Origin of the sequence: Kitasatospora sp. NPDC093679 (genome assembly GCF_040683455.1) — a bacterium.
Lineage (GTDB): Bacteria > Actinomycetota > Actinomycetes > Streptomycetales > Streptomycetaceae > Kitasatospora > Kitasatospora arboriphila.
Genome location: NZ_JBFBDW010000059.1, coordinates 1 through 51,351, shown reverse-complemented (window position 1 = coordinate 51,351; position 51,351 = coordinate 1). Strand labels below are relative to the sequence as shown.

52 protein-coding genes are annotated in these 51,351 nt (G+C 74.9%); 19 read left to right on the top strand and 33 right to left on the bottom strand.

From position 1 onward, the window contains the following. Positions 1 to 35 precede the first annotated feature (35 nt). On the bottom strand, positions 36 to 821 hold the full coding sequence (locus tag AB0O09_RS32880; RefSeq protein WP_363548265.1) for a TIGR03084 family metal-binding protein: 786 nt from the start codon (positions 819 to 821) through the stop codon (positions 36 to 38). Positions 822 to 917: 96 nt separating this feature from the next. Between AB0O09_RS32880 and AB0O09_RS32875 the strand changes: the two genes are divergently transcribed. Then, entirely contained in the window at positions 918 to 1,643 is a 726-nt protein-coding gene (locus AB0O09_RS32875; protein ID WP_363548264.1) for a LuxR C-terminal-related transcriptional regulator, read from the top strand. Positions 1,644 to 1,664: 21 nt separating this feature from the next. Here the strand turns inward: AB0O09_RS32875 and AB0O09_RS32870 are convergent, their stop codons facing one another. Beyond that, positions 1,665 to 3,197 carry an AMP-binding protein gene (locus AB0O09_RS32870; RefSeq protein ID WP_363548262.1) on the bottom strand — a complete coding sequence of 511 codons (1,533 nt, stop codon included), beginning with the start codon at positions 3,195 to 3,197 and terminating at the stop codon, positions 1,665 to 1,667. 198 nt (positions 3,198 to 3,395) lie between these two features. On the opposite strand from AB0O09_RS32870, the gene AB0O09_RS32865 reads away from it, so the two are divergent. Then, on the top strand, positions 3,396 to 4,040 hold the full coding sequence (locus AB0O09_RS32865) for an NAD(P)H-binding protein (RefSeq protein ID WP_363548261.1): 645 nt from the start codon (positions 3,396 to 3,398) through the stop codon (positions 4,038 to 4,040). Positions 4,041 to 4,065: 25 nt separating this feature from the next. On the opposite strand, the gene AB0O09_RS32860 is transcribed toward AB0O09_RS32865, so the two are convergent. After that, on the bottom strand, positions 4,066 to 4,848 hold the full coding sequence (locus AB0O09_RS32860) for a class III extradiol ring-cleavage dioxygenase (RefSeq protein WP_363548259.1): 783 nt from the start codon (positions 4,846 to 4,848) through the stop codon (positions 4,066 to 4,068). Between the two features lie 104 nt (positions 4,849 to 4,952). Here AB0O09_RS32860 and AB0O09_RS32855 point away from each other — a divergent pair, with 104 nt between their 5' ends. Then, positions 4,953 to 5,417 carry a MarR family transcriptional regulator gene (locus tag AB0O09_RS32855; RefSeq protein WP_344627468.1) on the top strand — a complete coding sequence of 155 codons (465 nt, stop codon included), beginning with the start codon at positions 4,953 to 4,955 and terminating at the stop codon, positions 5,415 to 5,417. Between the two features lie 391 nt (positions 5,418 to 5,808). On the opposite strand, the gene AB0O09_RS32850 is transcribed toward AB0O09_RS32855, so the two are convergent. From AB0O09_RS32850 to AB0O09_RS32835, 4 genes are all read right to left on the bottom strand, one after another. After that, positions 5,809 to 6,231, bottom strand: a complete 423-nt coding sequence (locus tag AB0O09_RS32850; RefSeq protein ID WP_363548257.1) for a TOBE domain-containing protein — start codon at positions 6,229 to 6,231, stop codon at positions 5,809 to 5,811. A 43-nt stretch (positions 6,232 to 6,274) separates the two neighbouring features. Then, positions 6,275 to 7,363 carry a sialidase family protein gene (locus tag AB0O09_RS32845; RefSeq protein ID WP_363548255.1) on the bottom strand — a complete coding sequence of 363 codons (1,089 nt, stop codon included), beginning with the start codon at positions 7,361 to 7,363 and terminating at the stop codon, positions 6,275 to 6,277. A 97-nt stretch (positions 7,364 to 7,460) separates the two neighbouring features. Continuing rightward, entirely contained in the window at positions 7,461 to 8,867 is a 1,407-nt protein-coding gene (locus tag AB0O09_RS32840; RefSeq protein ID WP_363548253.1) for an NAD(P)/FAD-dependent oxidoreductase, read from the bottom strand. A 166-nt stretch (positions 8,868 to 9,033) separates the two neighbouring features. After that, positions 9,034 to 10,551, bottom strand: a complete 1,518-nt coding sequence (locus AB0O09_RS32835; RefSeq protein WP_363548252.1) for an APC family permease — start codon at positions 10,549 to 10,551, stop codon at positions 9,034 to 9,036. A gap of 161 nt (positions 10,552 to 10,712) precedes the next feature. On the opposite strand from AB0O09_RS32835, the gene AB0O09_RS32830 reads away from it, so the two are divergent. Beyond that, the gene (locus AB0O09_RS32830) at positions 10,713 to 11,315 is read left to right on the top strand and encodes a TetR/AcrR family transcriptional regulator C-terminal domain-containing protein (RefSeq protein ID WP_363548250.1); all 603 of its coding nucleotides are present in this window, start codon (positions 10,713 to 10,715) and stop codon (positions 11,313 to 11,315) included. An 84-nt stretch (positions 11,316 to 11,399) separates the two neighbouring features. On the opposite strand, the gene trxA is transcribed toward AB0O09_RS32830, so the two are convergent. Beyond that, on the bottom strand, positions 11,400 to 11,795 hold the full coding sequence (gene trxA / locus AB0O09_RS32825; RefSeq protein WP_363548248.1) for a thioredoxin: 396 nt from the start codon (positions 11,793 to 11,795) through the stop codon (positions 11,400 to 11,402). Positions 11,796 to 11,972: 177 nt separating this feature from the next. Between trxA and AB0O09_RS32820 the strand changes: the two genes are divergently transcribed. The 3 genes from AB0O09_RS32820 to AB0O09_RS32810 all read left to right on the top strand — a co-directional run bounded on the left by AB0O09_RS32820 (position 11,973) and on the right by AB0O09_RS32810 (position 14,098). Beyond that, on the top strand, positions 11,973 to 12,545 hold the full coding sequence (locus tag AB0O09_RS32820) for a hypothetical protein (RefSeq protein ID WP_363548246.1): 573 nt from the start codon (positions 11,973 to 11,975) through the stop codon (positions 12,543 to 12,545). A 306-nt stretch (positions 12,546 to 12,851) separates the two neighbouring features. Continuing rightward, positions 12,852 to 13,427 (top strand): sigma-70 family RNA polymerase sigma factor, encoded by a 576-nt coding sequence (locus AB0O09_RS32815; RefSeq protein ID WP_363548244.1) that lies wholly within the window; start codon positions 12,852 to 12,854, stop codon positions 13,425 to 13,427. Then, positions 13,424 to 14,098, top strand: a complete 675-nt coding sequence (locus AB0O09_RS32810; RefSeq protein WP_363548242.1) for a zf-HC2 domain-containing protein — start codon at positions 13,424 to 13,426, stop codon at positions 14,096 to 14,098. Before AB0O09_RS32815 ends, AB0O09_RS32810 begins: the two co-directional genes overlap by 4 nt. A gap of 92 nt (positions 14,099 to 14,190) precedes the next feature. Here the strand turns inward: AB0O09_RS32810 and AB0O09_RS32805 are convergent, their stop codons facing one another. Both AB0O09_RS32805 and AB0O09_RS32800 read right to left on the bottom strand, forming a co-directional pair. Then, positions 14,191 to 15,822: an FAD-dependent monooxygenase gene (locus AB0O09_RS32805; RefSeq protein ID WP_363548240.1), complete on the bottom strand. Its 1,632-nt coding sequence runs from the start codon at positions 15,820 to 15,822 to the stop codon at positions 14,191 to 14,193. An 87-nt stretch (positions 15,823 to 15,909) separates the two neighbouring features. Continuing rightward, on the bottom strand, positions 15,910 to 16,437 hold the full coding sequence (locus AB0O09_RS32800; RefSeq protein WP_363548238.1) for a DUF1990 domain-containing protein: 528 nt from the start codon (positions 16,435 to 16,437) through the stop codon (positions 15,910 to 15,912). Between the two features lie 170 nt (positions 16,438 to 16,607). On the opposite strand from AB0O09_RS32800, the gene AB0O09_RS32795 reads away from it, so the two are divergent. Then, positions 16,608 to 16,880: a DUF1876 domain-containing protein gene (locus AB0O09_RS32795; RefSeq protein WP_363548236.1), complete on the top strand. Its 273-nt coding sequence runs from the start codon at positions 16,608 to 16,610 to the stop codon at positions 16,878 to 16,880. 17 nt (positions 16,881 to 16,897) lie between these two features. On the opposite strand, the gene AB0O09_RS32790 is transcribed toward AB0O09_RS32795, so the two are convergent. Both AB0O09_RS32790 and AB0O09_RS32785 read right to left on the bottom strand, forming a co-directional pair. After that, entirely contained in the window at positions 16,898 to 18,163 is a 1,266-nt protein-coding gene (locus tag AB0O09_RS32790) for an MFS transporter (protein ID WP_363548234.1), read from the bottom strand. Between the two features lie 94 nt (positions 18,164 to 18,257). After that, complete coding sequence (locus AB0O09_RS32785) at positions 18,258 to 19,469, bottom strand: FAD-dependent oxidoreductase (protein ID WP_363548232.1); 1,212 nt, start codon at positions 19,467 to 19,469, stop codon at positions 18,258 to 18,260. 207 nt (positions 19,470 to 19,676) lie between these two features. Here AB0O09_RS32785 and AB0O09_RS32780 point away from each other — a divergent pair, with 207 nt between their 5' ends. Next, entirely contained in the window at positions 19,677 to 20,462 is a 786-nt protein-coding gene (locus tag AB0O09_RS32780) for a VOC family protein (protein ID WP_363548231.1), read from the top strand. Between the two features lie 23 nt (positions 20,463 to 20,485). Here the strand turns inward: AB0O09_RS32780 and AB0O09_RS32775 are convergent, their stop codons facing one another. Both AB0O09_RS32775 and AB0O09_RS32770 read right to left on the bottom strand, forming a co-directional pair. Next, a complete protein-coding gene (locus AB0O09_RS32775) occupies positions 20,486 to 21,250 on the bottom strand; it encodes a DUF2470 domain-containing protein (protein ID WP_363548229.1) in 765 nt (254 codons plus the stop codon). 109 nt (positions 21,251 to 21,359) lie between these two features. Beyond that, positions 21,360 to 21,974, bottom strand: a complete 615-nt coding sequence (locus AB0O09_RS32770) for a TetR/AcrR family transcriptional regulator (protein WP_344621772.1) — start codon at positions 21,972 to 21,974, stop codon at positions 21,360 to 21,362. Between the two features lie 126 nt (positions 21,975 to 22,100). On the opposite strand from AB0O09_RS32770, the gene AB0O09_RS32765 reads away from it, so the two are divergent. The 3 genes from AB0O09_RS32765 to AB0O09_RS32755 are packed head-to-tail and all read left to right on the top strand — an operon-like array spanning position 22,101 to position 24,612. Further along, the gene (locus AB0O09_RS32765; RefSeq protein ID WP_363548227.1) at positions 22,101 to 22,856 is read left to right on the top strand and encodes an SDR family oxidoreductase; all 756 of its coding nucleotides are present in this window, start codon (positions 22,101 to 22,103) and stop codon (positions 22,854 to 22,856) included. Beyond that, the gene (locus AB0O09_RS32760; RefSeq protein WP_363548224.1) at positions 22,853 to 23,641 is read left to right on the top strand and encodes an SDR family oxidoreductase; all 789 of its coding nucleotides are present in this window, start codon (positions 22,853 to 22,855) and stop codon (positions 23,639 to 23,641) included. The genes AB0O09_RS32765 and AB0O09_RS32760 overlap by 4 nt, the downstream gene beginning before the upstream one ends. A 5-nt stretch (positions 23,642 to 23,646) precedes the next feature. Beyond that, positions 23,647 to 24,612: an NADPH:quinone oxidoreductase family protein gene (locus tag AB0O09_RS32755; protein ID WP_363548269.1), complete on the top strand. Its 966-nt coding sequence runs from the start codon at positions 23,647 to 23,649 to the stop codon at positions 24,610 to 24,612. A 73-nt stretch (positions 24,613 to 24,685) separates the two neighbouring features. On the opposite strand, the gene AB0O09_RS32750 is transcribed toward AB0O09_RS32755, so the two are convergent. After that, positions 24,686 to 25,246 carry a helix-turn-helix domain-containing protein gene (locus AB0O09_RS32750; protein WP_363548221.1) on the bottom strand — a complete coding sequence of 187 codons (561 nt, stop codon included), beginning with the start codon at positions 25,244 to 25,246 and terminating at the stop codon, positions 24,686 to 24,688. Between the two features lie 91 nt (positions 25,247 to 25,337). On the opposite strand from AB0O09_RS32750, the gene def reads away from it, so the two are divergent. Further along, complete coding sequence (def, locus tag AB0O09_RS32745) at positions 25,338 to 26,027, top strand: peptide deformylase (protein ID WP_363548218.1); 690 nt, start codon at positions 25,338 to 25,340, stop codon at positions 26,025 to 26,027. Between the two features lie 71 nt (positions 26,028 to 26,098). Here def and AB0O09_RS32740 read toward each other — a convergent pair whose 3' ends face one another. The 11 genes from AB0O09_RS32740 to AB0O09_RS32690 all read right to left on the bottom strand — a co-directional run bounded on the left by AB0O09_RS32740 (position 26,099) and on the right by AB0O09_RS32690 (position 37,794). Continuing rightward, positions 26,099 to 27,232: an acyl-CoA dehydrogenase family protein gene (locus AB0O09_RS32740; protein WP_363548216.1), complete on the bottom strand. Its 1,134-nt coding sequence runs from the start codon at positions 27,230 to 27,232 to the stop codon at positions 26,099 to 26,101. Then, positions 27,229 to 28,413, bottom strand: a complete 1,185-nt coding sequence (locus AB0O09_RS32735; protein WP_363548214.1) for an acyl-CoA dehydrogenase family protein — start codon at positions 28,411 to 28,413, stop codon at positions 27,229 to 27,231. The genes AB0O09_RS32740 and AB0O09_RS32735 overlap by 4 nt, the downstream gene beginning before the upstream one ends. 1 nt (position 28,414) lies before the next feature. Next, positions 28,415 to 29,638 (bottom strand): acyl-CoA dehydrogenase family protein, encoded by a 1,224-nt coding sequence (locus tag AB0O09_RS32730; RefSeq protein WP_363548212.1) that lies wholly within the window; start codon positions 29,636 to 29,638, stop codon positions 28,415 to 28,417. Positions 29,639 to 29,641: 3 nt separating this feature from the next. Then, on the bottom strand, positions 29,642 to 30,670 hold the full coding sequence (locus AB0O09_RS32725; RefSeq protein WP_363548209.1) for a phosphotransferase family protein: 1,029 nt from the start codon (positions 30,668 to 30,670) through the stop codon (positions 29,642 to 29,644). Between the two features lie 348 nt (positions 30,671 to 31,018). Then, positions 31,019 to 32,671 carry an APC family permease gene (locus tag AB0O09_RS32720; RefSeq protein ID WP_363548207.1) on the bottom strand — a complete coding sequence of 551 codons (1,653 nt, stop codon included), beginning with the start codon at positions 32,669 to 32,671 and terminating at the stop codon, positions 31,019 to 31,021. Positions 32,672 to 33,043: 372 nt separating this feature from the next. Continuing rightward, positions 33,044 to 33,583 (bottom strand): hypothetical protein, encoded by a 540-nt coding sequence (locus AB0O09_RS32715; protein ID WP_363548204.1) that lies wholly within the window; start codon positions 33,581 to 33,583, stop codon positions 33,044 to 33,046. Positions 33,584 to 33,760: 177 nt separating this feature from the next. After that, positions 33,761 to 34,006 (bottom strand): hypothetical protein, encoded by a 246-nt coding sequence (locus AB0O09_RS32710; RefSeq protein WP_344621783.1) that lies wholly within the window; start codon positions 34,004 to 34,006, stop codon positions 33,761 to 33,763. A 154-nt stretch (positions 34,007 to 34,160) separates the two neighbouring features. Then, positions 34,161 to 34,730, bottom strand: a complete 570-nt coding sequence (locus AB0O09_RS32705) for a hypothetical protein (protein WP_363548201.1) — start codon at positions 34,728 to 34,730, stop codon at positions 34,161 to 34,163. A 442-nt stretch (positions 34,731 to 35,172) separates the two neighbouring features. Continuing rightward, a complete protein-coding gene (locus AB0O09_RS32700) occupies positions 35,173 to 36,198 on the bottom strand; it encodes an NAD(P)/FAD-dependent oxidoreductase (protein ID WP_363548198.1) in 1,026 nt (341 codons plus the stop codon). Next, a complete protein-coding gene (locus tag AB0O09_RS32695) occupies positions 36,195 to 36,719 on the bottom strand; it encodes an isoprenylcysteine carboxyl methyltransferase family protein (protein WP_363548195.1) in 525 nt (174 codons plus the stop codon). Before AB0O09_RS32695 ends, AB0O09_RS32700 begins: the two co-directional genes overlap by 4 nt. A 10-nt stretch (positions 36,720 to 36,729) precedes the next feature. Then, positions 36,730 to 37,794: a 3-oxoacyl-[acyl-carrier-protein] synthase III C-terminal domain-containing protein gene (locus AB0O09_RS32690; RefSeq protein WP_363548192.1), complete on the bottom strand. Its 1,065-nt coding sequence runs from the start codon at positions 37,792 to 37,794 to the stop codon at positions 36,730 to 36,732. Between the two features lie 504 nt (positions 37,795 to 38,298). Between AB0O09_RS32690 and AB0O09_RS32685 the strand changes: the two genes are divergently transcribed. Both AB0O09_RS32685 and AB0O09_RS32680 read left to right on the top strand, forming a co-directional pair. Further along, positions 38,299 to 39,165 (top strand): UbiA family prenyltransferase, encoded by an 867-nt coding sequence (locus AB0O09_RS32685; protein ID WP_363548189.1) that lies wholly within the window; start codon positions 38,299 to 38,301, stop codon positions 39,163 to 39,165. A gap of 227 nt (positions 39,166 to 39,392) precedes the next feature. Beyond that, positions 39,393 to 40,376, top strand: a complete 984-nt coding sequence (locus tag AB0O09_RS32680) for an aldo/keto reductase (RefSeq protein ID WP_363548186.1) — start codon at positions 39,393 to 39,395, stop codon at positions 40,374 to 40,376. 34 nt (positions 40,377 to 40,410) lie between these two features. Here the strand turns inward: AB0O09_RS32680 and AB0O09_RS32675 are convergent, their stop codons facing one another. Next, positions 40,411 to 41,202 (bottom strand): hypothetical protein, encoded by a 792-nt coding sequence (locus tag AB0O09_RS32675; protein ID WP_363548184.1) that lies wholly within the window; start codon positions 41,200 to 41,202, stop codon positions 40,411 to 40,413. A 117-nt stretch (positions 41,203 to 41,319) separates the two neighbouring features. On the opposite strand from AB0O09_RS32675, the gene AB0O09_RS32670 reads away from it, so the two are divergent. Further along, positions 41,320 to 41,829, top strand: a complete 510-nt coding sequence (locus AB0O09_RS32670) for a pyridoxamine 5'-phosphate oxidase family protein (RefSeq protein WP_363548181.1) — start codon at positions 41,320 to 41,322, stop codon at positions 41,827 to 41,829. Between the two features lie 86 nt (positions 41,830 to 41,915). On the opposite strand, the gene AB0O09_RS32665 is transcribed toward AB0O09_RS32670, so the two are convergent. From AB0O09_RS32665 to AB0O09_RS32640, 6 genes are all read right to left on the bottom strand, one after another. After that, positions 41,916 to 43,478, bottom strand: a complete 1,563-nt coding sequence (locus AB0O09_RS32665) for an APC family permease (protein ID WP_363548267.1) — start codon at positions 43,476 to 43,478, stop codon at positions 41,916 to 41,918. Between the two features lie 138 nt (positions 43,479 to 43,616). Continuing rightward, entirely contained in the window at positions 43,617 to 44,060 is a 444-nt protein-coding gene (locus AB0O09_RS32660; RefSeq protein ID WP_363548178.1) for an MmcQ/YjbR family DNA-binding protein, read from the bottom strand. Further along, positions 44,053 to 44,499, bottom strand: a complete 447-nt coding sequence (locus AB0O09_RS32655; protein ID WP_363548177.1) for a VOC family protein — start codon at positions 44,497 to 44,499, stop codon at positions 44,053 to 44,055. Before AB0O09_RS32655 ends, AB0O09_RS32660 begins: the two co-directional genes overlap by 8 nt. Positions 44,500 to 44,565: 66 nt before the next feature. Then, positions 44,566 to 45,414, bottom strand: a complete 849-nt coding sequence (locus AB0O09_RS32650; RefSeq protein ID WP_363548175.1) for an AraC family transcriptional regulator — start codon at positions 45,412 to 45,414, stop codon at positions 44,566 to 44,568. Between the two features lie 396 nt (positions 45,415 to 45,810). Beyond that, positions 45,811 to 46,629 carry a lysophospholipid acyltransferase family protein gene (locus AB0O09_RS32645; protein WP_363548173.1) on the bottom strand — a complete coding sequence of 273 codons (819 nt, stop codon included), beginning with the start codon at positions 46,627 to 46,629 and terminating at the stop codon, positions 45,811 to 45,813. A gap of 41 nt (positions 46,630 to 46,670) precedes the next feature. Continuing rightward, positions 46,671 to 47,486: a GNAT family N-acyltransferase gene (locus tag AB0O09_RS32640; RefSeq protein ID WP_363548171.1), complete on the bottom strand. Its 816-nt coding sequence runs from the start codon at positions 47,484 to 47,486 to the stop codon at positions 46,671 to 46,673. Positions 47,487 to 47,965: 479 nt separating this feature from the next. Between AB0O09_RS32640 and AB0O09_RS32635 the strand changes: the two genes are divergently transcribed. The 3 genes from AB0O09_RS32635 to AB0O09_RS32625 all read left to right on the top strand — a co-directional run bounded on the left by AB0O09_RS32635 (position 47,966) and on the right by AB0O09_RS32625 (position 51,260). After that, positions 47,966 to 49,192, top strand: a complete 1,227-nt coding sequence (locus tag AB0O09_RS32635; RefSeq protein ID WP_363548168.1) for a GAF domain-containing protein — start codon at positions 47,966 to 47,968, stop codon at positions 49,190 to 49,192. Between the two features lie 146 nt (positions 49,193 to 49,338). Next, positions 49,339 to 50,856 (top strand): aldehyde dehydrogenase, encoded by a 1,518-nt coding sequence (gene adh, locus AB0O09_RS32630; RefSeq protein ID WP_363548165.1) that lies wholly within the window; start codon positions 49,339 to 49,341, stop codon positions 50,854 to 50,856. Then, positions 50,856 to 51,260, top strand: coding sequence for a DUF779 domain-containing protein (locus tag AB0O09_RS32625; protein ID WP_363548162.1), 405 nt, complete (start codon positions 50,856 to 50,858; stop codon positions 51,258 to 51,260). The genes adh and AB0O09_RS32625 overlap by 1 nt, the downstream gene beginning before the upstream one ends. The last annotated feature ends 91 nt before the right edge of the window (positions 51,261 to 51,351 follow it).

Sequence of the window (51,351 nt, the reverse complement as noted above, 5' to 3'; positions counted from 1 at the left end):
CGGCGGGCCTGCCGGCCGGCAGGCCCGCCGCGCGGTCAGCCCAGCGGTTCGCGGCCCTTGCCGGGCGGGCCGGCGAAGGCCTGCACGATCGGCAGCCAGGCCCGTGCCGTGTCCCCGACCGCGGTCAGTGCGAGGTCGTCGAGGTGCCGCCGCCGGGTGGCGAGCAGGCAGAAGTCCAGTGCGGGGCCGGTGATCCGGTCGGCCGCGTCCTCGGCACCCCACGTCCACGACTCGCCCGCCGGTCCGGTGAGTTCGACCCGTACCGGCACCTGTGGCACGGGCAGGCCGTGCACCGAGAACGCGAACCCCATGGTCCGCACCCCCAGGTGCGCGATGTGCCGCAGCCGGGCGGTCGGCGGCCGGACGGCGCCCAGCGCGTCGGCGACGTCCTGCCCGTGCGCCCAGGTCTCCATCAGCCGGGCGGTGGCCATCGACGGCGCCTTCATCGGCGGCCCGAACCACGGCAGCCGGGTCTGCGGCGCGACGGCCGCCAGCGCCGCCGCGAGCTCCGCCCGGCCGGCCCGCCAGCGGCCGAGCAGCACCTCCGGCGGTTCTCCGGCGCCCTCCGCCGCGCCGCGCTCCACCACGTCGAACCCCGCCTCGAAGGCCTGCCGCGCCTCGGCGGTGAACCGCTCCGGGTCGCTCGCCGCGAGCAGCGACCAGCGGTCCGTCCAGGCCAGGTGGGCCAGCTGGTGGGCGATCGTCCACCCCTCGGCGGGGGTGGCCTTCGCCAGTCCCGCGGCGTCCAGGTCGGCCACCAGGGCGTCCAGTCCGTCGCTCTCCGCCGCGAGGTCCGCGAGCAGCGCGGTGATGTCGGCCATCCGTCTCCCCTTCTCGTCCATGTCCCGTGGTGCGGGCAGGCCCATCCTGCTGCCGCACGTCTCCCCGAACCAGGGGGCCCGTGTGAGAATCGCCCGGTGAGGAGCGCAGCCCCCGAACCCCCGGACACCCGCGCCGCCGAGCTGGTCCGCTCCGCGGTGCTCGCGGACCTGGCCCGCCGGGTGGTCGCCGACTGCGGCGCGGACGTCGGCCTGGTCGGCGTGCCCGACGCCCGGGGCGCCCAGGACGCCGAGGACGCCATGGTGCTGCGCCACTGGGCCGGCACCCGGGCCGACCTGCTGCACAACCTCCGGGTGCCGGCCGGCACCGGCCTCGGCGGCCGGGCCCTCGCCGAACGCGCGCCCGCCTGGGTGCCCGACTACCGGGCCGCGACCACCATCTCCCACCACTACGACGCGGCGGTCGGCGCCGACGACCTGTACGCGATGCTCGGCGTGCCCCTCGTCCACGACGGTGCGGTGCACGGCGTGGTGTACGCGGCGCTGCGCACCGTGGTGCCGTTCGGCGACGTGCGGATCGGCGCGGTCGCCGAGCTGGCCCGGACGGCCACCAGGGCGCTGGCCGGCGCCGCGGCCTGGGGCGGCCGGGCGGCCGGCCGCTCCGCGGAGGCGGGGCTCACCCCGCGCGAGCACGAGGTGCTGCGGTGGGCGGCGACCGGCCGGACGAACCCGGAGATCGCCGCCCGCCTCGGCCTCAGCAGCCACACCGTGACGGGCTACCTGAAGAGCGCGATGCACAAGCTCGGCGCCCGCAACCGGGTCGAACTGGCCGTCGCCGCCCGCGAGTGGGGCATCCTCGCCTGACCCGGCGGTGTTGACGGCCGGTCAGTTGACGCCGCGCTCCCGGCCGGACCAGTACGGCTCGCGCAGCCGGAACTTCTGCAGCTTGCCGGTGGCGGTGCGGGCCAGCGCGGTGCGGAACTCCACCGAGGTGGGCGACTTGTAGCCGGCCAGCCGCTGCTTGCAGTGCGCGATCAGCTCGGCCTCGTCGGCCTCGGCACCCTCGCGGAGCACCACCAGCGCCTTGACGGTCTCGCCCCACTTCTCGTCGGGCACGCCGATCACCGCGACCTCCTCGACCGCCGGGTGCCCGTACAGGCAGTCCTCGACCTCGATCGAGGAGACGTTCTCGCCGCCCGTGATGATGACGTCCTTCTTGCGGTCGGAGATGGTGAGGTAGCCGTCGGTGAGGGTGCCGCCGTCCCCGGTGTGGAACCAGCCGTCCTGCAGCGCGGCCGCCGTCTCGTCGGGACGCTCCCAGTAGCCCTCCAGCACGGTGTTGGAGCGGACGAGGACCTCGCCCTGCCCGTCCACCCGCACGGTGGTGCCGAGCGCGGGCGCACCGGCCTGCACCAGCTTCTCGGCGCGTTCGGCGGGCGGCAGGGCGTCCCACTCGGCGCGGGTGCGGTTCACGGTGACCGCGGGCGAGGTCTCGGTCAGCCCGTAGAGCTGCATGAACTCCCAGCCCAGTTCGGCCTCGACGCGCTGCACCACGGAGGTCGGCGGGGGAGCGCCGGCCACCACCATCCGCACCCGGTCCCGGCCGGGCACAGGCCCGTCCCAGGTCTCGGCGGCGGCGAGCACGGCGGCGACCACCGCGGGCGCGCCGCACAGGAAGGTCACCCCGTGCTGCTCGATCCGGCGCAGGATCTCGGTGCCGTCGACCTTGCGCAGCACCACGTGCTTGCCGCCGACGCCGGTGATCACGTAGGGCAGGCCCCAGCCGTTGGCGTGGAACATCGGCAGGGTGTGCAGGTAGACGTCCCGGTCGCCGGCCCCGAAGTGCAGGCCCATCAGCGTGGCGTTCAGCCACAGGTTGCGGTGGGTGAGCCGGACCCCCTTGGGGCGCGCGGTCGTTCCGCTGGTGTAGTTGATCGTCGCGGTGTCCGACTCGGCGACGGGGTGCCGCACGGGCTCGCGGTCGAAGGCGTACAGCTCCCGGTCGCTCTCCGTGCCGAGGACGAAGCGGTGCTCGACCGGCACCCCGGCCAGCGCGTCCGCCACCTCCGGGTCCATCAGCAGCACCGAGGCGCCGCTCTGCTCGACGATGTAGGCGACCTCCTCGGCCTTCAGCCGGAAGTTCACCGGCACCAGCACCCGGCCGAAGCCGCTCACACCGAAGAAGGAGGTCATCAGGCGGGCGGAGTTCTGCGAGACGACGGCCACCCGCGCGCCGGGCCCGACCCCGAGCCGGTCGAGGCCGGCGGCCTGGGCGCGGGCCAGTTCGGCCGTCCTGCGGTAGGTCACCTCGCCCCAGGACCCGGCCGGCTGCACCGGCTCGTCGACGATCCCGATCCGGTCGCCGTACACCTGCTCGGCCCGGTCGAGGAAGTCCATCACGGAGAGTGGAGTCTGCATGGGGCCACTGTGCCCGCGGCCCCGGCGCCCGGACACCCCCGATCGGGGGTGTTACGCACAACGGCGTACCCCGTCGCCGGCCCGCCCCGGGCGGCCGCACCGCCGCGTGCGACGGCGCCGCGCGTTGCAGCGCCGCGGCGGACGGGCCCGGACCCATGCTGGGGGTGAGACGCGGCCGGACGGAGAGGCGGGCACACCATGGCGAGGATCGCGGTCTTCGGCGCCAACGGGTCGATCGGCCGGTGCATCGTCACCGAGGCGCTCGTCCGCGGGCACCGGGTCACCGCGGCCGTCCGCGACCCCGCCCGGTACCAGGGGCTCACCCCGGAGGTCACCCGCGGCGACGTGCTCGCCGCCGAGGACGTCACCCGGGTCGCCGAGGGCCAGGACGTCCTGGTCAGCGCGGTCGGCGGCGGGGACGGTCCGGGCACCCGGCGGCTGGTCGAACCGGCCGCCCGGGCCCTGGTCGCCGGTCTGCGTGCGCTCGGCTCGGCCGCCCCGCGGCTGATCGTCGTCGGCGGCGCCGGGAGCCTGGAGACCGCACCCGGCGTCCGGGTCTGGGACACCCCCGGTCTGACGGCCGACGTGCGGCAGATGATGCACGCGCACGGCGAGGCCCTCGCCTTCCTCCGCACCGTCGCCGACCTGCAGTGGACGGTGCTCAGCCCGGCCGCCGACCTCCGCCCGGGCGAACGCACCGGGCACTACCGCACCGACACCGACCGGCTGGTGATCGACGCCGAGGGCCGCAGCGCCGTCAGCATCCCCGACTTCGCGGTCGCCCTGGTGGACGAGATCGAACAGCCCCGGCACCTCGGCGAGCGCTTCACCTGCGCCCACTGAGGGGCCGTCGGGCCGGGCGCGGTGTTCAGCCGATCTGCACCGAGCGCTTGGCCAGGCCCATCCAGAAGCCGTCGATCACGCTGCGCTGGGTGCCGAGCTCGGCCTCGCCGGCGCCCAGGGTCACGAACAGCGGGGCGAAGTGCTCGGTGCGCGGGTGGGCGAAGCGGCCGGCCGGCGCCTTGCGCTCGAAGTCGAGCAGCGCGTCCACGTCCTTCGCCTCCAGGGCGCGGCGGCCCCAGTCGTCGAACTCGGCCATCACCGAGGAGACCCGGCCGTCGGTGCTGAGCGCCCGCAGGTTGTGGGTGAAGAAGCCGCTGCCCACGATCAGCACGCCCTCGTCGCGCAGCGGGGCGAGCCTGCGGCCGATCTCCATCAGCCGCTGCGGGTCGAGGGTGGGCAGCGACACCTGCAGCACCGGGACGTCCGCGTCCGGGAACATCTCCACCAGCGGCACGTACGCGCCGTGGTCGAGGCCGCGGTCCGGGATGTCCTGCACCGGCATGCCGGCGGTGCGCAGCAGCTTGCGCACGCTGTCCGCGAGGGCGGGCGCGCCGGGCGCCGCGTACTGCACCCGGTAGTAGTGCTCGGGGAAGCCCCAGAAGTCGTAGACCAGCGGGACGGGGGTGGTGGCGCCCAGCGCGAGCGGGGCCTCCTCCCAGTGCGCGGACACCATGAGGATCGCGGTGGGCCTGGGCAGGTCGGCGGACCACGCGGCGAGCTGACCGGGCCAGACCGGGTCGTCGGCGAGCGGCGGCGCGCCGTGCGAGAGGTAGAGGGTGGGCATGCGCCCGGGGGCTGCGGTGCTCATGGTGGTCGTCCTCCGTGGCCTGTCACCAGTGGTTCAAATTTTAACCACCTGGTGTCGACGGTACACCCTCATTCAAATTTGAACAACCACGGTACGATCGACCCATGGACGAACCCCGTTGGCTGAACGAGAACGAGATGGCCGCCTGGCGCGGTTTCGTCGCCGCCACCAACCTCGTCGCCCGTCACCTCGAACGCCAGCTCAAGGAGGACGCCGGCCTCTCCCACACCCAGTACGAGATCCTCGTCCAGCTCTCCGCCGCCCCCGACGGCTCGCTGCGGATGACCGACCTCGCCGACCGCCTCCTCACCTCCAAGAGCGGCCTCACCTACCAGGTCGGCCAACTCGAACGCAGCGGCCTGGTCTCCCGGCGCTCCTGCCCCAGCGACGTCCGCGGCGTCTTCGCCGAGATCACCGACCAGGGCTGGGAGGCACTGCGCGCCGCCGCCCCCGGCCACGTCGCCGCCGTCCGCGAGGCGCTCATCGACGTCCTCACCCCCGCCCAGCTCACCGGCCTCGCCGACAGCCTCGGCACCGTCGCCGCCCGGCTGCGCCCCCGCACCGACTGACGCGGCCCCGGCCGTCCTCAGCGGCGCCCCGCACCCGCGGCGGCCCGGGGGCGGGCGGCCGGGGCCCGCTCCGGCCCGGCCCCGGGCGCGCGGAGGAGGGCGGCGCGGAGGTCGACGAGGCCGGTCCGCAACTGGTCGTCCCGGCGGACGTCTGCGGCGCCCGCTACGTCAGCGGCATCACCGAAGTCCGGCTCGGCGAGCCGGTCCACTAGGGGTGGCGATGCCGGGGCGCAGGAATTGTCAACCCGCCAGGGGCGCGGGGAACTGCGCAATTCGGATGGGGCCCGCCGTGCGGAACAGGGTGAGCCCGAATCGCCAGGAGCACCACCCCGGACTGCGCAGTTCCCCGCGCCCCTGGTGGTGTACCCAATGACCGTGGGTTCGGGCCGGGTCAGGCGGCGTCGAGGGAGACCTCGGTCGACTTGATCAGGGCGATCACCGGGGTGCCGGCGGTCAGCCGCAGTTCGTCGGCGGCGTCCGCGGTGATCGCGGCGGTCAGCTCCACGCCCCCCTCGACCGCGATCCGCACGCTCGCCATGGCCGGGCCCGCCGTGACCCCGGAGACCGTGCCGGGCAGCCGGTTGCGGATGCTGAGTCCGCTGACCGGTCCGGTGGCCAGTGCCACCTCGGTTGCCTTCACCAGGACGTTCACCCGGCTGCCGGTCTCCAGGCCGAGTTCGCGGACGGCCTCGGCGGTGACGGCCGCGGTGAGTTCGCGGCCGCCGTAGACGTCGACCCGGACGGTGGCCATCACCGCGCCGGTGGTGATGCCGGCGACGGTGCCGGGGATGCGGTTGCGGATGCTCAGGCTCATGGGCGGGGCTTCCTCGGCGGTCGGGAGTCGTGGGCGGAGGGGGTCAGCCGAGGGCCGCGGCGCGGACGCAGAGCACGTCCGGCAGGTGCGAGGCGAGCAGCGACCAGCGGTCGCCCTCGTCCGCGCTGCCGTACACCTCGCCGTTGCGGTTGCCGAAGTACACCCCGGCGGGGTCGGCGTCGTCGGTGCACAGGGCGTCCCGCAGCACCACGCCGTAGTGGGGTTCGTCCGGGAGGCCGTCCGAGAGCGGGTGCCAGGTCCCGCCGGCGTCGCGGGTGCGGAAGACCCGGCAGCGGTTGTCCACGGGCAGCCGGGAGTAGTCGGCGTTGAGCGGGAAGAGGTAGGCGGTGCCGGCGGTGCGCGGGTGGGTGGCCAGGCCGAAGCCGAACACCGCGGGCAGGCCGCCCCCGATGTCCGTCCAGCTGCCGCCGTCGTCCTCGCTGCGGTAGACGCCGCCGTGGTTCTGCAGGTAGAGCCGGCCGGGTTCGCCGGCGTCCCGGGCGACCTTGTGCACGCACTGCCCGAACTCCGGGTAGTGGTCGGGCAGGAACTCGGCGCGGATGCCGGTGTTGGACGGGGACCAACTGGCCCCGCCGTCCTTCGTCCGGTAGACGCCGCCGGTGGAGACGGCGACGGTGACGGCCCGGGCGTCGCGCGGGTCGGTGAGCACGGTATGCATGCCCTGGCCGCCGAAGCCGGCGTTCCACTCGGTGCGCTGCGGGTGGTCCCAGAGCGCGCGGACGAGTTCGAAGGTCTCGCCGCGGTCGGTGGAGCGGAACAGCGCGGCGGGCTGCGTCCCGGCGTACACGACGTCGGGCGCCTCCTCGCCGGCCGGCTGCAACTGCCAGACCCGTTCCAGCGAGGTGCCGGTGTCCTCGGGGAAGCGCACGGCGGGCCGGGTCGGCTCCTGCCAGGTCGCGCCGAGGTCGTCGGACCACCAGACGGACGGGCCCCAGTGGCTGGAGTCGGCGCCCGCCAGCAGCCGCACCCGGCCGCCGCGGCGGTCGACGGCGACCGAGTAGACGGCGTTCATCGGGAAGTGGGGCCCGCTGAACTCCCACTTCTCGCGGTCGGAACTGCGGCCCAGGAAAAGGCCCTTCTGCGTTCCGACGGCCAACAGCACCTCGGTCATGCGCACCACCCGGTGAACGATCGCTGCCCCTGCGCCAGTCTCCTCCGGGCCCGGCACCGGCGCACGTCACCGCGCCGGTGCCGGGCACCCGTCCCGGCTACTCGCCGTCGCGCCAGGCCTCCAGCAGCCGCAGCCAGACCTCGCTCACCGTCGGATAGGAGGGCACCGCGTGCCAGAGCCGGGCGACCGGCACCTCGCCGACCACCGCGACCGTTGCTGCGTGCAGCAGTTCGGCGACGCCCGGCCCGACGAAGGTCGCGCCGACCAGCACCTCCCGGTCGAGGTCGACCACGATCCGGGCCCGACCGGTGTACCCGTCGGCGTACAGCTTGGCGCCGGCCACCGCACCGAGGTCGTGGTCGACGGCCCGGACCCGCAGCCCGGCCTCCTCGGCCGCGGCCAGGCTCAGCCCGACGGACGCGGCCTCCGGCTCGGTGAACACCACCTGCGGCGCCCCGGCGGTGTCGGCGGTCGCGCTGTGCGCACCCCAGCGGCCGCCGTCGATCCGCTCGCCGCGGGCCCGGGCCGCGATCGCCGCCCCGGCGATCCGCGCCTGGTACTTGCCCTGGTGGGTCAGCAGCGCCCGGTGGTTGAGGTCGCCCGCCGCGTACAGCCAGCCGCCGGGCACCCCGGTCACCGTGCAGCCGTCGTCCACCTCGGGCCATGAGCCGGGCGTCAGACCGACGCTCTCCAGGCCCAGTTCGGCGGTGTTCGGCCGACGGCCGGTGGCGAACAGCACCTCGTCCGCGACCACGGTGGAGCCGTCCGCGAGGTCGATCCGCACCTCGCCGTCCCGGTGCACCCCGGTGACCTCGGCCTGCCGGATTTTGACGCCCGCGGCGGACAGCCCGTCCGCGACCAGCTCCCCGGCGAACGGCTCCATCCGGCCGAGCAGCGGCCCGCGGGCCAGCAGCACGACCTCGCTGCCCAGGGACCGCCAGGCGGCGGCCATCTCGACCGCGACCACCCCGCCGCCGACCACCGCGAGCCGCGGCGGCACCTGCTGGGCCGAGGTCGCCTCCCGGCTGGTCCACGGCCGGGCCTCGGCGAGCCCCGGCAGGTCGGGCAGCGCGGGCAGGCTGCCGGTGCACAGCGCGACCGCGTGGCGGGCCGTCAGCACCCGTCCGCCGTCGACCTGCACCGTCCGCTCGCCGATCAGCCGGCCGTGGCCGCGGACGAGGTCGATGCCGACCCCGTCCAGCCAGGCCACCTGGTCCTCGTCCTTCCAGTGGTCGGCGAAGGAGTCCCGGCGGGCCAGCACCGCCGCGGCGTCCAGCCCCGCGCCGACCGACACCCCCGCGACCGCCCGGGCGTGCGCGGCCGCCGTGCCCGGGCGCAGCAGCGCCTTGCTGGGCATGCACGCGTAGTACGAGCACTCGCCGCCGACCAGGCCGCCCTCCACCACGACCGTCCGCAGCCCGGCCGCAGCCGTCCGGTCGGCCACGTTCTCGCCGGTGGAGCCTCCGCCGACCACCACCACGTCGTACTCGTCCGCCGTCGTCACCCGTACCCCTCGCTCTCACCCGCCGCCGTCGGTCCCGGCCCATCCTGCCCCCTGCCGGCCGCCCGGGCCCGGACCAACGCGACCGCGGAGCGCTCGCAGCGGCGGGCGGGGGCGCCAGGTGCACCCGAGCCTGCCCCCGCCCGCCGCTCCCACACCTCAGGGCGACTCAGCGCACGGCCGCTGCCGGCTCCGCGGGCTCCCGCATCAGCCGCTGCGGGCGGCGCACCAGCAGGTAGCCGAGCCCGGTGAGCGTCACCACGCCCGTCCCGAGCACGGCCGCCCACACCTGGTACCAGGGCGCTCCGGGCGGGGCGAGCAGGGCCCGCGGCCAGCAGATGTTGACCACCTCCAGGCCCGTCCACAGCACGGCGAGCGCGTTGAGCGCGGTGCCCCAGCGCCCGTACGAGACCTCGCCGGCCGGGCGCCAGGTGCCGCGCAGCCGGGCGACCAGCGCCACCGCCGTGAGCAGGAAGAACGGCAGGAAGGTCGCGGCGGTGCCGAAGGCGATCAGTGAGCCGATCGCCGTCGACTCCAGGCCGAGCGGCAGCGCCGCGCAGCTGACCAGGGTGGCCGCGACCAGGCCGCCGATCGGCGCCTGGTGCCGGTTGACCTTGCGAACCTGGGCCGAGAACGGGAAGACCCCGTCGCGGGCCAGCGAGTACAGCCCGCGGGCGGCGCCGCCCTGCGAGGCCATCAGGCAGGCGGTGAAGCTGACCAGCACCACCACGACGAACGGCTTGGCCGACCAGTCGCCGAAGCCGGCGGTGACCGCGGTGGTCACCGGGTCGAGGTCGGTCCCGGCGACGACGGCGGCCGGGTCGGGGTGGGCCAGCGGCACGGCGACGGCGTTGAGGATCACCACCAGTCCGACGCCGAGCAGCGACCACCGCATCGCCCGCGGCACCTGCCGGGCGGCGTCCTTGGTCTCCTCGGCGGTGGAGACGCAGGCGTCGAAGCCGATGAACGCCCAGCCGCCGACGGCGACCACCGCGAGGAAGGACATCGGCGTGCCGGTGCCGGTGGCCGCCGGTGCGCCCAGGGTGTCGGTGAGCAGTCCGAGCCCGTGCTCGCGGAAGAACAGCAGCAGGGCGAGGCCGACCAGCACCGAGGCGATCGCCTCCGCGGCGATGCCCAGCGCGACGAACCGCCGCAGCAGGTTGATCCCGTACGCGTTGACCAGGGTGCAGCAGAGCATGAAGCCGAGCGCGGTCAGCACCAGCTGCGGGGGCGTCGGGGTGGCGCCGAACAGCGCGAAGAACCAGGGCGCGGCGAGGTAGGCGACGGTGGTGTTGGCGAACATCACCGCGAACTGCCAGAGCCAGCCGGTCAGCCAGGCGAAGGTGGGCCCGGCCAGCCGGCGGCTCCACTGGTAGGCGCCGCCGGCGAGCGGCCACTGCGAGGCGAGCTCGGAGTACACGCAGACCACCAGCAGCTGGCCGAGCAGGCAGACCGGCAGGGCCCACACCCAGGCGCCGCCGGCCACGCCCATGCCCACCTGGGCGACCGCGTACAGGCCGACCACGGGGGAGACCACGGCGAAGCCCATCGAGATGTTGCCGAGCACGCCGAGGCTGCGCCGCAGCTCCTGCCGGTAGCCGAGCGCCGCCAGCCGGTCGGCGTCCGCCGGCCCGTCCGGCCGGTTCGTTCCGGTGGCTCTGCCGGCCCGTGGGGGAGTGGTCGTCATGCGTCCGCCTCGCCGTCTCGATCCAAAAACTAACTTAGTTAGTTATGGACCGTAGCCCCGACCCGGCGGTAACGGAAGCCCCCGACACCAGGCTGTAACGTGGCCGCTCGACCGGTACGCGCGAACAGGGGACGGAACACGTGGGGCGACCGACCAGGCCGATGCTCAGCAGGCAGGCGATCGCCGAGGCCGCCCTGGACGTCGTCGACACCGCCGGCCCCGACGGCCTCACCATGCGCGCCCTCGCCGACCGCCTCGGCGTGAAGGCCGCCTCGCTCTACAACCACGTCTCCGGCAAGGACGACCTGCTGGACGACCTCGCCGCCCTCGTCAACGCCGAGATCGACCTCGCCCCGCTCGGCGACCCCGACTGGCGCCGCGGCCTCGCCCGCTACGCCCACGGCTACCGGGCCGTCTTCCTGCGCCACCCCAACACCATCGCGCTGCTCGCCCGCCGCCGGGTCGAGGCCGACCGCCAGCTGCTCACCTACGACGCCCTGCTCGCCGCCCTCGGCCGGGCCGGCCTCGACCCGGCGGACGCCGCCGAGGCCGCCGCCGCCCTCGACTACCTGGTGCTCGGCTCCGCCCTGGAGACCTTCACCGCCGGCTTCACCCGCGGCGCCGCCGAGTACCGCCCCCGCCACCCCGCCCTCGCCGGCGCCCTCGAAGCCTCCGCCGCCCGCGGTCCCGGCCTCGACGACCGCGGCTTCGACCTCGCCCTGCGCCTGCTGCTGGACGGCCTCGCCGCCCGCACCGCCCGCTGAGCACCCGCCCCGGACGGACACGGCTGCGCCCCCGGACCGACGGTCCGGGGGCGCAGCCGTCGTCGTACGGGGAAGCGGCGGGGCTCAGGCCCGGGAGGCGGCCTCCGCCTCCGCGCGGGCCTTCGCGACCTTCGCGTGCACCTCGGCCATGTCCAGCCCGCGGGCCTGGCCGATCAGGTCCTCCAGCGCCGGCTCGGGCAGCGCGCCCGGCTGCGCGAACACCAGCACGCCCTCGCGGATGATCGCCAGCGTGGGGATCGACTGCACGTCGAACGCCGCCGCGAGCTCCTGCTGCGCCTCGGTGTCGACCTTGGCGAAGACGAGGTCCGGGTGACGCTCGGAGGCCTTCTCGAAGACCGGACCGAACATCCGGCACGGACCGCACCAGGCCGCCCAGAAGTCGATCAGCACGAAGTCCTTGCCCTCCGCGCCGGGAACGATCTCGTCGAAGTTCGCCGTGGTCAGCTCGACCGTGCTCATGGTGTCCTACCTGCCCTTCGGGAGTGGTCCGGTGGCGTCAACCCCGCCCGGCCCCGAGGTATTCCAAAAAAAGTTTCGCGACCCGTTGAGTCGATCCGGCGCCGCGCCCGTACTCCTCGGTGTGGGCGCGGGGAGAGCGCCCGACGAAACCTGACTCACACCGTGGGGGAAACAGCCATGCCCGACTTCCGCCGTACCGCCCTGCTCGCCGCCTCGGCCGCCGCCGCGATCGCCCTGGTCACCGCCTGCGACCCGAGCGGCACCACCGACACCGCGGGCGGCACCACCGCCCCCGCCGCGAGCGCGCCCGCCAACCCGTCGGAGCCGTCCTCGTCCGCCCCGTCGGCGCCCGCGGGCGGCGGCACCGGGCTGCAGACCGCGAACTCCTCGACACTCGGCACCATCGTCACCGACGGCAGCGGCTACACGCTGTACCGCTTCGACAAGGACACCGCCAAGCCGCCGGTGTCCAACTGCAACGGCGACTGCGCCAAGCTCTGGCCGCCCGTGATGGCGAGCGACAACCCGCAGCTCAAGGGCATCGACGCCAAGCTGGTCTCCACCGTCACCCGCGCCGACGGGAGCAAGCAGGTCACCCTGAACGGCTGGCCGCTCTACCGCTACACGCCGGACACCAAGCCCGGCGACACCAAGGGCCAGGGCGTCAAGGGCACCTGGTGGGCCGTCACCCCGACCGGCGGCAAGGCGGCGGCCGCCGCCTCGCCCGCCACCGGCGGCTACGGCTACTGAACCGCCCGGAGCCGTCGAGGGGTCGCCGACACCGGCTCCCGTCGGCGGCCCCGCCCGGCGGCACCGCCGCGCCGACCGGGGGCGGCGCGGCCCGCAGGTCGGGTGCGGCGCGGGCGCCCGCGCCGCACCCACCACCCATATCGACAGGATCCGGCCCCGACTTGAGGCCCCGGACACCGCGGCGGACACCCCGCCCCGGGCCCGACTGTCCCGAACCCGTCCCGGCCAGGTCGCGACCCCGTCCCAGCACCCGTCCGACCCCGGCAACGTCTCGACCTGGAGGTGCACGTGCGCAAGGATGGCGCCGTGACCGAGCATCCGTACCGACGGAGGGCGGACGCGGGAGGTCCGCCCTCCGGCGGCCCGGCCCCGGCGCCCGACGAAGAGCTGATGCGTGCCCTCTACCGGGACCACGCCGGCCCGTTGTTCGGCTTCGTGCTGCGCCTTGTCGGCGGCGACCGGCAGCGCGCCGAGGACGTGGTGCAGGAGACGCTGGTCCGCGCCTGGCGCAACATCCACCGTCTCGACGAGGCCGCCACCGGGTCGCTGCGCCCCTGGCTGGTCACCGTCGCGCGGCGGATCGTGATCGACGGCCACCGCAGCAGCATGGCCCGGCCGCGCGAGGTCGACCCCGCGCCGCTGGAGCTGCTGCCCGCCGAGGACGAACTCGAGAAGGCACTGCGGCTGATGACCATCTCCGATGCGCTCGACGACCTGACCGAAGCGCACCGCGAGGTCATCGTCGAGACGTACCTCAAGGGGCGTACCGTCAACGAGGCCGCCGCGGAGCTCGGCATCCCCGCGGGTACGGTCAGGTCGCGCATCTTCTACGGGCTGCGTGCCCTGAAGATCGCGCTGGAGGAGCGAGGAGTGACATCGTGACGTCGCACCACGGGCAGCACGTCGACGTCGGCGCGTACATCCTCGGCGTCCTGGACCCGGAGGACCTCGAAGCCTTCGAGCAGCACCTGGCCGGCTGCGCGGTCTGCGCCGCCGAGATCGACGAACTCTCCGGGGTGGCACCGCTGCTCGCCGAACTCGCGGAGGCCGGTCCGGTCGCCGCGCCGCCCTCGCCGCAACTGCTCGACCGGCTGGTCGGCGAGGTCTCCGCGACCCGGAGGCGCAACCGCGTGCGCCGACTGGCGCTGGTCGCCGCCGCGGCGGTGCTGGTGGTCGGCGGCCCGCTGGCCACCCTGGCCGCGACCAGCGGTGAGACCCACACGCCGCCCGCCGCGACCGCGCAGTTCGCCGCCACCGACCCGGGTACGGGCGTCTTTGCCCAGGTCGGCGTCGAGCCGAAGAAGTGGGGCAGCAGCATCAGCCTGTCGCTCTCGCACGTCAGCGGGCCGCAGGTCTGCGACCTGGTCGCGGTCTCCCGCACCGGCGAGCGCCAGACCGTCACCACCTGGTCGGTGCCGCCGACCGGCTACGGCACCGACGCGCTGCAGACCACCGGCGGAGCCGCACTCGCCCCCGGCGACATCGACCACTTCGAGGTCCGCACCCTCGACGGCAACCACCTGCTGGTCTCCGTCCCGGCGAAGACCGCCTGAACCACCCGTCCCCCGCCCCGGCCGGCACCGCGCCCACCCGGCCGAGGCGGGTCCCTGCGTGCCCGCCGCCGCTCAGGGCCCGGTGGTCGTGCTCAGTCGCCGCTGAAGGTGCGGCGCAGCAGGGCCGCGATCCCCGCCGGGTCGGCCGGGTGGACGCGCCCGGCGAGGTAGCCGTCGGGACGGACGAGCACGGCCTCCGGGCTGCGGGCCCCGTACGCGGCACGGAACTCGTCCAGCCCGTCACGGACGGCCGGGACCCCGGGCGTGTCCGCCGTGGAGCCGGGCGCGAGCACGGCGTAGACGTCCAGCTCGCCGCGGGCCGCCTCGCGGCCCGCCTCCGCGCAGGCGCCCGGCAGGTCGGCCGGCGCGTCCGGGCCGAGGTAGAGCAACAGGGTGTGGTGCGGGCTGCGCAGCAGGTCGAACAGCCGCTGCGGGAAGGTCGCGAGGGGCTGGACGAGACCGCGGCAGTCCGGCGCCCGCTCGCCCGGCCGGACGGGGAGCACCGCGGCGCCGTCGGCCGCGGCGGCCGGGTCGATCAGCGGGCTGTCCGGGTAGCCCACCAGCAACTGGGCCTCGCGGCGCAGCAGCGTCGCCATGCCGTCGCCGCCGGGCCCGATGCCCGTGCGGGCGTGTCGGACGGTCCGCCCCACGACCTCCTCGCCGACCGGGCGGCGTTCGGCGCCGTAACTGTCGAGCAGGGCGTCCCCGGCGGCGCCGCGCAGCACCAGGGCGAGCTTCCAGGCGAGGTTGTAGGCGTCCTGGATGCCGGTGTTCATGCCCTGGGCGCCGGTCGGCGGATGGATGTGGGCGGCGTCCCCGGCGATGAAGACCCGGCCCTGCCGGTAGCGGTCGGCCAGCCGGTGGCTGATCCGGAAGACGGAGGACCAGCGCAGGGCTGAGACGGTCGCCGGCTGCGGCGAGAGCCGGTCGACGACGGCCTGCAGGTGCTCGACGCCGGGCAGACCGCCGGCGTCCAGGCCGTGCGCGATCCCGTCCCGGCCGGCGGCGTCGCTGACGAGCTCCGGCGCGGCGACCGTGGACATCCGGTAGCGGTTGTGGCCCGGCAGCGGGATCGCCACCAGCACGTCGTCGGGGGCGCCGTCCGGCCGGTGGCGCACCACCCGCACCCCGTACCCGGCGGGCATGTCCCAGTCGATCTCGACGTCGCCGAGCATGTACGACTCGGTGAAGGCGCCGCCGCCGAAGTCCAGGCCGAGGCCCTTGCGCACCGCGCTGTGCGCACCGTCGCAGCCGACCAGGTACCGGCAGCGGACGCGCTCGGCGCCGCCGCCCGGCGTCCGCAGCACGGCCTCCACGCCGTCCGGGTCCTGCTCGAAGGAGAGCAGTTCGCAGCCGCGCTCCACCCGGGTGCCGAACGTCTCCAGGTGCCCGGCGAGCAGTTCCTCGGTGGCGTACTGCGGCAGCGCCGCGAAGGCGTACGGCACGTCGGTGGGCAGGGCCAGTTCGATCCGCGGCTTCTCCTCGCCGTCGACCCAGCTCAGCTGGCCGTGCATCGGGACGGCCGCGGCGAGCACCTGCCGGGCCAGGCCCATGGTGTCCCAGACCTCCATGGTGCGGGGCTGCACGCCGACGGCCTTCGCGTAGCGCTGCGGCGAGGCCAGCCGGTCGACGATCCGGCACTCGGCGCCGTGCCGCCGCAGCTCCGCCGCGGCGGTGAGCCCGACCGGCCCGGCCCCGACCACCAGCACGTCCGTGTCCACCATGACCGGCTCCCATCCGCCGCGGGCGTCTCCTCGACTACCAGCGTGCGCACCCGGGACGGACCCCTGCCACTCGCGTGGGGCGGCGCCTCAGACGGTGGCGGTCGTGGCCCCGCGGGCGGTGAGGCGGCGCAGGGTGCGGGCGCAGTGGCGGGCGTAGAGCCGCTGGAAGACCGGCACGAGGGGCCCGGCGAGGCGGGTGAGGCGGGTGGCGGGGCGGCTGAAGGCGGTGACGGTGAACCAGACGGTGCCGTCGGCGGCGAGTTCGACGACGAAGGACTCCTCGCCGCACTCGGGGTGGCCGGCCAGGGTGCCGTAGGCGAAGCCGGTGCGGCGGGGCTCGTCGACGGCCAGGACGACCTCGCAGCGACCGGTGATCCGGGCCCGGCCCGGGCCGACCCCGCAGGTGACCCGGGTGCCGGGGACGGCCCGCGGCCCGTCCGCGCCGACCAGGACGCCGGCCGTGCGGTGCATCCGCCAGGTGGTGACGGCCAGGCCGGCGGCGGCGAAGTCCGCGGGCCCGCGGCCGACCGCCGTGCGGTGGCGCAGGTGGTGGTAGCCGGCCGGCAGCGGTCCCGGGCCGGCGGTGGCGCCGACCTCCGGGTAGCTGAGGGTCATCGGGCCTCCGTGGGAGGGGAGCGGTCCGGATGCGTCACCGCCGACCCTACGGGTGGAAGTGAACGCGTTCGAATCCGGGGGCCGCGGGCCCGGACGGTACCGCCCGGCCCGAGTTGGCGGGGCTCCGGGGCGCGGCGCACGCTGGAGGGGAAACCCCGGAGGTGGCCGCCATGATGCACACACTCGTCGGATGGCACATCGAGTTGGAGTTCCAGGAGGAGGGCGACCGGACGAAGGCCGTCGCGATGGTCCGCCTGTCGGACGGCACCGAGGTCCGCTCGCACGGCTTCAGCACCCGCCACCACGCCGACAGCCCGCAGCCCAGGGTGGGCGAGGAGGTCGCCGGCGCGCGCGCCCTCAACGACCTCGCCATGCAACTGCTGACCAAGGCGCACGGCGAACTCAAGGAGAGCGCCAAGGCCCCCGACCACCCGCTGATGTAGCCCGTCCGCGAAGGGCGCTACCCCGCGGAGCCGGCCACCGGCTCTGCGGGCAGCGGCGTGCCCGCGGCCGGCGCCACCGCCGGCCGGGAGCGTTCGGCGAGCCGCACCGCCGGCCCGACGGCCGCACCGGCCAGCGCGAACATCCCGCCCAGCACCAGCCAGCCCCCGGCCCCGCCGCCCAGCACCAGCGAGGTGAGCAGCACCGGGCCGACCATGCGGGCCACCGCCACGCCCGTGCCGAAGAAGCCCTGGTACTGGCCCTGGCGGTCGGCCGGCGCCAGGCCGAAGCCGATCTCCCACGAGCCGGCCGCGAGCATCATCTCGCCGGCCACCTGCAGCGCCGCCGCGACCAGCAGCACCGCCGCGGCCGCCCACGCCGGTCCGGCCGAGGACGAGACCGCGAAGGCCGCGCAGCAGGCCAGCAGCAGCACCCCGGCCCACCGGACGTAGCGGGCCGCCGCCGCGAGCGAGTCCACCCCGCGGGCCACCCGCACCTGGCAGAGCACCACCGTCAGCGTGTTCAGCACCAGCAGCGCGGCGGTCAGCCAGTCCGGTGCGGCCGTCCGCCCGACGATCCACAGCGGCACGATCAGCGACAGCAGCGGCATGTAGAGCAGCATCACCGTGTTGAGCAGCGCCAGCAGCGCGTACGGCCGGTCCCGCAGCACCGCCAGCCGCGGCTCGCCCGCCACCGCCGGCGACGGCGCGACCCCGGGCAGCCGGGAGAGCAGCACCGCCGCGGCGAGGAAGCTCAGCGCGTCCACCCCCAGCACCGCCCGGTACGCGAGCGGGGTGTCCAGGTGCAGCGCGGCGCCGCCCATCGCCGCCCCGACCGCCAGGCCCGCGTTGACCGTGGACTGCAGGTGGGCCCGGACCTCGGTGCGCCGGGCCGGCTCCACCAGGCCGGCGAGCAGCGCCTGCCGGGCCGCCCCCAGACCGCTCTGCGCACAGCCGTACAGCACGGCGGCCGCCAGGAACACCGGGAAGGATCCGGCCAGCAGGAACACCCCCACCGCGGCCGAGGTGGCCACCGCCAGCAGCGCGGCCACCCCGCGCGGGCCGCGCCGGTCGGCGAGGTGGCCGAGCGGCACGCCGGCCAGGGCGCCGGCCGCCCAGCCGAGGGTGAGGCCGAGGCCGATCTGCCCGGCGGACAGCCCGACCACCCGGGTGAAGTACAGCGCCGAGGTGACCAGGAAGGCGCCGTCGCCGAGCGCGTTGGTCAGCTGGGCGCCGGCCAGCCCGCGGGCCGGGCCCGGCGGCGGCAGCAGTCCTCGGTGCGGCATGGCGGTCCCTCCCGGCGACGGTGTCCGAGCCGACCCTAGGTCATGCCACCGACAATCGGGGCCGGTCGCGGCCCGCCGGGCCGGGGGCCGCCGGTCAGCCGGCGAGGCCGGCCAGCGGCACGGCCGGGTCGGCGAGCCGCTCCTCGTCCACCGTCCGCCCGGAGCGCACCAGTTCGCGGATCGGGTCGGTCACGTCCCAGACGTTGACGTTCATGCCGGCGAGCACCCGGCCGCCGGACGTCCAGAAGGCGATGAACTCCCGCCCCGGCACGTCCCCGCGGAACACCACCCGGTCGTAGCCGCCGGGCTCCACGTAGCCGGTGTACTCCATGCCCAGGTCGTACTGGTCGGTGAAGAAGTACGGCACCCGGTCGTACACCGCGTCCCGGCCGAGCATCGACTTCGCCGCGGTGGCGGGCTGGTTGAGGGCGTTCGCCCAGTGCTCGACCCGGATCGGCCGGCCGAACAGCGGGTGGAAGGCGTTGGCCACGTCGCCGGCCGCGAAGACGTCCGGGTGCGAGGTGCGCAGGTGCTCGTCGGTGCGGACCCCGTTGTCCACCTCCAGCCCGGCGGCCTCGGCCAGCTGCGCGTTGGGCTTGATGCCGACGCCGACGACCACCGTGTCGGCGGGCACCAGCGAGCCGTCGCCCAGCCGCACCCCGCCGTCCTCGACCGCGGCGACCTGCACGCCGAACCGCAGGTCGACGCCCTTCGCCCGGTGCAGGTCCGCGAAGACCTGCGCGACCTCGCGGCCGAGGACCCGCAGCAGCGGCAGCTCGGCGACCTCCAGCACCGTCACCTCGGCGCCCGCCAGCCGGGCCGCCGCCGCGGTCTCCAGGCCGATCCATCCCGCGCCGACCACGACGATCCGCGCCCCCGGCACCAGCCGGGCCCGGATCCGCTCGCTGTCGCCGACCCGGCGCAGCGTCAGCACGTCGGGCCGGTCGCCGCCGGGCACCGGCAGCCGGCGCGGCGCGGCGCCGGTGGTCAGCAGCAGCTTGGCGAAGCCCAGCCGTTCGCCGTCCGCCAGGGTCACCGTGTGCCCGTCCGGGTCGATCGCGGTGACCGCGGTGCCCAGCCGCAGCGCGACGTCGTTCCCGCGGTACCAGTCGGCGGAGTGCACCTCGAACTCGGCCCGCGGCGTCTTCCCCTGGAGGTAGCCCTTGGAGAGCGGCGGCCGCTCGTACGGCAGGTCGGGCTCCTCGCCGATCAGCTCGACCGGCCCCCGGTACCCCTCGGCGCGCAGGGCCTCGACGGCCTTCGCCCCGGCGAGGCTCGCCCCGACGACGACGTACGGCTGCTCCATGATCGCTCCCTCGTTCGACTGCTCCGCCCGCCGTCCGGGCCCGCCACCAGGGAGCATGCCCGGCCGCGGCCGCCGCAGTACCGGCGACACCCCGGGCGGGACCGGACGGGACGACGGGCAGCCACCGACAGCCGCGCGCTGATCCGACGCGAGCGACCGGTCAGCCCCTAGGCTGAGGAGGGCCACGAACCGGAAGGAGAAGCCCGCATGGGTGAGCAGAGGGCCAGGGTGCGGTGCGTACCGGCGGTGCCGTGCTGGGTCAGCCTGATGGCCCGGGACCTCGGCGTCGCCAAGGCCTTCTACGGCCCGCTGCTCGGGTGGACCTTCGAACCCGGACCGGACCGCTGGGGCGAGTACCTGTGGGCCGTCGTCGACGGGGTCGAGGTGGCCGGGCTCGGCGTGATGGCCGGTGACTGGCAGCCCCCGGTGGCCTGGACGACGTACTTCGGCATCGAGAGCGCGGACCGCGCGGCCGAGGGCGTCCGCGAGCGCGGCGGGACCCTCGCGGTCGGACCGCTCGCCTTCGACGCCGGCCGGGTGGCGCTGGCCGCAGACCCGCTGGGCGCCGTCTTCGGCATCTGGGAGGGCGAGCCCGGCGTCGAGACCTGGATGAAGGAGCCGGGCGCCCCGGTCTGGATCGAACTGCGCTCCCCGGACCCGTTCGCCGCGGCGCTCTTCTACGGCGAGGTGTTCCGCTGGGACTCCCGGGACAGGGAGCACTTCGAGGTCCGCTACGAGCACGAGCGGGTGGTGCTCCGCTCGGAGGGCCGCAACGTGGCCGCGCTGCGGGCGGCCCGCGGCCAGGCGCCGCACTGGGAGGTGTTCTTCTCGGTGGCGGACACCGACGCGGCCGTCCTGCGCGCGGTCGAGCTGGGCGGCAGCGTCGCCGAGCCCGCGGTGGACACCCCGTACGGCCGGACGGCGCGCCTCCAGGACACCGAGGGCGGCATCTTCTCGGTCATCGGCCCGGGCCACGCCCTCGGCGACGGCTGACGGCCCCTTCGGTCACCGGCCGGTCAGCGGTCCGCGGTGGCGTGGGCGAACAGTCGGCGCATCGCCTCCGGGAGGTCCTCGGCGGAGCGGACGGGGCGGCCGAACTCGAAACGGGCGTCCAGCACCCGGCCGTCCTCGCCGACCAGCCGCAGCCGCAGGCCGAAGCGGTCGAGCGCGACCGGCCGGACGGCGCGGACGCCGTCGGCATTCGGCGCGGAGCGCCGGGCGGCGGCCCGCAGTCCGAGGGACCGCACCCGGTCGGCGTGCGAGGAGTCGAGGTGCTGCAGCAGCCGGGCCTCCTCGGCGGCGAGCGGGTCGGCGGAGGCGGCGGCGAACGCGGCCGGCTCGACGCAGCAGACCGAGCCCCACAGGTCCTCGACCGCGAGGTGCTCTGGCTCCAGGCAGAGCAGCACGTGGCCGGTGGCGCGGCGGCGCGGGAAGAGCGCGGTGACCCGGGCGGGGGTGGCCCGGGACATCACGGTCAGCCGGCCCTGCACCGCGGCCCGGCCGCGGATGCGGTGCGGCAGCGCGACGGGGGCCACGTCGACGGCGTCGAGCTCCGCGGTGACCGGGCCGTCGCGGCGGGCCAGGACCGCGATCCGGTGCACCGGCGAGCCGTCCTCGACCAGCACCGCCACCGCGCCGTCCGGCAGGACGGCGCAGTCCACCAGCGGCGGCGGCCCGGGCCGCTCGACCAGGTCGATCCCGGGTACGTCCAGCACCACCGAGGAGGCGAACTCCAGCAGCGTACGGATTCGTTCGGCGGCACTCGGCACGGCGTCGGACATCGCCCCTCCTCATCAGGTTAGGTAAGCCTAGCCTAATTTCCGGTGGGCGCCAGTGGCACGTGCGGACGTGTCCGGCGGGTCGGGGCCGGCCGGCGGGCCGTCGCCGCGGTCAGGCGGCCGCCGATCCGAGCATCCGCAGCACCAGGACGCCGTAGCGGCGGCCGAGCTCCTCGGGGCTCTCGGTGGAGCGGTCGGTGTACCAGCGGGCGACGTCGATGCCGAGCGAGGTCACGGCCCGGGCCGCCGTCCGCGAGTCCGGCACCTCGAACTCGCCCCGGGCGACGCCCTTCTCGATGATCCGGCGGACGGTGTCCTCGATCCGGATCCGCAGCTCGGCGACCTCGGCGAAGGCGTCCTCGGGCAGTGCGTGCAGCTCGTTGTTGACGATCCGGCCCACCGTGTGGCCGCGGGCGTGCCAGGCGGTGAACTCCTCCACGAGGCGCCGCATCTGCTCCACCGGCTCGCCGCTCGCCGCCTCTGCCCCCTCCACCAGGTCGAGGGTGGCCCGGTGGCCGGTGCGGCTGATCTCGGAGAGCAGCGCCGCCTTGGACGGATAGTGGATGTAGAGCGCAGCGGGGCTCATTCCGGCGCCGGTGGCGATGTCCCGGGTCGTCGTGGCGTGGTAGCCGCGGCGGGCGAAGGACTCGACGGCCGCGAGCAGCAGGCGCCGGGCGGCCTCGGTGCGCTCCCCGGGCCACAGGTCGGCGGTCGCTTGGTCGGTCATGGCGTCAATCCTCGCAGACGGATCAAGGCCGGAGGCGCCCGGCTGTTGACAGTGTGGCCCGTCGCCAACATGCTAAGCAAGCGCTTAGTCAGCGCCCTGTCGAGACGTACGGCGAAAGGTTCGGCGATGACACCCTCCTTCAAGGGCCAGGTGGCCCTGGTCACCGGCGCCAGTCGGGGCATCGGCCTCGGCATCGCCCGCGAACTGGTCCAGCGCGGCGCCAAGGTCTGCATCACCGCCCGCAACCCCGAGCCGCTCGCCGAGGCCGTCCGCGACCTCGGCGGCCCCGACCACGCCCTCGCCGTGGCCGGCAAGTCGGACGACGCGGCCCACCAGGAGGAGGCCGTCGCCCGCACCCTGGAGACCTTCGGCCGGCTCGACATGCTGGTCAACAACACCGGCATCAACCCCTCCTACGGCCCGGTGCTCGACACCGACCCCGCGGTCGCCGCCAAGATCCTCGCGGTCAACGTCCTCGCCCCGCTGGCCTGGACCCGCCGCGCCCACGCCGCCTGGATGGGCGAGCACGGCGGCTCGGTCGTCAACGTGGCCTCCATCGCGGGCATCCGCGCCTCCGCCAACATCGGCATGTACGGCGTCAGCAAGGCCGCCCTGATCCGCCTCACCATGGAGCTCGCCGCCGACCTCGGCCCCGACATCCGGGTCAACGCGGTCGCACCCGCCGTGGTGAAGACCAAGTTCGCCGAGGCGCTGTTCGAGGGCCGCGAGGAGAAGGTGATCCGCGCCTACCCGCTCGGCCGCCTCGGCCTGCCCGAGGACATCGCCGGCGCGGTCGCCTTCCTGCTCTCCCAGGACGCCGCCTGGATCACCGGCCAGACCCTCGTCGTCGACGGCGGCGTCACCCTGGGCGGCGGGCTGTGACCGGCCTCGCCGGGCAGGGCGTCGTCGTCACCGGCGCCGGCCGCGGCATCGGCGAGGCGCTCGCGGCCGCCTTCGCCGCCGCAGGCGCCCGCGTCGTCGTCAACGACCTCGACACCGCGGCCGCCGAGGCCGTCGCCGCCCGGATCGGCGGCATCCCCGCCCCCGGCGACGCCGCCTCGCCCGAAGGCGTCGCCGCACTGATCTCCACCGCCCGCGACGCCCTCGGCCGGATCGACGTCTACTGCGCCAACGCCGGCATCGCCCCCGTCGGCGGTGCCGACGCCGGACCGGAGGTCTGGGCCCGCGCCTGGGACGTCAACGTCATGTCCCACGTCCGCGCCGCCGAACAACTCCTCCCCGACTGGCTGGAGCGCGGCGAGGGCCGCTTCCTCGCCACCGTCTCCGCGGCCGGCCTGCTCACCATGCTCGGTTCCGCCCCGTACGCCGTCTCCAAGCACGGCGCCCTCGCCTTCGCCGAATGGCTCGCCGCCACCTACCGGCACCGCGGCCTCAAGGTCCACGCGCTCTGCCCGCAGGGCGTCCGCACCGCGATGCTGGAGGGCACCGGCGCCGCCGGCCAGGTCCTGCTCACCCCGAACGCCATCGAGCCCGACGAGGTCGCCGCCGCCACCCTCGCCGCGATCACCGAGGAGCGGTTCCTGATCCTGCCGCACCCCGAGGTCGCCGACTACTACGCCGCCCGCGCCACCACCCCCGACCGCTGGATCGGCGGCATGAACCACCTCCAGCAGGCCATCGAGACCAAGGAGGGCAGCCCCGCATGACCGGCATGAAGGCCTGGCAGGTCACCGAACTCGGCGAACCCGCCGCAGTGATGCGGCAGACCGAGACCGAACGCCCCGGCGCCGACGACGGCAAGCTGCTGGTCAAGGTCCGCGCCGCCGCCGTCAACTTCCCCGACGCCCTGATGTGCCGCGGCCACTACCAGGTCCGCCCGCCGCTGCCCTTCACCCCGGGCGTCGAACTCTGCGGCGAGATCGCCTCCGGCGACCGCGCGGGCGAACGCGTCGTCGGCACCCCGCTGCTGCCCGCCGGCGCCTTCGCCGAGTACGCCCTGATGGACCCGGCCACCGCCTTCCCCGCCCCGGCCGCCCTCGACGACGCCGAGGCCGCCGCCCTCCACATCGGCTACCAGACCGCCTGGTTCGGCCTGCACCGCCGGGCCCGGATCCAGGCCGGCGAGACCCTCCTCGTGCACGCCGCCGCGGGCGGTGTCGGCAGCGCCGCCGTCCAGCTCGGCAAGGCCGCCGGCGCCCGGGTCATCGGCGTGGTCGGCGGGCCGGAGAAGGCCGCCGCCGCCGAGGCGCTCGGCGCCGACCTGGTGATCGACCGCCACCACGAGGACTTCATCGCCGCCGTCAAGGACGCCACCGGCGGCCGCGGCGCCGACGTCGTCTTCGACCCGGTCGGCGGCGAGGCCTACACCGGCTCCACCAAGTGCATCGCCTTCGAGGGCCGGATCCTCGTCGTCGGCTTCGCCGGCGGCACCATCCCGGCCCCCGGCCTCAACCACGCCCTGGTCAAGAACTACGCGATCCTCGGACTGCACTGGGGGCTCTACAACGCCCACGACCCGCAGGCCGTCCGCGACTGCCACACCGAACTCACCGACCTCGCCGCCAAGGGCGTCGTCAAGCCGCTGATCGGCGAACGCCTCTCCTTCGACCGCGCCGCCGAAGCCGTCCAACGCGTCGCCGACGGCACCTCCATCGGCCGCCTCACGGTGCATCCGTAGGGCATCGGGCAACCACCACAGGGGCGCACGGGGAGAAACCCCGTGCGCCCCTGTTCCGTCCTGCCCGTACAGTTCAGCCGTCGAGCAGCGGGAACAGCCGGGCGACCACCGCGACCGGCCGCGCTGCCGCCGGCCGCCGGGCCGGCAGGTCCTCACGGTCGCCGTACCGGGCGAGCAACTGCCGTACCTCTTCGGCGACCCGGGACATCTCCTCCGGCGTCAGGTGGACGACGGCGCTGAATGCCTCGTCGTGCCGCCACTCCTCCGGCGCCCGCTCGCGATGAGTCAGCCACTGCCGGTAGCTCTCGTCCTCCAGGCCCCGCGCCAGCTCACCGAACTCCTGGCTCCCGCGCGGCTCTTCCGCCGTGCCGCCCGCCTGCCGCAGGCGCCAGGGCCTGGCGCGCCCGCCGGTCTGCGGCACCTCCTCGATCCGGCCGTAGCGGGCCAGCTGCCTGAGGTGGAACGAGCACAGTCCCGAGCTGTATCCGAGGCGTCGGGCCGCGCTGGTGGACGTGACGGTGTCCTCCTCCGCCAGCAGGCGCAGCAGCGCCGTCCGCACCTCGTGGTCGGACAGTTCGTCGCCGGGCCGTGCCGGCTGCTGAATTGACGCTTCCTCAGTCACTTTGCAAAGCATGCTACTTTGCAAAGCGTCCGGCAAGCGCCGGCAGGCAGCCGAGGGCCCGTGCAGCCGCGGGCCCGTGCCCGACATGCGAGGGGGAACACCGATGCCGGAGCAGCACCACCACCGGGCCCGGGCGGCCGACGGGCCGCGGGTCTTGGTCCAGGGCGAACCGGTCGACCACTGCCCGGTGCCGCCGCCGGAGGCAACCCGCGGCTCGGTGCTGCGGATCACGGAGGCGGGGGAGGAGGTCCTGCACCGGCCCTGCCGCCCGGCCGGCGCGGAGTTCGGCAGCCCGGAGCTCGCCCGGCTGATCGACGACATGTTCGCCACCATGTACACCGCCGAAGGAGCGGGCCTGGCAGCCAACCAGGTCGGCGTCGACCTGCAACTCTTCGTCTACGACTGCCTCGACGACGCGGGCGTCCGCCACGTCGGTCACATCCTCAACCCGGTGATGGAGCCGGAGGACGTGCGCGGGCGCCGCCTCGTCGACGACGACGAGGGCTGCCTCTCCGTCCCCGGTGCGGCCATGGAGGTGCCGCGCTCCGCCCGCACCGTCGTCCGCGGGCAGGACCGCGACGGCCGTCCGATCACGGTCGAGGGCACCGGCTACTTCGCCCGCTGCCTGCAGCACGAGACGGACCACCTGCACGGCCGCCTCTACCTCGACCGCCTCTCCGGGCGGGACCGCCGCACGGCCCTGCGGCAGACGGCGGAACGGCGTGAGCGCGTCCTCGCGCAGCGCGCGGCGAGGGCGGAGCGGCTGCGCGCCGAGCACCCCGTCGTGCCGTGAACGGGCCGGGCGCCGCGGAGGGGGACCGCCGTCGTCTCCCTCCGCGGCGCCCGCGCCGCCGCCCGTCCGTCTCAGCCGGCGACCGGCGCCGGCAGGTCCACCAGGCGGGCCAGCGCGGCCCGGTGGGCGCCGGGGGTGCCCAGGGCGATCTGGTCGGCCTTGGCGCGCTTGAGGTAGAGGTGCGCCGGGTGTTCCCAGGTCATCCCGATGCCGCCGTGCAGCTGCACGCACTCCTCGGCCGCCCGCACGGCCACCGCCCCGCAGTGCGCCTGCGCCACCGCCACCGCGACCTCCGCGTCGGCGTCGCCCCGCGCCAGCACGTCCGCCGCGTACCGGGCAGCGGCCCGCGCCCCGACGATCTCCAGCCACAGGTCGGCCAGCCGGTGCTTGAGCGCCTGGAACGAGCCGACCGGGCGGGCGAACTGGGTGCGGTCCTTCAGGTACGCCACGGTCGTCGACAGGCACCACTCGGCGATGCCCAGTTGCTCGGAGGCGAGCAGTCCGGCGCCGGTGAGCAGCGCCTGCCGCACCGCCTCCTCCGCGTCCGCGCCCACCGCGACGGCCCGTGCCGGCACGCCCGTCAGTGCCAGGTCGGCCGGCGGGCGGGTGAGGTCGAGCGAGGTGCGCCGTGTCACGGACAGTCCGGCCGCGGCGGCCTCGACCGCGTAGAGCGCGGCGCCGTCCGGCCCGGCCGCGGGCACCAGCAGCACGTCCGCCACCAGTGCGTCCGCGACCGAGGTGATCCGCCCGTTCAGCGTGCCGGCCCCGTCGACCCGGACGGTCGCCGGGAACCCGGCGCCGGGCGCGGTGGACAGCGGCACGGCGAGCGCCGCCGTCCGCTCCCCGCCGGCCAGCGCGGAGAGCAACTCCTCGGCGCCGCAGGCGAGCAGCGCGGTCGTCGCCAGCACCGCACTGCCGAGGAACGGCACGGGTGCCGCGCTGCGCCCCAACTCCTCCAGGACGACGGCGGTCTCGCGCAGCGAGGCACCGGCCCCGCCGAGCGCCTCCGGCACCTGGAGGCCGGCCGCGCCGAGGTCGGCGGCGAGCTTGCGCCAGAGCGCGGGGTCGTACGGCGCGGGGCCCTCGCAGCGCGCGAGGATCGCCTCGGGCGGGCAGTGGTCGGCGAGCAACGCCCTTACGCTGCTGCGCAGTTCCTCCTCGACCTCGGAGTACAGCAGGTCGGCCGGGCCGGTGGCGTCGGTCATCGCGGCAGCTCCTTCCAGGGCACGTTCTTGTCGGCGCGCGGCTCGCCGGGCAGGCCGAGGACGCGCTCGGCGACGATGTTGCGCAGGATCTCCGAGGTGCCGCCCTCGATGGAGTTGCCCTTGGCGCGGAGATAGCGGTAGCCGGCCTCGCGGCCGGTGAAGTCGACGTGGTCGGGACGGACCATCGTCCAGTCGTCGTACGCGAGGCCGTCCTCGGCGAGGAGTTCGACCTCCAGTCCGCTCAACTCCTGGGCGAGACGGGCGAAGGCGAGCTTCATGGCGGCGCCCTCGGGGCCGGGCTGGCCCAGCGCGAGCTGCTGGCGCAGCCGTTCCCCGGTGAGCCGGGCGACCTCGGCGTCCACCCAGCCCTTGAGGAGCCGCTGGTGGAGGTCGTGGGTGCGAAGTTCCGGCCGGGCGCGCCAGGTCTCGGCGACGACGCCGACCATGCCGGCCTCGCGCGGGGCGGCCTGGCCGCCGATGGCGACCCGCTCGTTGTTGAGGGTGGTCTGGGCGACCTGCCAGCCCTCGCCGACGGCACCGAGCCGGTGCGCGTCGGGGATGCGGACACCGGTGAGGAAGACCTCGTTGAACTCGGCCTCGCCGGTGATCTGCCGCAGCGGGCGGACCTCGACACCGGGGTCGGTCATGTCGCAGACGAAGTAGGTGATGCCCCGGTGCTTGGGCACGTCCGGGTCGGTGCGGGCGATCAGGATCGCCCAGCGGGCGGTGTGCGCGCTGGACGTCCACACCTTCTGGCCGTCGACCGTCCAGGTGTCGCCGTCGAGGACGGCCCGGGTGCCGAGCGCGGCGAGGTCGGAGCCCGCGCCGGGCTCGGAGAAGAGCTGGCACCAGACCTCCTCGCCCGTCCACAGCGGCCGCAGGAAGCGCCGCTTCTGCTCCTCGGTGCCGTACGCGAGGATGGTGGGGGCGGCCATGCCGAGGCCGATGCCGATCTTCCGCGGGTCGTTGCCGGGTGCTCCGGCGGCGGCCAACTCGGCGTCCACGACGGCCTGCAGGGGCCGCGGTGCGCCGAGGCCGCCGAGCCCCTCGGGGAAGTGCACCCAGGCGAGTCCGGCGTCGAACCGGGCCCGCAGGAAGTCGAGCCGGTCGGTGGTCGCCGGGTCGTGTGCGGCGAGCAGCTCCGCCACCCGCTGCCGGAGGTCCTCTTCACGGACGGCCATGTCAGCCCTCCTTCTTCTGGTAGCGGCCGAGTTCGCGGCGGGCGAGCGAGCGGCGGTGCACCTCGTCGGGGCCGTCGGCGAGCCGCAGCGTGCGGTTACCGGCCCAGAGCTGGGCGAGCGGGGTGTCCTGGCTGACGCCGGCGGCGCCGTGGGTCTGCACGGCCTTGTCGAGGATCCACTCGACGGTCTGCGGAACGATGATCTTGATGGCCTGGATCTCGGTGTGGGCGCCGCGGTTGCCGACGGTGTCCATCAGCCAGGCGGTCTTCAGCACCAGCAGCCGGGCCTGCTCGATCCGCACCCGGGACTCGGCGATCCAGTCCTGCACCACGCCCTGGTCGGCCAGCGGCCGGCCGAAGGCGACCCGGTCGACGGCCCGGCGGCACATCAGCTCCAGCGCCCGCTCGGCGATGCCCAGGGCCCGCATGCAGTGGTGGATCCGGCCCGGTCCCAGCCGGGCCTGGGCGATGGCGAAGCCGGAGCCCTCCTCGCCGATGAGGTTGGCGGCCGGCACCCGGACGTCCTCGAAGAGCACCTCGGCGTGCCCGCCGTGGTCCTGGTCCTCGTAGCCGAAGACGGTCATGCCGCGCTTCACCGTGACGCCCGCGGTGTCGCGGGGCACCAGGATCATCGACTGCTGCCGGTGCTTGGCGGCGGTGGGGTCGGTCTTGCCCATGACGATGAAGATCCGACAGTTGGGGTTCATCGCGCCGGTGATGTACCACTTGCGGCCGTTGACGACGTACTGGTCGCCGTCCCGCTCGATCCGGGTGGTGATGTTGGAGGCGTCCGAGGACGCGACGTCCGGCTCGGTCATCGCGAAGGCGGAGCGGATCTTGCCGGCGAGCAGCGGCTCCAGCCACTGCTTGCGCTGCTCCTCGCTGCCGAACTGGTCGAGCACCTCCATGTTGCCGGTGTCCGGCGCGGCGCAGTTGAGCGCGGCGGGCGCCAGCAGCACCGAGCGGCCGGTGATCTCGGCGAGCGGCGCGTACTGGAGGTTGGTGAGGCCGGCGCCGGCCTCGCCGGGGAGGAAGAGGTTCCACAGGCCGCGTTCCCGGGCGGCGGCCTGGAGCTCGGCGACGACCGGCGGGATCGTCCACGGCTCGCGGGCCGGGTCGGCGAGCTGTGCGGCGAGCACCGGCTCGGCCGGGTACACGTGCTCGTCCATGAAGTCGAGCAGCCGGGAGCGCAGCTCCTCGGTGCGGGTGTCGAAGGAGAAGTCCACGGATCAGCGCTCCTTGAGTGCGGTGAGGCCGAACTGCACGAACAGCGGGACGAGTTCGCCGACCCGGTCGAAGCCGGCGCCGACCGTGCCGCCCTGGGTGAAGCGGTAGTGGATGCCCTCCAGCACGACCGCGAGCTTGAACGAGGCGAAGCCGGTGTACCAGCCGAGCGCCGAGACGTCCCGGCCGGAGCCGCCGGCGTACCGGGCGACCAGTTCGGCGGTCCGCGGGAAGCCCTCGGCGAGGGCGGCGCCGGGCAGCACGCCGTTGAAGCGGCGGGCCAGCTCGGTGTACATCACCAGCAGGCCGAGGTCGGTGAGCGGGTCGCCGAGGGTGGACATCTCCCAGTCGAGGACGGCGCGGATCCGGTCGTCCGGGCCGACCAGGACGTTGTCCAGCCGGTAGTCGCCGTGCACCAGCGCGGGCGCGGGGGAGACCGGCAGGGTGCGGGCGAGCTGCTCGTGCAGCTCGTCGATGCCGGGCACCTCGCGGCTGCGGGAGGCGTCCAGCTGCTTGCCCCAGCGGCGCAGCTGGCGCTCCAGGAAGCCCTCGGGCCGGCCGAAGGCGTCGAGGCCGACCGCCGCGGGCTCGACGGCGTGCAGGTCGACCAGGGTGTCGACCAGGTGGAGGCCGAGCGCGTGCACCCGCTCCGGGCCGAGCGCGCCGAGCGCCTCGGCGTCCCGGTGCGGGGTGCCCTCGACGTACTCCATGAGGTAGAAGGGCGCACCGATCACCTCGGTGTCCTCGACCAGCAGCAGCGGGCGCGGCACCGGGACGCGGGTGGGGTGCAGCGCGGCCAGCACGGTGTGCTCGCGGGTCATGTCGTGCGCGGTGGCGAGGACGTGGCCGAGCGGCGGCCGGCGCAGCACCCACCGTCCGGTGCCGTCCTCCAGCAGGTAGGTCAGGTTGGACTTGCCGCCCTCGAACAGCTTCGCCCGCAGCGGGCCGGTGACGGTGCCCGGCAGCTCTGCGTCGAGCCGCTCGCGCAGCCGGTCCAGGTCGAGACCGGGTGGGGTCTCGGGGGTGTCGCTCATGGGCCCTCGCCTCGGGAAGGACTGATCGGATCAAGCACTGACGGGAAGCACTGACGGAGAGTGCTGACTAAGCGCTTGCTTAGCTTCGCTGCGACGCCCTCCCCTTGTCAACGGCCCGCACGGCCCCGGGGGTGTGCCGCGACCGCGCTCCGGCTGCGCCCCGGGAACGCCGCGAGCCGTCCGCGGCGGCGCTGCCGGGACGGCTCGTGGGGAGGGCGGGGCCTCGCAGGGCGGACGGGCGGCCCGGAGACCGGCGGAGCCCGGCCGCTGTGGGGCGGCCGGGCTCCTCGGGTGGGGCGGGCGGCAGGTCCGTTCGGTGACCCGACCGGTGCTGCCCGGAGGGTTGGATCAGTGGCCGCCCTCGTCGACGACCTCGACGTCCTCGATGTTCTGGTCGATCGCGTCGGCGGGCAGCGCCACGCGGATCGCCCAGTGGTAGATGCCGAGCGCGAAGACCGCGACGAGCAGCATGTCCCACCACATCGGGATGGTGCCGGTGCCGTCGCCGAAGCCGCCCTGCCAGGAGATCAGGCCGAGGCCGACCAGGTAGGCCGGCAGCCACTGCGCCGGACGCCAGTCGAGGCGCGGCGCGTTCGGCAGGCCCTTGCGGACGGCGTACGCGGCGTAGCTGCCGAGCAGCACGTAGCCGATGACGATGGCGATGCCGAGGCGGGCCAGGGTGTGCCAGCCGGTCCAGTAGATGATCAGGCTCGCCACGATGAAGGACAGCGGGGCGATCACCTCGCCGAACGGCAGGCGGTAGGAGCGCTCACGGTCCGGCAGGCGGCGGCGCAGGGCGCCGAAGGCGAGCGGGGCGCCGGCGTACATCAGCACCGAGGCGGAGGTGATGAAGCCGACCAGCTCCTGCCAGCTCGGGAAGGGCAGGAAGCAGATGACACCGGTGACGAAGGAGATGATCAGGCCGAACCACGGCACGCCGCGCTTGTCGACCCGCTCGAACAGCTGCGGGGCGTAGCCGTTCTTGCTGAGGCCGTAGGAGATGCGCGAGGTGGAGGTGGTGTAGATCAGGCCGGTGCCGCCGGGGGAGACGATGGCGTCGAAGTACAGCACCCAGGCGAGCCAGCCGAGGCCGACCACGGTGGCGAGGCCGGCGAACGGGCCGGAGATGCCGGGGAAGTCCAGGTTCTCCCAGCCCTTGGCGAAGGCGGTGCCGGGCAGTGCGGCGATGAAGACGACCTGCAGCAGGACGTAGATCAGGGTGCCGATGGCGACCGAGCCGAGCACCGCGCGCGGGATGTCGCGCTTGGGGTTCTTGCTCTCGCCGGCCAGCTGGATGGCCTGCTCGAAGCCGAGCAGCGCGAAGATGATGCCGCTGGTGCTGATCGCGGCGAGCACGCCCTTGATGCCGAACGGCGCGAAGCCGTGCGAGGTGAAGTTGCCGCCGTGGAAGTTGGACACCGCGAGCACGAGGATCGTGGCCAGCGGGACGGCGATCTTCAGCCAGGTCGCCACCGAGTTGGTGTGCGCCAGCACTCGGACGCCGAGGAAGTTGACCGCGACGAAGACGCCCATGAGCAGGACGGCGACGACGAAGCCGCTGACCGTGAGGGTGCCGTTGTCGTTCAGGAAGCCCTTGGCGAACTCCCAGTGACCGGCGTAGCCGATCATGGCCTCGACCTCGATGGGGGCGACCGTCGCCGCCTGCAGCCAGGAGAACCAGCCGAACGACATGCCGGCGAGTCCGCCGAAGGCGTAGTGCGGGTAGCGGGCGGTGCCGCCGGCGACCGGGAAGAGGCCGCCGAGCTCGGCGTGGACGAACGCGAGCAGGACGATCGCGACCGCGCCGATGCCCCAGGAGACGAGGGCCGCCGGGCCGGCGACCATGACGGCGTTCTTGGCGCCGTACAGCCAGCCGGAGCCGATGATCGAGCCGACGGAGGCCCAGAGGAGGCCGATCAGCCCGACCTCGCGCCGCAGTGATCGGCTGCCTGAGCCGGTCGGCGGGGCGGAGGACGGGGCGAGCTGGTCGACAGAAGCCATGGGTGGGATTGACCTCTCGATGAAATGGCAGGGGTTGAGAGTTGCCCAAGGCTAGGCGGAGTGATTTGTCGAACAGAACCCCATGAATCCGAATAGTTATCTGGCTCGAACGGGAATGATCATGAGTATTCGTCAAAACCCTTGGAATTTAGGGGAGTTGGTGTATGTGCAGGTAGGGCAAAGGTTTGTAAATTTGAGCTTCTCTTGAGGAATTGACGGTCGGGGCATCGCCACCCGCCGCAGTGCATAATGATGAGGCGGACCGGTGGAGATTCCTGGGACCCGTTGTGCAAGACTATGCAGACCTCGAAAATGGTGCAGACCACCATTCAGCGCCGTTCGGGCGCTGCCGATCCGGGCCCGGCGCGGGGTTCAGCCGGCCGTCACCCGGTCGCCGAGCGCGTCCACCACGTACCACTGGTCCAGCTGCCGGCCGCCCGCGTCGCCGGGCGCCGCGTCCTCCGCGAAGTAGTACAGCGGGTGCCCCTTGTAGAGGACCTGGCCGACCCCGTCGGTCCGCTTCCCGACCCCCAGCAGTCCGTCGTCCACGCCGGCGCCCGCGACCGGGAAGCCGGTGGTGGTCAGCGGCGGCCACTGCGTCGCGCACTCGCCGTAGCAGGTCGACTGCGTGGAGGTGTCACCCGCGAACAGGTACAGGGTGCGGCCCCGGGCGTCCACCAGGATCGGCCCGAACCCCGCACCGTCGGCCAGCGACACCTGGGTGCCCGGGGCCGGGGTCGGGGTCGCGGACGGCTCGGGCTCGGCGCTCGGGGCGGGGGACTCCGTCGACGGCTCCTGCTGCGCCGGCCGGCCAGGCAGCGGCGCCGGGTTCGGGTCGCCCGGGGCGCAGCCGAGGCAGACGGCGGCCAGCAGGGCGGCAACGACAACGGCGGCCGGACGGACCTTGGGCATCGCGGACTCCTTCACCCGACGTGAGCGGTCAGCTACCACTACCGCCCCGCGCCGCCCGCCCGGCCACTCCAGCGGCCCGCCCCTCGGCGGATGGAGTGGCCCGATTGCCCTGGATGGCCGCCTCCGCCCGGGTGGACGCCCGCACGCGGGCGGGCTGCCCGCTGCGCGCGGCCCGCGTCAGTCCGCCGTCCAGACGGTGCGGTCGCCGCCGCGCCAGCCCACCAGGTCCGGGTCGTCCAGGTCCGGCTCGGACACCCCCGCGTGGCGGATGAACTCCGCCACGTCCTCCTCGCCGTACGCCCTGCCCACCAGCCGGCCGTAGATCTCGACCCGGCGGTACGGGCGGACGCCCCGGGTGGGCGGGCGCACCACGACGGGCGGGGTGAAGATGTCCCCGCCGCTCTGCTCCGGTGACGCTGCCATACCCCCAGTGTCACCCGTCGCGGACCCGAGCGGCCCGGCCGCGCCCCGGGCCGGACCCCCCGTTGCTCCGACCGGCCCACACCGCGGCCCGTCGACCGGCCCGGTCCCCGCCCGGACGACGTCCCCCGGGCGGGCCGCTGCCGCGACGGTGACCTCAGGCCGGCCGGTGCCGCGGTCGCTCCGGCGCGCCCTCGGTGAGCAGCGGCGCCCGGTGAAGCGGCGGCGGCTCGCCGGGCAGGTCGGCGAGGTACCAGTAGTGCCGCAGCATGACCTGCAGGATCCTCCGCACCCGCAGCAGCAGCAGCGTCGCCAGCGGCAGCTCCACCAGCAGGGCCGCGCCGACGCTCGCCCAGACGTCGTCCGTCCCCCAGGAGAGCATCACGTCGAACCAGGCGTCGCAGATCAGCAGGACGGCCGCCGCCAGCGCCCACGGCACCAGCAGCCGGCGCCGCCGCCAGCCGAACCAGGCGGTCGCCGCCAGCGCCACCAGCAGCCCGAGGTCGAAGCCGACCCAGGCCAGCCGCCACTGCCGGGCCTCGAAGTGCACCGGCAACGTCGCCGCCAGGAAGCCGATCCACGGCAGCAGCGCCGCACAGCACACCACCAGCACGCCGAGGCCCCGGCGCCGCCGCCGGTCGATGCCGCGCAGCTCCTCCTCGGTGAGCCCGGCCCGCCAGTCGGTGGGGTGCCCGCAGTGCGGGCAGCTCTCGTGGTGCTGCGCCATGGCGTACTCCCTGGCCGGGCGGCCCCCTCCCGGCATTCTCCCGCCGCCCCGGCGACGCCGCAGGGCCCGCCCGGGCGGCCTCCGGGCCCGCCGGGAGGCGGTCCGGGGCGGGTCGGTGGAGCCGGGCGTTCCCGTGATCCGGGTGCGTGTCGATGTCGGCGGTCACGGTGCCGGTCGCGTGGACGCCCTTGTCGGGGATCGGATGGTGCGGGCTGCCGGTGAGGCCCTTGACGATCCGGCCCCCGTGCAGTCGCCGGGCGCGAAGCCGTACCGCGCCCCCGCTGTGCCGGGCCCGCGCTTCCGTGCTCCGCTCCCTGCGCCTGGCCCGGGGGCCGCCGTATGCCGTCCCCTTGAGGGGCGCCCGGGGGCGGTGCGGACCACCCGCCTCCCGGGCGACCAGACACCGCCCGGGCGGCGCACGGGACACCCGTCCCGGACGGGCTCACGCCAGCAGGTTCACCCCGGCCTCGAAGACCCGCGGCAGTCGGGCCGCGAGCGGCACGATTCGCGGGGCCAGCACCGGCCGCTGCCGCGCCCACAGCAGCGCGCCGGTCAGCAACCGGTAGCTGCGCGAGGCGCGCCGCCACGCCCGCTCGTACGCCTCCGGCCGGCCCGTCCGCACGCAACGCACCAGCTCGTCCGCGCAGGCCAGGGCCACCGACAGGCCCTCCCCGGTGAGCGCGTCCAGGTAGCCCGCCGCGTCGCCCACCAGCAGCGCCCGCCCGGCGACCCGCGCCCGGACCCGCTGGTGCAGCGGCCCCGCGCCGCGCACCGTCGTGCCCGCCCCGGCCGGCAGCCGCGCCGCCAGCAGCGGGAACCGTGCCAACTGCTCGTCGAACGGCGCCCGGTCGCAGGTCAGCAGCGCCACACCCACCAGCTCCGGGCCGAGGGGCGTGACGTACGCCTCCGCCCGCGCCGACCAGTGCACCTCCACCGACCCGGACCACGGCGCCACCGGGTAGTGCCGACGCAGCCCGTACCGGACGGCGCGGCCCGGCGGCGGCGGCCGGTGCAGGCCGAGTGCGCGCCGGACGGGGGAGTGCAGCCCGTCCGCGGCGACCAGGTGCCGGGCCGTCAGTCCGGCCGCCCGCACCGCGTGCGGGCCGACGTCCACCGCGCCGACCCGCAGCGGCAGTACCCGCACGCCGAGCTCCGCGGCCCGCGTTGCCAGCGCCGCGTGCAGCACCGTGCGCCGCACCCCGAGACCGTGCCCCGTGCGGAACCGTGCCTCGGCGGCCCGCGTCCCGGTCGCCTCCAGGTAGCGGATGCCGTGGAAGGCGTGGCCCTCCGGCGCCACGCCGAGCCCGGCCAGCGCCCGGACGGCGGCCGGCATCAGACCCTCCCCGCAGGCCTTGTCCACCGGAGGCCGACGCGGCTCGGCCACCACCACCTCCAGGCCCGCGAGCGCCCCGTGCACGGCGGTGGCCAGCCCGGCCGGGCCGCCGCCCACCACCAGCAGGTCGATCACCGGGCGACCGCCGGCGCCACCCCGCCGAGCGCCGCCTCCTCGCAGCGGATGCGCACCCCTAGCAGCCACAGGTTCAGCACCGTGAAGGCGCCCGCCGTCAGCCATGCCGAGTGCACCAGCGGCAGCGCCGCCCCCTCCACCACCACGGCCAGGTAGTTCGGGTGCCGCAGCCACCGGTACGGGCCGCGGGTGACCAGCGGCAGGCCCGGCACCACGATCACCCGGGTGTTCCAGCGCGGCCCGAGCGAGGCGATGCACCACCAGCGCAGCCCCTGCGCGGCGAGCACCAGCAGCAGCATCGGCACACCCAGCGCGGGCACGAACGGCCTTGCCAGCAGAGCCGGTTCGAGGAGGCAGCCGACCAGCAGCGCCTTGTGCAGCAGCACCATCGGCGGGTAGTGGCCGCGGCCGTGCTCGGTGCCGCCGCGGGCGAGGCTCCAGGCGGCGTTGCGGCGGGCGACCACGAGTTCGACGAGCCGCTCGGCGGCGACCAGCAGGACGAGCAGGGAGTACCAGGACATCGGACCTCGATCACCAGCGGAGCAGGACGAGTTCGGACGAGAAGCCGGGCCCCAGCGCGAGCACCAGGCCGGCGGAGCCGGGCGGCGGGGGGCCGTCCGCCTGGACGTCGCGCAGGATGTGCAGCACCGAGGCGGAGGACAGGTTGCCCACCCGAGCCAGCGAGCGGCGGCTCGGCGCGAGCGCGGACTCCGGCAGGCCCAGCGCCTCCCCGAGGGCGTCCAGCACCTTCGGCCCGCCCGGGTGGCAGATCCAGGCGGCCACCTCGTCCGGCTTCAGGTCGTGCTCGGCGAGGAACGCCTCGACCTCCTCGGCCACGTGCAGTCCGGTCAGCTCCGGCAGCGCTCCGCCGAGGACGATCCGGAACCCGCGGTCGCCGATGTCCCACCCCAGCAGGTGCCCGGTCCCGGGGTACAGGCGGCTGCGGGTCGCCACCACCCGCGGGCCGGGGGAGTCGTCGAAGCGCGGATGCTCCGGGCCGACCGCCAGCAGTGCGCCCGCACCGTCCCCGAACAGCGCCGAGGCCACCAGGTTGGCGGTGGAGGCGTCCGAGCGCTGCAGGGTCAGCGAGCAGAGCTCCGTGGAGAGCAGCAGCGCGGCATGGCCGGGCCGGCCCGCCAGGTAGTCGTGCAGCCGGGCCAGTCCGGCCGCGCCCGCCGCACAGCCCAGCCCGAAGACGGGGAGCCGGCGGACGTCCTGCCGCAGTCCGAGCGGGCCGGCCAGCCGGGCTTCCAGCGACGGTGCCGCGATCCCGGTGACCGAGGTCGACACCACCAGCTCGATCTCCTCGGCGGCCAGCCCGGCCTCCGCCAGCACCGTTCGCGCGGCCCGCTCGCCGAGCTCCAGGGCGGCGGCGATGAACGCGTCGTTGGCCTGCCCGAAGCCGTCGATGCCCGCGTACCGCTCCAGCGGCAGCGCCAGATGACGGGTCGCCACCCCGGCCCCGGCGTGCAGCCGCTCCAGCACCGCCCGGTCCGCGTCCGGCGGCAGGCAGAGCGCCGCCAGCGCCTCGGTGATCTCCTCCTGCCGGTAGCGGTGGACCGGCAGCACCCCGCTCACCGCCACAATTCGGGTCATCGGTTCAGGATAGGGAGGATTCGGCCTTATGTGGCGAAAGAGGGACTCTTGGGCGCGCCCAGTTCGCTGTTCGGAGGTCGTGTCGCGTAGGTGATGCCGTGTCACTGCCGGAAGGTGGTGTTGGGCGGTGTGTGCCACGCTCTGGCGTTGGGGAGTCGCCGTTGCGGGAGCGATGGCGTGTAACCGTTGTTGATGTGATGCTGTGTAACTGGAGTGACGGGGTGCCTGTGGTGTGGTCCGCTGTCGCGCCGGAACGGCCAGTTGCTCTTGTGATGGTGTGTAACCGAGTGGAGAGCCTCTCGACGCGGCGTGCCTCCGGCACCCGTCCCTCAGCCCGTAGCCACCGTGATGGCGTGTAACCGGAGGGACGGCCTGTCCGCCCCGCGAGCCCGCCTTCCTCGGGCTACGACCACCGCGGCGCGCCCGGCCCGGCTTGGCCCGGCCCCACCCCGCTCCCGCGTGCCGTTGCGGGGCGAACCGTCGGCGAGGCCCTAACCTGACGGCATGTCCAGTGGGATGGACGCGGCGGCGGCCGGGCGGTGGATCCGCCGGCCGGCCCTGTTGCTGGCCGCGTGCCACCCGGCCCCGGCCGCCGCCGTCACCGCCTTCGCCGCGGGGCTCGCCGCCGCCGCGGGCCGCGGCAGGGGTGCCGTCCTGCTCACCGCAGCCGCCACGGCGGCCGGCCAGCTGTCCATCGGCTGGTCCAACGACTGCATCGACTCCGCTCGGGACACCGCCGCCGGACGCGCCGACAAGCCGCTCGCCCGCGGGGCCCTCACCCGCGGAGCCCTCACCCCCGGGGCCCTCACCCCCAGGACGGTCGGTACCGCGGCGGCCGCCGCCCTCGCCGCCGTCGTCCCGCTCTCGCTCGCCTGCGGCACCCGGGCCGGGGCAGCCCACCTCACCGGCGTCGCCGCCGGCTGGGCCTACAACCTCCGGCTGAAGCGGACCGCCGCCTCCTGGCTGCCGTACGCGGTGGCCTTCGGCGCGCTGCCGGCCTTCGCCGCGGCCGACGTCCCGCCCTGGTGGGTGACGGGCGCGGCGGCGCTGCTCGGCTGCGGGGCGCACTTCGCCAACGTCCTCCCCGACATTCCGGCGGACCGCGCCGCCGGCGTCCTCGGACTGCCCCAGCGCCTGGGCCGCCGCCCGTCCGCCGCGGTCGCAGCCGCCGCGACCTCGGCCGCCACCGCCGTCCTCGTCCTCGGCCCCGGGCGGCCCGTCCCCCCGGCGGAGGGCGTCGCGCTGGCCGTCGCCGTTGCCACCGCCCTGCTGGCCCCGGTCGCGCCCGGCCGGATCCCCTTCCTCGCCACCATCGCCGTCGCGGGCCTGGACGTCGTCCTCCTGCTCGCCCGCGGCCCGGCCACCCCCTGACCGCCCCCCTGACCGCCCCCCTGACCGTCCACGCGACCGCCCGCTGCCCTGCTGTGCTGCCCCGCGTTGCCCCGCACGGCGCCCGCCGCTCCGCACAGCGCCCGCCACCCCGCACATCACCCCGGGAAACCGTCCGCCCGCCCGGCCCGCCGTCCGACCGCCCGGTCGCTCGGTACGGTGGACGGTGATCGTGCACCTCCTTCCCGCTGGTCATTGAGAGGCTCCCCATGGAAAAGCGTGTCCTCGGCCGGACCGGCCGTCCCGTCTCTGTCGTCGGCCTCGGTACCTGGCAGTTGGGTGCGGACTGGGGCGACGTCCGCGAGCAGGACGCCCTTGCCGTGCTGGACGCCGCGGTCGAGAGCGGTGTCACCCTGTTCGACACCGCCGACGTCTACGGCGACGGTCGGAGCGAGCAGCTGATCGGACGCCACCTGAAGGAGCGTCCGGACGCGGGGGTGTTCGTCGCCACCAAGTTCGGCCGCCGGGTCGAGCAGCGGCCGGAGCACTACAACCTCGCCAACTTCCGTGCCTGGGCGGACCGTTCCCGGACCAACCTGGGTGTGGACCGGCTCGACCTGGTGCAGCTTCACTGCCCGCCGACCCCGGTGTACTCCTCGGACGAGGTCTTCGACGCCCTGGACACGCTGGTGGCGGAGGAGCGGATCGCCGCGTACGGCGTCAGCGTCGAGACGTGCGCCGAGGCGCTGACGGCGATCGCCCGGCCGGGCGTGGCCAGCGTGCAGATCATCCTCAACGCGTTCCGGTTGAAGCCGCTGGAGCAGGTGCTGCCGGCCGCCGCCGAGGCGGGCGTCGGCATCCTCGCCCGGGTACCGCTCGCCTCCGGTCTGCTCTCCGGTCGCTACACCCGGGACACCGTCTTCCCGGCGGACGACCACCGCACCTACAACCGGCACGGCGAGGCGTTCGACCAGGGCGAGACCTTCTCCGGGGTGGACTTCGCGACGGGCGTCGAGGCGGCCGTCGAGTTCTCGGCGCTCGCCCCGGAGGGTGCCACCCCGGCCGGGACGGCGCTGCGCTGGATCGTCCAGCAGCCGGGCGTGACGACGGTGATTCCGGGTGCCCGCAACCCCGAGCAGGCCCGCGCCAATGCGGCGGCCGCCGCGCTGCCGCCGCTCTCCGACGCCACCCTGACGGCCGTCCGCGACCTCTACGACCGCCGGATCCGCCCGCAGGTCCACGACCGCTGGTGAGCCACCGCGGCCGCCCGGTCGGCGCGCTCGTGCGTCAGAGCGCCACGACCGGGCGGCCGAGCAGTTCGTCGCACCAGCCGTCGTCGTCGAGCAGCTCCGCGAGCTCCGGGTCGCGGTACGCGGTGGCGAGCGGCAGCCAGGCCAGGAACGAGCCGTAGCCGCCGCAGGTCGCGGACCCGCCGTCCCCGCCGCACATCACGCCCGGATCCGCGGTGACCTCCGGCCGGTACGGGTCCCGGGCGATGCGCAGCCCGAAGGCGTTCGGCCGGTGTTGCGGGCCGTCCGGGGCGCTGAACGGGTCGTCGGTGTCCGGGTGGGTGGCGCCCCAGCGGAAGAGCGTCGGTGCACCCGCCCCGCAGGCGTACTCCCACTCGTCGGGGGTGGGCAGCCGCCAGCCGTGTTCCTCGAAGTCCACCTCCCCGACGTCGACCGCCTCGACGCCCACCAGCAGCGTCGGCAGCCGCACCGTCCGGACGGGGCTCAGCACCGCGGTCAGGTGCGTGCGCAGCTCCGCCGGGAAGCCGAAGCCGCGGCAGCTCTCCGCGTACGAGGCGGCCTGCTCCGGCGTCGCCTCGAAGGCGGCGGCGTCGAAGCCCAGCCGCACCTCGCCGCCGGGCACCAGCGCGAATTCCCGCCCGTGCAGCACCACGGTCGCGGTCCCGTCCGGCGCCACCGCCCAGCCGTCCGCCGCCAGCCGTTCTGCGGCCGTCCGCAGCACCCGGCCCCGCCATCCGTCCGTGCCGCCCCGCCACGCCCGCAGGGTCAGCTCCCCGGTCTCCGTGCTCTCCGCCCCCGCCATGCCTGCCATACCCGCCGTGCCCGCCATGCCCGGGATCCTGCCATCCGCCCCCGACACCGGGGTGCCCCGGTACGACCACCGTGCGCCCCGAGGACACCCCTAGGCTGGAGGAAGGACCCGCCACCGTCGGAGGGAGAGGCCGCCATGACCGAGCCGACCGCCGGGCGCCCGCACATGCCCGGGTACGGCATCCGGCCCGCGGACGAGGGCACCGGTCTGCTCAGCTGGGAGTGGGCCGAGAAGCGTCTGACCGGGTCGCACGACTACTGGGTGTGCTCGGTGCGCCCCGACGGCCGTCCGCACACCATGCCGGTCTGGGGCGTGTGGCTGGACGGCGCGTTCTGGTTCTCCAGCAGCGTCTCCTCCCGCAAGATGCGCAATCTCGCGGAGCGGCCGGACTGCGTGGTCACCACCGAGGACCCGCGGGACCCGGTGGTGCTGGAGGGCCGGGCCGAGCCGACCGCCGACCGGGCCGAGATCGCGGGCTTCCTGGCGGCACTGAACGCCAAGTACTCGGTGGCGTACGGCGTCGACTTCCTCGACCCGGCGGTCAACGCCACCGTGCGGGTCCGCCCGGCGCAGGCCATCGGCCTGTTGCACACCGACTTCCGTGGCTCGCCGACCCGCTGGCGCTTCACCGACGGCGAGGACTGACCACGACGAGCGCCGACGCTGACGAGCAACGACGCTGACGAGCAATGACGCTGACGAGCAACGACGCTGACGAGGGGTGCCGGCCCTCAGGGCGCGGTGGCCGGGTCCGCCGCCTCCTTGGGCACGTCCGGCCGGCGGAACCACGAGCCCTGCACGGCCCACTGCACGAGCATCAGGATCACGCCCAGCACCAGCGCGCCGATGCCGATGACCGTCACACCGCCGGTCTTGCCGAAGATCGGCAGGTCGATCGAGGTGGAGCCGTAGTCCGGGTCGGCGTACACGTCGAAGGCGCCGTAGCAGAAGAAGTACAGCAGCATCAGGCCGCCCAACAGCGGGGCGACGCCCTTGAGGACGAAGTCCTTGACGCTGCGGGTCAGCACCTTGCGGTAGTACCAGACACAGGCGAAGCCGGTCAGGCCGTAGTAGAAGGCGATGCCGAGGCCGACGGATGCGATCGAGTCGGCGAGGACGTTGCCGCTGATCGCGGTGAGCAGGACGTAGAAGGCGATCGAGGCGATGCCCATGCCGATGGTCGACCAGGTCGGTGTCAGGTGGCGCGGATGCACCCGGCCGAAGTGCGAGGGCAGCGCCTTGTGGGCGGCCATCGAGAAGCTGGTGCGCGCGGTCGGCAGGATGGTCGTCTGGGTGGACGCCGCCGACGAGGTCAGCACCATGAAGATCATCAGCTTGCTGAGGAACCCGCCGAAGCCGGTGGTGCCGAACACGGCGTCACCCAGCCCCGACAGCACGTCCCCCGAGTTGTCCTCGTTGCCGAGCCCGATGCCCTTCGTACCGACGCCCGCGAAGGCCATCGCCGCGGTCGACACCAGGGCGTAGATGAGCAGCAGGAGGACGGTCGAGATGACGGCGGCCCGGCCCGGCGTGCGGGCGGCGTCCGCCGTCTCCTCGTTGACCGACACGGCGGTGTCCCAGCCCCAGTAGATGAAGACCGCGGAGAGGATGCCCGCGGTGAACGCCGTCGACGAGGACACCTCGAACGGGTTGAACCAGGAGGCGTCCACCGTGATGGCGGTGGACGGCGGGTTCGAGCCGTACACCTTGACCAGCGCCGTCACCGAGAGCAGGACCAGCATCACGACCTCGATGCACAACAGCCATCGTTGCAGCGCCGCGGACAGCTCGATGCCGATGTAGCAGATCCAGGTCATGACGACGATCCAGACGACGCCGGCGACGGTCGTCCAGGTCGTCGAGTTCGCCAGCGAGTCCAGGCCGAACAGTTGGAAGCCGTAAACGCCCGCGATCTGCGCCAGGTTCGCCATCACGATGATGTCGGCGACGATGATGCCCCAGCCGCCCATCCAGCCCGTGCGCGGGCCGAACGCCCGCGCCGCCCAGGTGAACGTCGTCCCGCAGTCCGGGTCGGAGGCGTTCAACTCCTTGTAGGAGAAGGCGATCAGCAGCATGGGGATGAACGCCAGGATGGTGATGATCGGCGCCTGCAGGCCGACCCCGACGACGATGATGCCCAGCGTCGCCGCGAGGCTGTAGGCGGGGGCGGTGGAGGCCAGGCCGATGGCGACGGACGACACCAGGCCGAGCGCGCCGGTCTTCAGACCCTTCTCGCCGGCACCCGAGCCGGTCGAACGGGGTGCGGTGGAAGGAGTCTGATTGCCGGGAGGCATCGACACCGGACCCACCCCCTCTCTCCAGCCCGGAGGCTGTGACGGGGCCGCAAGGGCAGGAACTGGGCACCATCGTACGCCCGTACGCTCCACCGCTCTCGGCGTCTGTATCACCTGTGACCTGCGCAGACGTCAAATTCACCCGGTGGGCCCAGCCTCCGTGGTGCCCTCCCGGGCCATGGCGCGCAGCCGTGCGGGGGCCACCAGGAGGAAGGCGTCGAGCACCAGGTCCTCGACCTGCCGCCAGTCGACCTCGACGTCCAGGTACACCCCGATCCAGCCGCGGCCGCCCACGTACGGCGGGCGGAAGTACCGGTCCGGATCGGCCGCCACCAGGTGCTCCTGCACCCCGGCGGCGGCCGCCGCCCAGAAGCCCGTCCGGTCGTCGTGGTGCCGGTCCGAGGTCACGGCGAACATCGGCCGGCCCGCGAACCAGGCCGCCTCCCCGTGGCTCGGCCGCTCCTCGGCTCCGGGCAATGCCAGGCACAGCCCGCGCAGCCGCTCCAACGCCGCCCGCAGCACCGCCCCGTCCCGGCCCGCAGCCTCGCCCGCCGCCTCCCCCTCGCCCGCCGTCTCAGCCACGGCCGCGCGGCTCGCCGCGGTACGTGCCGAAGTACCAGCGGTTGCCCTCCGGGTCGCGGGCGGCGAAGTCCCGCGAACCGTAGTCCGTCCCGTGCAGGGCGTCCACGATCTCGGCGCCCGCGGCGACCGCCCGCGCGTGCACCGCGTCCGGGTCCGCCGTCACCACGTACGCCCCGAGGCTGCCCGGCGGGGTCGGACCGCTGCCCCGCGCGCCGTCGGCACCGCCAGGGTCCTCGCGGACCGAGCCCAGCATCACCCCGCCGCCCTCCGGCCAGCTCAGCTGCGCGTGGTGCACCACGGAGCCCTCCCCGTACACCACCGTCTCCTCGAAGCCGAACGCCTCCACCAGGAAGGCGATCAGCTTGCGGGCGTCGTGCGACCGCAGCGTCGGCCACACCTGCGGTGCGGGCGCCCCGTCCGGGGCCTGTGCCGTACCCATCACTCCACCTCCGTGCCGCGTCGGCCGGTGCCGGTCGCACCCGGGGCCGTCGCGCACCCCGTGCCGTCACACCCCAGCCTGTACCGCGGCCGGAACCCGGGCTTGGACGAATCGGAACTCCTCCGCCAGCCACACGCTCGGCGCGACGCCGGCCAGCGCACGGAACTCCCTGGCCAGGTGCGCCTGGTCGAAGTACCCGCACCGAGCCGCGAGTTCGGCCAGCCGGCCACCGTCCGACGCGGCCATCCGGCGGGCCCGGTCGAAGCGCACCACCCGGGCCGCGGCCTTCGGCGACAGCCCCGTCTCCCGCCGGAACCGCGCCGCTAGGTGCCGCTCGCTCCAGCCGACCTCCGCCGCCAGCGCCGACACCGGCAGCCGCCCGCCGCTGCGCCGCAGCAGTGCCCACACCCGCCGCACCTCCGGCGCCGCCTCGCCGTACGGCTCCGCGAGGCGCGGCAGCAGCGCGTCCAGCACCGCGAACCGCTCCGGCCAGCCGGGCGCGGCGAGCAGCCGCTCCCGGACCTCCCCGGCGAGCGGCCCGAGCAGGTCCTCGGCGGGCAGGTCCAGACCCGCCAGCTCGCCCGCTGGCAGACCCAGCAGCGGGCGCGCGGCCAGCGGGTCCAGCGCCACCTGGATGCCGGACTGCCGGCCGGGGTGGGTGATCAGCGCGGGCGTGGTGTGCAGCCCGCCCAGCAGCGCCGTGTAGTCCTGCGGCCCACGGCCGGGTTCGGGATGCACCGCCACCGTCAGCGGGTCGTCCAGCGTGAAGATCAGCGTCAGCCACGGCGAGGGCAGGCCCCGGTGCCGGCCCGGCGGCAGACCGGCCTGCCGGTACCCGGAGTACCGGGCCGCGTACCGCGCCATCGCCCCGGTCGGCCGCACCCGGGGACCTTCGTCCACCACCGCCTCGTCCACCCCGCCAGTATCGGCCCGCCGGGCGCCGCGCGGGGTGGCCGGGTGAGACCCGGGTCACATCCGGCGGGGTGGATGTCACACCCGGGCCCCCTGTGCTGCTCTCGATCGGTGACCGCACACGGGAGGCACACCATGACCGGCACCGCAGCGACCGGCAGCACGGACGGCACGGACGACGGCGACGGGACGACCCGGGACTTCGTCGACCACCGCGACCTGCTCTTCTCGATCGTCTACAGCATGCTCGGCACCGTCGCCGACACCGAGGACGTGCTGCAGGAGACCTGGCTCGCCTGGTCCGGCCGCACCCCCGCCGCCGTCCGCCAGACCGCCCACCGCGCCCGCGAGCACGTGCACGCCCGGCGCCCCCGCTACCGCACCGACGCCGCGCTGCGTTCAGGCGGCGGCCGGCAGCCGGTCGGCCGTGTGTCGGACACCTTCGACGGGAGCCGCCGGGGCGGGCAGCAGCGGGGTGCCGAACACCGCCGCCTGCGCCGCCGCGGCCAGCTCGCGGCGGCCAGCCGCACCCGCCGGGAGCGGCGCACGGAACTGGACCTCCGCCACCAGCCCGCGGGCGGCGATCACCCGGCGCAGCGAGGCGAGCAGCCCGTCCTCGCCGACGAACGCCGCGACGGTCGCCGTCCGCCCGTCCGCGAGCCGGTAGCGCAGCGCCATCGGCTGGACGGTCGCGCGGGCCCGCACGGCCGCCTCGAACAGCGCCGGCCGGAACCGTCCGCCGCGCCGCCCGCACCAGGTGCTGCCCTCGGGGAAGACCGCCACCCGCTCGCCGCGGCGCAGCGCCGCCGCGATCCCGTCCACGGTGGCCGGCAGCGCGCGCAGCCGGTCCCGGTCCAGGAACAGGGTGCCCGCCCAGGCCGCCAGCGGGCCGAGCAGCGGCCAGGTCCGTACCTCCGTCTTCGCCAGCATCCGCGCCGGCCGGACGGCCGCCACCAGCAGGATGTCCAGCCACGACACGTGGTTGGCCACCACCAGCACGCCGCCGTCCGTCCGGGGGGCCGGGCCCGCCCGCAGCTCCACGCCGAACGCGGCGAGCAGCAGCCGTGCCCAGCGCTGCACCAGCCGCTCGCGCAGCGCCGGCCCGCAGCAGCCGCGGACCACCGGTGCCAGCGCCACCCCGGCCAGCAGCAGACCCGCGCAGGACGCGGCGCGCAGCAGCTGCCGCCCCGGGCCGACCACCGGGTCGGGGGCGGCCACGCAGTCCTCCGGCGTGCAGGGCGCCGTCGGCAGCCAGGCGCTCACAAGGCGGGCCCGGCGGACAGGAAGTGCCGCAGGTAGCGCGGGTCGGTCCGCTCCAGCGACAGCAGCACGTACAGGTCGGCGACGCCGAAGTCCGGGTCGTGCGCGGGCTCGCCGCACACCCAGGCGCCCAGCCGCAGGTAGCCGCGGAGCAGCGGCGGGATCGCGGCGCGGGCCGGCCGGGCGACGCCCTCGTGGTCCCAGGGGCGCAGCGGCGACACCCGGTACTCCTCCGGGGCGAGGTGCTTGGCGAGGACGGCGTCCCGGACGCCCGCGGCCTCCGTGCCGCCGTCCGCCAGCGGGACGGAGCAGCAGCCCGCGACCCAGGTGTTGCCGGTCGTCGTCAGGTAGCGGGCGATGCCGCCCCACATCAGGTTGATGACGGCTCCGCTGCCCCGGTGGTCCGGGTGGATGCAGGAGCGGCCGACCTCCACCAGGCCGTCCCGCAGCCCGGCCAGCCGGGACAGGTCGAACTCGGTGTCGGAGTACAGCCGGCCGGCCCGGCGCGCCGCCTCCGGGCGCAGCAGCCGGTAGGTGCCGACCACCTCGTTGGTGCCGTTCTCGCGGACCAGCAGGTGGTCGCAGTGGTCGTCGAAGGCGTCGACGTCCAGGCCGGGCAGCGGGCTGTCCAGGACGGCGCCCATCTCCTCGGCGAACACCCGGTGGCGCAGCCGCTGCGCGGCCCGCACGTCGCCCTCGTCCTGGGCCAGCGCGACGCTGTAGCCGACGGGCACGGGAGCCTGCGGGGTCCGGGCGGCCTGGGGAGCGGCGGCCCGGTCGGGGACGGACGGTGTGAGGACGGGGGCGGTGGTCATCTCGGCTCTCCCTGCTCGTGGACGGGACTGGACGCACTGCGCTCCGGACCGGCCCTTGTCCCGTCACGTTCATGACGGGTGGGTCACCCGTATGTCTCCCGTGGCAGGTCGGCATCGAGGTGGCCGCCCGACAGAGCGCAGATGTGGACCGGCTGAACGCCTGGCGCGGCCCTCGCACCGCCCGCCGCCGGGGCCCCGGGAGCCCGTCCCGACCCGTCCGCCCCCGTCCCGAGCCGCGCGGCCCCGCCCCGACCCGTCCGCCCGGGCCGCACCCCGCTCGCACGGGCGCGCTCCACCGGAACGGGTCGGTCCCACCGGAACGGGTCGGCCCCGCCGGCCCGGGGCATCCCGACTTCGCGGTGCGGCGTGCTGGCCGCACCCGCCGGGGGTCGGCCACACTGGCCCGATCGGGACGGGCGGCCCCACGGGCGGGGCCGGCCGTGCCCGCCGTCGACGACGAGGTCGAAGGGGTCGATGCTGTGCGTGGAGATCTTCGCCGGCGCAGGGCCGCGCTGGAGGACGAGTGGTCCCGCTGGGTGCCCCACCGGGCGGCCCGGCCGCAGCACGCCGCGGACGGCACCGGGGTGCGCCCCGAGGTCGCGGACTCCTGGCTCCGCTCGCTGACCACCGTCGACCCCGCACGCACCGCCGCCCCGCCCTCCGACCCCGGCGCGCACGGCCCCGACTGGGCGCACTCCCCGCTCCGCGCCCCGGTCGACGCCGTCGCCGACGAACTCCGGGCCATCGCCGACGACGCGGGCTTCATCGCCGCCGTCACCGACGAGGCCGGCACCATCCTGTGGACCTGCGGCGGCCCGGCCATGCAGCGCAAGGCGGAACGGGTCAACTTCGCGCCCGGCGCCCGCTGGGACGAGCAGGCGATGGGCACCAACGCCCTGTCGCTCGCCCTGAGCAGCGGCCGCGCCGCCACCGTCTTCTCCGCCGAGCACCTGGTCTCCGTCCTGCACGGCTGGGTCTGCTACTGCGCGCCGATCCGCCGCCCGGACGGCAGCATCGCCGGCACCCTCGACCTCTCCACCACCTGGGACCGCTCGCACCCGCTCGCGCTGTCCACCGTCCGCACCCTCGCCGCCGCCGTCGGCGCCGCCCTGCCCGCGGCCCCCGGCACCACCACCCGCCCCGAGGGACTGCGCCTCACCTGCCTCGGCCGCGAACAGGCCACCCGCGACGGCGTCCCGCTGCACCTGCCGCCGCGCCGCCTGGAGATCCTCACCCTGCTCGCCCTGGAGGCCGACGGATTCACCGCCGAACGGCTGCGCACCGCCGTCTACGGCGACCGGCCGGTCACCGCCACCACCGTCAAGGCCGAGATCTCCCACCTGCGCCGCGACCTCGGCGGCGCCGTCTCCGCCCGCCGCTACCGGCTCACCACGCCCGTGCAGTGCGACGCGGCCGAGGTGCGCCGCGCCCTCGCCGCGGGCGACACCGCCACCGCCGTGCGGCTGTACACCGGCCCGCTGCTGCCGCACTCCGACGCCCCCGCCGTCGTCGAGCACCGCACCTACCTGGAGGTCGCCGTCCGCGCCGCCGTCCTCGCCGCGGCCGACCCCGCGCCCGCCCTGCGGTACGGCGAACTCGCCCGGTACGACGCCGAGGTGCACGAACACGCGCTGCGGCTGCTCGCCCCCGGCGACGGACGGCGTGCGGTGGCGCTCAGCCGGCTGCACGCCGCCCTGCGCGACTGACGACCGTTCCGACCGGGGTCCGCCGGGCGGTGCCAACCTTTCACCAACCCGAAGGGGTGAGAGTGGCCACCGTCCACGGCGGCCGGTCCTGGGACGACGGCCGTCGGACGCCACCCGTACGCGTCTTCCGACGAGGAGAGCCGCCCATGGTCTACGCCCGGCCCGGAACCGAAGGCAGCATCGTCAGCTTCGCCCCCCGCTACGACAACTTCATCGGCGGCAAGTGGGTCGCCCCGGTGGAGGGCCGCTACTTCGACAACCCCTCGCCGATCACCGGGCAGACGTTCTGCCAGGTCGCCCGCTCCTCGGCGGCCGACGTCGAACTCGCCCTGGACGCCGCGCACAACGCCGCCGAGGCCTGGGGCCGCACCTCCGTCACCGAACGCGCCAACGTCCTCAACCGGATCGCCGACCGGATCGAGCAGAACCTCGAGAAGCTCGCCGTCGCCGAGAGCTGGGAGAACGGCAAGCCCGTCCGGGAGACCCTCGCCGCCGACCTCCCGCTCGCCGTCGACCACTTCCGCTACTTCGCGGGCGTGGTGCGCGCCCAGGAGGGCGGCATCGCCGAGATCGACGCCGACACCGTGGCGTACCACTTCCACGAGCCGCTCGGCGTGGTCGGCCAGATCATCCCGTGGAACTTCCCGATCCTGATGGCCACCTGGAAGCTCGCCCCGGCGCTCGCGGCCGGCAACTGCGTCGTCCTCAAGCCGGCCGAGCAGACCCCGGTCTCCATCCTGCTGGTCGTCGAGCTGATCGCCGACCTGCTGCCGCCCGGCGTCCTCAACGTGGTCAACGGCTTCGGGGTGGAGGCCGGCAAGCCGCTCGCCTCCAGCCCCCGGGTCGCCAAGGTCGCCTTCACCGGCGAGACCACCACCGGCCGCCTGATCATGCAGTACGCCAGCGAGAACATCATCCCGGTCACCCTCGAACTCGGCGGCAAGAGCCCGAACATCTTCCTGCCGGACGTCATGGCCGCCGACGACGAGTACCTGGACAAGGCCGTCGAGGGCTTCGTGATGTTCGCCCTCAACCAGGGCGAGGTGTGCACCTGCCCGTCCCGCGCGCTCGTCCACGCCTCCATCTACGACGAGTTCATCGCCCGCTGCATCGCCCGCACCGAGGCGATCACCGCCGGCGACCCGCTCGACCCCGCCACCATGATCGGCGCCCAGGCCAGCAACGACCAGTACGAGAAGATCCTCTCCTACCTGGACATCGGCCGGCAGGAGGGCGCCGAGGTGCTCACCGGCGGCGGCGCCCGCACCGTCCCCGGCCTGGAGGGCGGTTACTACATCGAGCCGACGATCTTCCGCGGCAGCAACGACATGCGGATCTTCCAGGAGGAGATCTTCGGCCCGGTGGTCTCCGTCGCCACCTACGACACCGTCGAGGAGGCCCTGCACATCGCCAACGACACGCTCTACGGCCTCGGCGCAGGCGTCTGGACCCGCGACGGCAACACTGCCTACCGCCTCGGCCGGGCCATCAAGGCGGGCCGGGTGTGGACCAACTGCTACCACGCCTACCCGGCGCACGCGGCCTTCGGCGGCTACAAGAAGTCCGGCATCGGCCGCGAGACCCACAAGATGATGCTCGACCACTACCAGCAGACCAAGAACCTGCTGGTCAGCTACTCCGGCCAGAAGCTCGGCTTCTTCTGATGAAGCCGGCCCCCGCCAGGATCGAACTCACCGGTCCGGCAGAGGAGTTGCTAAGGACGCTGGTGGCCGTGCACGGGCCGGTGATGTTCCACCAGTCCGGCGGCTGCTGCGACGGCAGCGCACCGATGTGCTACCCCCGCGGCGAGTTCCGGGTCGGCGCCTCGGACCTGCTGCTCGGCCGCGTCGCCGAGGACACCCCGTTCTGGATCAGCGCCGACCAGTACGCGTACTGGCGGCACACCCACCTCACCGTGGACGTCGTCCCCGGCCGCGGCAGCGGATTCTCCCTGGAGGCACCCGAAGGCGTCCGCTTCCTGCTCCGCTCCCGCCTCTTCACCGAGACCGAGGCCGAACTCCTCGCCGCCCAGGCCCCGCCCCCGACCGGCGCCGAGCACCAGCCCTAGGTGTTCTGACCACGGAGGTTGGTGACGGGGTTCACGGCGGTGTGATCTTGAAATGAGTGAGGGCCTTCTGGCCAGGTGTGGATTGCGACAT

Excerpts from the sequence above, each read along its gene's own strand:
- AB0O09_RS32880 (WP_363548265.1), bottom strand. The coding sequence starts at position 821 with ATGGCCGACATCACCGCGCTGCTCGCGGACCTCGCGGCGGAGAGCGAC.
- AB0O09_RS32870 (WP_363548262.1), bottom strand. The coding sequence starts at position 3,197 with ATGCAGACTCCACTCTCCGTGATGGACTTCCTCGACCGGGCCGAGCAG.
- AB0O09_RS32865 (WP_363548261.1), top strand. The coding sequence starts at position 3,396 with ATGGCGAGGATCGCGGTCTTCGGCGCCAACGGGTCGATCGGCCGGTGC.
- AB0O09_RS32860 (WP_363548259.1), bottom strand. The coding sequence starts at position 4,848 with ATGAGCACCGCAGCCCCCGGGCGCATGCCCACCCTCTACCTCTCGCAC.
- AB0O09_RS32855 (WP_344627468.1), top strand. The coding sequence starts at position 4,953 with ATGGACGAACCCCGTTGGCTGAACGAGAACGAGATGGCCGCCTGGCGC.
- AB0O09_RS32850 (WP_363548257.1), bottom strand. The coding sequence starts at position 6,231 with ATGAGCCTGAGCATCCGCAACCGCATCCCCGGCACCGTCGCCGGCATC.
- AB0O09_RS32845 (WP_363548255.1), bottom strand. The coding sequence starts at position 7,363 with ATGACCGAGGTGCTGTTGGCCGTCGGAACGCAGAAGGGCCTTTTCCTG.
- AB0O09_RS32835 (WP_363548252.1), bottom strand. The coding sequence starts at position 10,551 with ATGACGACCACTCCCCCACGGGCCGGCAGAGCCACCGGAACGAACCGG.
- AB0O09_RS32830 (WP_363548250.1), top strand. The coding sequence starts at position 10,713 with ATGCTCAGCAGGCAGGCGATCGCCGAGGCCGCCCTGGACGTCGTCGAC.
- trxA (WP_363548248.1), bottom strand. The coding sequence starts at position 11,795 with ATGAGCACGGTCGAGCTGACCACGGCGAACTTCGACGAGATCGTTCCC.
- AB0O09_RS32820 (WP_363548246.1), top strand. The coding sequence starts at position 11,973 with ATGCCCGACTTCCGCCGTACCGCCCTGCTCGCCGCCTCGGCCGCCGCC.
- AB0O09_RS32805 (WP_363548240.1), bottom strand. The coding sequence starts at position 15,822 with ATGGTGGACACGGACGTGCTGGTGGTCGGGGCCGGGCCGGTCGGGCTC.
- AB0O09_RS32800 (WP_363548238.1), bottom strand. The coding sequence starts at position 16,437 with ATGACCCTCAGCTACCCGGAGGTCGGCGCCACCGCCGGCCCGGGACCG.
- AB0O09_RS32795 (WP_363548236.1), top strand. The coding sequence starts at position 16,608 with ATGATGCACACACTCGTCGGATGGCACATCGAGTTGGAGTTCCAGGAG.
- AB0O09_RS32790 (WP_363548234.1), bottom strand. The coding sequence starts at position 18,163 with ATGCCGCACCGAGGACTGCTGCCGCCGCCGGGCCCGGCCCGCGGGCTG.
- AB0O09_RS32785 (WP_363548232.1), bottom strand. The coding sequence starts at position 19,469 with ATGGAGCAGCCGTACGTCGTCGTCGGGGCGAGCCTCGCCGGGGCGAAG.
- AB0O09_RS32780 (WP_363548231.1), top strand. The coding sequence starts at position 19,677 with ATGGGTGAGCAGAGGGCCAGGGTGCGGTGCGTACCGGCGGTGCCGTGC.
- AB0O09_RS32775 (WP_363548229.1), bottom strand. The coding sequence starts at position 21,250 with ATGTCCGACGCCGTGCCGAGTGCCGCCGAACGAATCCGTACGCTGCTG.
- AB0O09_RS32770 (WP_344621772.1), bottom strand. The coding sequence starts at position 21,974 with ATGACCGACCAAGCGACCGCCGACCTGTGGCCCGGGGAGCGCACCGAG.
- AB0O09_RS32765 (WP_363548227.1), top strand. The coding sequence starts at position 22,101 with ATGACACCCTCCTTCAAGGGCCAGGTGGCCCTGGTCACCGGCGCCAGT.
- AB0O09_RS32755 (WP_363548269.1), top strand. The coding sequence starts at position 23,647 with ATGAAGGCCTGGCAGGTCACCGAACTCGGCGAACCCGCCGCAGTGATG.
- AB0O09_RS32750 (WP_363548221.1), bottom strand. The coding sequence starts at position 25,246 with ATGCTTTGCAAAGTGACTGAGGAAGCGTCAATTCAGCAGCCGGCACGG.
- def (WP_363548218.1), top strand. The coding sequence starts at position 25,338 with ATGCCGGAGCAGCACCACCACCGGGCCCGGGCGGCCGACGGGCCGCGG.
- AB0O09_RS32740 (WP_363548216.1), bottom strand. The coding sequence starts at position 27,232 with ATGACCGACGCCACCGGCCCGGCCGACCTGCTGTACTCCGAGGTCGAG.
- AB0O09_RS32735 (WP_363548214.1), bottom strand. The coding sequence starts at position 28,413 with ATGGCCGTCCGTGAAGAGGACCTCCGGCAGCGGGTGGCGGAGCTGCTC.
- AB0O09_RS32725 (WP_363548209.1), bottom strand. The coding sequence starts at position 30,670 with ATGAGCGACACCCCCGAGACCCCACCCGGTCTCGACCTGGACCGGCTG.
- AB0O09_RS32720 (WP_363548207.1), bottom strand. The coding sequence starts at position 32,671 with ATGGCTTCTGTCGACCAGCTCGCCCCGTCCTCCGCCCCGCCGACCGGC.
- AB0O09_RS32715 (WP_363548204.1), bottom strand. The coding sequence starts at position 33,583 with ATGCCCAAGGTCCGTCCGGCCGCCGTTGTCGTTGCCGCCCTGCTGGCC.
- AB0O09_RS32710 (WP_344621783.1), bottom strand. The coding sequence starts at position 34,006 with ATGGCAGCGTCACCGGAGCAGAGCGGCGGGGACATCTTCACCCCGCCC.
- AB0O09_RS32705 (WP_363548201.1), bottom strand. The coding sequence starts at position 34,730 with ATGGCGCAGCACCACGAGAGCTGCCCGCACTGCGGGCACCCCACCGAC.
- AB0O09_RS32695 (WP_363548195.1), bottom strand. The coding sequence starts at position 36,719 with ATGTCCTGGTACTCCCTGCTCGTCCTGCTGGTCGCCGCCGAGCGGCTC.
- AB0O09_RS32690 (WP_363548192.1), bottom strand. The coding sequence starts at position 37,794 with ATGACCCGAATTGTGGCGGTGAGCGGGGTGCTGCCGGTCCACCGCTAC.
- AB0O09_RS32685 (WP_363548189.1), top strand. The coding sequence starts at position 38,299 with ATGTCCAGTGGGATGGACGCGGCGGCGGCCGGGCGGTGGATCCGCCGG.
- AB0O09_RS32680 (WP_363548186.1), top strand. The coding sequence starts at position 39,393 with ATGGAAAAGCGTGTCCTCGGCCGGACCGGCCGTCCCGTCTCTGTCGTC.
- AB0O09_RS32675 (WP_363548184.1), bottom strand. The coding sequence starts at position 41,202 with ATGGCGGGCACGGCGGGTATGGCAGGCATGGCGGGGGCGGAGAGCACG.
- AB0O09_RS32670 (WP_363548181.1), top strand. The coding sequence starts at position 41,320 with ATGACCGAGCCGACCGCCGGGCGCCCGCACATGCCCGGGTACGGCATC.
- AB0O09_RS32665 (WP_363548267.1), bottom strand. The coding sequence starts at position 43,478 with ATGCCTCCCGGCAATCAGACTCCTTCCACCGCACCCCGTTCGACCGGC.
- AB0O09_RS32655 (WP_363548177.1), bottom strand. The coding sequence starts at position 44,499 with ATGGGTACGGCACAGGCCCCGGACGGGGCGCCCGCACCGCAGGTGTGG.
- AB0O09_RS32640 (WP_363548171.1), bottom strand. The coding sequence starts at position 47,486 with ATGACCACCGCCCCCGTCCTCACACCGTCCGTCCCCGACCGGGCCGCC.
- adh (WP_363548165.1), top strand. The coding sequence starts at position 49,339 with ATGGTCTACGCCCGGCCCGGAACCGAAGGCAGCATCGTCAGCTTCGCC.
- AB0O09_RS32625 (WP_363548162.1), top strand. The coding sequence starts at position 50,856 with ATGAAGCCGGCCCCCGCCAGGATCGAACTCACCGGTCCGGCAGAGGAG.